A 54,425-nucleotide genomic window follows, 5' to 3' on the forward strand; every position below is an offset into this window, starting at 1 on the left:
GCCTGCGACCATTAAACGAAAGGGTCTGCTGAGCCATCGTCGCTCCTTCAAAATTGCATCCGGGCCTGCAACGGACGGCTATCGGAGGCCAACCGATATACCGTCGAACATGGTTTCTCAATCTCGTCCCGCTTGCCGAAACCCTAGGCCGGATTGCCTAGTACCCCGGTGGGGACCATCCTCTTGAGAACCCATTACCCAGGAGCCGTTTTGACACGGATCCTGGGTAATAAGTTCGTAAAGGAAACGGGCGGAAGAGACAGGCTCTTCCGCCGCATTCCAGAATTACTTAACGTCGACCTTAGCGCCGGCGTCTTCGAGCTTCTTCTTGAGGTCAGCAGCTTCAGCCTTGGAAACAGCTTCCTTGACAGCCTTCGGAGCGCCTTCGACGAGGTCCTTGGCTTCCTTCAGGCCGAGACCTGTGATTGCGCGGACTTCCTTGATGACGTTGATCTTGTTTGCGCCGGCATCAGCGAGGATGACGTCAAACTCGGTCTTTTCTTCTTCAACGGCAGCAGCCGGGCCAGCAGCGGCAGCAACAGCTACCGGAGCAGCGGCGGAAACGCCCCACTTTTCTTCGAGAAGCTTGGAAAGCTCAGCAGCTTCCAGAACGGTCAGAGCCGAGAGGTCTTCAACGATCTTTGCGAGATCAGCCATTTTCATAGTTCCTTATATTGGTTCGAACTTGGTTTTGAACAGCGAAAAACCGCCTTAAGCGGCTTCGTCCTTCTTTGCATAGGCCGCGAACACGCGGGCAAGCTGGCTTGCCGGTGCTGCAACAACCCCTGCGATACGGGTAGCCGGCGTCTGGATCATGCCCAGAAGCTTTGCACGCAGCTCGTCGAGCGAAGGCAGGGTCGCAAGCGACTTGACTGCATCTGCTGTGAGCGTCGTGGAACCCATGGCACCACCCAGAACAACGACCTTGTCGTTGGTCTTGGCGAAATCCATGACGACCTTCGGTGCCGTGATCGGGTCGGCGCTATATGCGATAAGCGTCTGACCCTTGAAGAGATCGACGATCCCTTCCGACTCCGTACCCTGAAGAGCGATCTTGGCCAGGCGGTTCTTCGCGACTTTGACGGTGCCGCCAGCAGCGCGCATTTTCGAACGGAAGTCGTTCATCTGCGCAACTGTGACACCAGCATAGTGGGCCACGACAACCGAACCGGAAGCCTTGAAGACTTCGTTCAGCTCCGTGACGAATTCGCGTTTTTCCGCTCTTTCCACTGTCTGTCTCCAGTTGACGGGACCGCAATCCTGCAGGCCCCATCGGTTTGCCTTTGCCACAAAGGGCCTCTTTCAAGACCCCAAGTGACGCTTGAGGATCCTGCCCCCCTGCTCTGAAGCGTCTGCTACAGGCACAAGGCACACCAGGCTCGAACCAACTTTCACAAGACGCATGACGCATCTTCAAAACTCGGGTCTTACCCGTCTCATGCAGGTTTGAATTATTAAGGCCTTGATCCCGAAGGATTTAAGCCACCCACAATCTCGGACAGGAGTTCCGGATTTCTCCGGAAATTCCCGACCCCGCAAGAGGCCGGGAATTCTTTTTGACCGGGGAAGCCCCCCCGGCGAAACTTATGCGTTGACCGACGACGGGTCGATCTTGACGCCCGGACCCATGGTCGAGGAGATCGCTACGCGCTTGACGTAGTTACCCTTGGCGCCAGCCGGCTTAGCCTTGACGACGGCGTCAGCGAAGGCCTTGATGTTCTCTTCGAGCGCCTTGGCGTCGAAGGAAGCCTTGCCGATGCCGGCGTGAACGATACCGGCCTTTTCGACGCGGAACTCCACAGCACCGCCCTTGGAAGCCTTGACGGCACCAGCGACATCCATGGTCACCGTACCGACCTTCGGGTTCGGCATCATGCCACGCGGGCCGAGAACCTTACCGAGGCGACCGACGAGCGGCATCATGTCCGGGGTTGCGATGCAGCGATCGAAGTCGATCTTGCCGCCCTGGACGATTTCCAGCAGGTCTTCCGCGCCGACGATGTCTGCACCGGCTGCCTTGGCTTCGTCAGCCTTGACGCCACGTGCGAAGACGGCAACGCGAACGTCACGGCCAGTGCCGTTCGGCAGGTTGACAACGCCACGAACCATCTGGTCGGCGTGACGCGGGTCAACACCGAGGTTCATTGCGATTTCGATGGTTTCATCGAACTTGGCAACCGCACGTTCCTTGACCATCGAGATGGCGTCGGAAAGGGCTACGAGCTTGGTCGGATCAACGCCTTCGCGGATCTTCTGAATACGCTTTGCAAGCTTTGCCATGTTATGCCACCACTTCCAGACCCATGGCGCGGGCAGAGCCCTCGATCATGGCCATTGCGCCTTCGATATCGGCAGCGTTGAGATCCTTCATCTTGGCTTCGGCGATCGTCTTGATCTGAGCCTTGGTGAGGGTACCGGCCTTGCCGCCCTTACCAGGCGTCTTGGAACCGGAGGTGATCTTCGCTTCCTTCTTCAGCCAGTAGGAAACCGGCGGCTGCTTCATGACGAAGGTGAAGGACTTGTCCTGGTAATAGGTGATGACGACCGGGATCGGCATACCCTTTTCCATTTCCTGCGTGGCGGCATTGAACGCCTTGCAGAATTCCATGATGTTGATGCCACGCTGACCAAGCGCCGGGCCGATCGGCGGGGACGGGTTTGCCGATCCTGCCTTGACCTGAAGCTTGAGCTGGCCTGCTACTTTCTTAGCCATATCTCTCTGCCTTTCACTAACGGGGCGGCTTCCCGACCCAATTTACCGGTTTCACCCGGCGGCTGCGGTTGCGTGGTCCGGATATGCAGGGTCCGGCTAAGACCCCTCACCTTCCACGCGGTTCGCGGCTTTTGGCCGCGCGAGACCCGACAAGCGGGCCCCATCTCAAAGCATCAGACCTTCTCGACCTGTGCATATTCCAGTTCGACCGGGGTCGCACGACCGAAGATCGAAACCTCGACCTTGAGGCGCGAACGCTCCTCGTCGACATCCTGAACGACGCCATTGAACGACGCGAACGGACCGTCGGAAACGCGAACCTGCTCGCCGATCTCGAACGAGATCGAGGACTTCGGACGCTCGACGCCTTCCTGAACCTGGCCGAGGATACGCTCGGCCTCGAAGTCGGGAATCGGAACCGGCTTGTTGTCGGAACCGAGGAAACCCGTAACCTTCGGGGTATTCTTGATCAGGTGATAGGCATCATCCGTCAGGTTTGCGCGCACCAGCACGTAACCTGGGAAGAACTTGCGCTCCGCCTCGACCTTGCGGCCGCGGCGAACTTCCGTCACCTTTTCGGTCGGAACGAGAATCTTTTCGAACAGATGCTCAAGCCCCTTCTGGCGAGCCTTGTTCTCGATGTCGTCCGCAACCTTCTTTTCAAAATTCGAATATGCGTGGACGATGTACCAGCGTGCCGCCATCTTCACTCTCCAGTATCAAACGCTGACATTGAGGATCAGGCGCAGAACCCAACCCATCAGCTGGTCAGCTGCGAAGAAGAACAAAGCAGCAAAGACGACCATTACCAAGCACATAGCCGTGGAAATGCCAGTCTCACGGCGGGACGGCCACGTGATCTTGGCCGCTTCGGAGCGAACCTGCTTGAAGAACGTAACCGGATTAGTCTTGGATGCCATCGACTTTCCACGCAATTACGGCACGTAAGGCCGAAAACTTTCAGCCCCACGCACCGCGTGTCTGTTTTGCCCCTACATAAACACCGCACCTCCCTCACACAAGAGGGAAATACGACATTCGATGAAATTCGCAGCCTCACGACCAGCCATCCACCCGGCGCAAAAATAAATGCGACTTCGAGAGAATGGCAGGGGCAGCCGGGCTTGAACCGACGACCTGCGGTTTTGGAGACCGCCGCTCTACCAACTGAGCTATACCCCTTCGCCCTGGACGGTGGTGAATGACAAATCATTCGAACCGCCTCAAGCTGTGGCGAACCCTTTAAGGTGCGTCGCCATGGTTGGCAAGTGTGTTTTTTGAATTCTTGCGGCTATCGATAGCTGCCGCCGGGGCCATCCATCGTCTCGACCGCCCGCGCGGCAGAGAGCGCAGGCTCGGAGCCGACGAAAACCTCGCCGCCGTCGACATCGAGAATTCCCGGCCGGCCACCCGGCACGCCCTTGCGTTCCTGCGGCCAAGGCAGGCGGCGCCACGCGAGGCGCGGCGGCTTATCGACATAGGCATCAGGCTGATTGACCAGATTGCCGGTGATCCTGTCGATAATCGTGGCAATACCGATCTTGCGGCCCTCGACATGATAGAAATTGCCCTTCACCTGAATCGCACCGGCAAGCGCGCGGATGAAACAGGCAAGCAGGCTGCGGTCGATTCGCTCCGGGTGACGCCAGAAGACATCGAGGCCACCCTGATGGGTGAGGCCCGGAATGTCGAAGATCGCCGAACCCAGGACGATGGTCGGCACGTCGGCGCGCAGCGAATGCAGGCCGGTCGTCGAGTTGACGACGATGGCGCCATGGCTCTCGCGCAGCATCTCCTGGAGATTGCCCTTCTCGACGAAGACCACCCGATCCCTGACGCGGAACCGTTCGGAAATCTCGGTCACGACCTTGCGCCAGCTTTCCAGATCGTTGTCGAGCGGATGCTGCTTGATGATCAGGCGTCCATTTTCCGGCGCATGGCGGGAAAACGACTGAATGACCTGTTCGAGCATCTGTGACAGATGCCGGTAAGGCGAGTTCGCACGGATCTGGTAATCGCTCTGCAATTGCAGGGCCAGGAGATAGTTGCGCTTGAGCTTGTCGGCGAAAAAGTTCTCCGGCAGATCATGACGCTGGCGGAACATGCGCGGCAGCCAGGAGAGATAATCGAAGAGCGGATCGTAATACTTGTCCGAGCGATAGAAGGGGAACATCACCCGGCCGAAATAGGCGAGCAGATTATAGATGACCTCGTTGGTGCCTTCCTGGCCGAACGTATGCGGATAACGCGCCTTGAGATCGGGGTCCGGCACCTTAGCGGCAATCCGGCGAATGCTTTCCGGATCGTTGGGGAAATGCGAGAAGCGACCCATGCCGTCGCGTTCCAGCGTGATCCAGTCCGGACGCAGGTAGCCGAATTCGACCGCATGACAGCGCACGCCGAGGCGACGTCCAACACGGGCGGCGAACCGGTGATAGGGCAAGCGATCGGCATAATAGAGGATGTCGGTAATGCCTTCGCGCCTGATCAGCTCGGCAAGGTAGCGAGGCCACTTCTTGAGAGTGCCACGATAATTGATCGCGCCGCGCTTGAACCAGTAGGCCTGATCGCCGAGCGAGAAGTTCACCCGCTTCGTCTCTACCCCACGGACCTCGAAGGCATCGGAGAGTTCGCGCCAAAAAACCGAAGGTGGACCTTGCAGAAAGAGAACTTTGGTCATACGCGATCTGGTACCTTCGAAGACCTGAATGCGCCGACGGGTCGTGCGCAAAAAGCAGTGGGATCAGCTATTTGTCATTAAGGTGCTTGGCATTCTCATCAAACGCCTCCCGCCGTCAATGCAATTTGGGAGACATCCCGTTAAATCCCGTAATCGGTGTGACATGAAAGCACGCACATTCCTCTTCCTGCAGGGGCCGGCCTCCCCTTTCTTCCGCGTCGTCGCAGACCGGCTGGAGGCGCGCGGCGCAGCGGTCCACCGAATCAACTTCTGTGTCGGCGATGCAATCTTCTGGTTGCCGCGCAAGGCGACACTCTATCGCGGCAGCAAGGCGAACTGGCCGACCTATCTGGAGCGCTTCCTGCGTCACCAATCAGTGACCGACCTGGTCATGCTCGGTGATGGGCGTGACTATCATGCGGCGGCGGCCGAACTCGGACAGGCACTCGGCATCCAGGTCCATATCGTCGAGCATGGCTACCTGCGGCCAGACTGGCTGACCGTCGAGCCGGACGGCATGTCGGCGCATTCGCGTTTCCCGAATGAACCGGGTGCGATCCGGCAGCTGGCCAAAGGCGTTGAGGGCGTGTCCCGTGACGGGTTGTTCGCTTCCAGCTTTCTGACTTATGCGCTTTACGACCTGACCTATCATATCCCCAATGTCCTGCTCGGTCCCTTTCTGCATCGACATTACCGCACCCACGGGCCGGTTCATCCGATCGTCGAGTATGGCGGCTGGATCTGGAAAGGGCTGACGGCGAAGCACCGCCGACGGGAGGCGGAGCAGGCAATCGCTAAGGCCACGCAACTTCCGGATGGAAGCGATGCCCGTTTCTTTCTCTTCCCTCTGCAACTGGCCGGCGACTATCAGATCCTGCGCCACTCACCGGGTGGGGACCTGCGCCGAATCGTCGATGCGGTGATCGCGTCATTTGCCGCACATGGAGCGAAGGACAGCCGGCTGCTGTTCAAGGTTCATCCGATCGACAACGGGCTCGCCGGCTGGGCGGGGCAGATTTTGGCGACGGCATCGAGGCTTGGTGTCGGCGATCGCGTCTTTCTCGCAGACGGTGGCAATACGGATGCGCTGATCGAACGCTCGGCAGGCGTGGTGACCGTCAATTCGACCGTAGGTCTGACGGCGCTCGCGCTGCACCGGCCAGTCATCGCGCTCGGCGCGGCCATCTATGATTTGGCCGGACTGACGTCGCAGGCGTCGCTTGCCGACTTCTGGGTAAACCCTCCCCTGCCCGACGCCGGGCTGTTCGACGCCTTCATGCGGGCGCTTGCGGCAACCACGCAGGTGCGGGGCGGCTTTATCGGCCGAGAGGCGATCGGGATGGGGGCGGAAAACGTCGCCGAGCGACTGCTGGAAGCGGAACAGCGCCTGCCGGAGACACTGCGCAAGCCGCGCAACGCGGCTCAGTTCCGCTACGGCCATGAGCTTTTCGACGGCGAGCGCCGTTAGCCCTCTTTCTTGTTCGCGCGTGTACCGAGAGCACATTCACGATTGGCGCCGGTTCCCGGCGCATTCTCGAACGTGCAGCGGCTTTCCGGCGGTGCGCCGCAGATTTTCGCAAGCTCTCTGAAGCCGACGCATTTTCCGTCAGGACCGCGATAGCCGGGGCCGCCCTTGCAGCCGCAACCGGTGCAGCGCGGGCGCTCGGGGCATGCCGCATGAGCGATCGTCGTCACCGGCAAGGCAGACAAGCCCGACAGAGCGAAAAAGCCGATAGCGATCAGGTACCGCATCATTCTTTACAACCCGCCCATGCACCACCCTCTGCCCCGGGGCAGGCAGATACGAAAAAGGCCCCGCTGTTTCCAGCGGAGCCTTCTCAAGTCAATGATCGATCGAGATTACTCGATGATCGAGGCAACGATGCCGGCGCCGACGGTACGGCCACCTTCGCGGATAGCGAAGCGCAGCTTTTCTTCCATCGCGATCGGAACGATCAACTCAACCTGAACCGTGACGTTGTCGCCCGGCATAACCATTTCCGTGCCTTCCGGCAGCGAAACGATACCGGTAACGTCCGTCGTGCGGAAGTAGAACTGCGGACGGTAGTTGGTGAAGAACGGCGTATGACGGCCGCCTTCTTCCTTCGTCAGGATGTAGGCTTCAGCCATGAACTTCTTGTGCGGCTTGACCGAACCCGGCTTGCACAGGATCTGGCCACGCTCGACGCCGTTACGGTCAACGCCGCGAACGAGAGCGCCGATGTTGTCGCCAGCCTGGCCCTGGTCGAGCAGCTTGCGGAACATTTCAACGCCGGTAACCGTCGTCTTCGAAGTGTCCTTGATGCCGACGATTTCGACTTCTTCGCCAACCTTGACGATGCCGCGCTCGACGCGACCGGTCACAACCGTACCACGGCCGGAGATCGAGAACACGTCTTCGATCGGCATCAGGAACGGCTGGTCGATCGGACGCTCAGGCGTCGGGATGTAGGCGTCGACCTGGGCCATCAGTTCGCGAACGGCATCTTCGCCGATCGTCTTGTCCGAATCGTTGAGGGCGGCCAGAGCCGAACCCTTGACGACCGGAACGTCGTCGCCCGGGAAGTCGTAGGACGACAGAAGTTCGCGAACTTCCATTTCGACCAGTTCGAGAAGTTCAGAGTCGTCGACCTGGTCGACCTTGTTGAGGAACACGACCAGAGCCGGAACGCCAACCTGACGGGCAAGCAGGATGTGCTCGCGGGTCTGCGGCATCGGGCCGTCGGCAGCCGAGCAAACCAGGATCGCGCCGTCCATCTGGGCAGCACCGGTGATCATGTTCTTGACGTAGTCGGCGTGGCCGGGGCAGTCAACGTGAGCGTAGTGGCGGTTCGCGGTCTCGTATTCGACGTGAGCCGTCGAGATGGTGATGCCACGCGCCTTTTCTTCCGGAGCAGCGTCGATCTGGTCGTACGCCTTGAACTCGCCGAAGAACTTCGTGATCGCTGCCGTCAACGACGTCTTGCCGTGGTCAACGTGACCAATCGTGCCGATGTTGACGTGAGGCTTGTTGCGCTCAAACTTGCTCTTTGCCATTGAATGCTTCCTGTGAACATAAGAGGTGGACCCGGAACCGGGTTTGGTGCAGCCGTTTAAGGCTTTCGGTTAGATTGCGCAAGACATAATTACGCCGGGCCAAAGCGCAAGGGGCAGCCTGCCGTGAGAAGTGTCAACAGGCGGACCAGCCGTCGCTTTTGACCTCAGGACGCTTCCTGCGCGGAGAGTGCCTGGGCGATGAGGCGGCAATTGTCGTTGCCCTGCGGCAGAAGCGTGACCGGATCGACAAGCCCGGCTGCAACGCCAATCCCGTTGGCCGCTGCCCAACCCCAGTTCTGCTGCGCATAGTCCAGCAATTGCGGACCTTCGACCGTGATGCAGGCACGGCCCGCCTCGACCAGCCCTGCCTGGGAAACGCCCTGCAGTCGCTCGGAAATCTCCGCCTGCAACGGCGTTACGACGAAGATGGCGAACAGATAGCTGATGAATTCGGACAAACGGATCTCCTGGATTATGCGTGAGGGAGATAGGTATTGCCGAACGGATGCACCAGTGTGACAGAGCGTCAAAAACGACGATTATCGATGTGCTGAATATAAAGGTGAAAAAGTGGAGCGGGTAGCGGGAATCGAACCCGCGTATTCAGCTTGGAAGGCTGCTGCTCTACCATTGAGCTATACCCGCGGTATGTTTGGTTCTTCGATCCGATAACAGAATGGTGGAGGGAGTTGGATTTGAACCAACGTAGGCTGAGCCAACGGATTTACAGTCCGTCCCCTTTAACCACTCGGGCATCCCTCCAGTATTCCGTCTGGATCGTAAGACCAAGTTCGTCAGACCCTTGAGCTTGGCGCCCCGTCGTCTGTGGCGGCTATATGACCGCCTCGTTTCCTTCTGTCAACACGACCCCTTTGAAAAAATGACGAAAAAATTACGTTGTCCACCGAGCCCCCTGCGGAAGGGCTTTGCCGGACAGGGGCGCAGCTATATAAGGCGGCATGAGCACAAAAGATCCTAACGACAAATCCGCCCGCGACACGCATTACGCCACGCTTCGGCGCGCCGTGCGCGACCAGAAGCGCGAACGCGGCGAAATCCCAACCCCGCAGCAGCAGCGCCGACCGAAGACCAATACGGACTGGAAGCCGCCGCAATTGCAGCAGGATCAGGTGTTCCTGTACGGTCTCCATACGGTACGCGCCGCACTCGACAACCCTGAACGCAAGCTGATCAAGCTGACCGTCACGCAGAACGCGTTCGTGCGGTTGGATATAGGCAACTCGACCGACCAGGCCTTCCCGGTCGAATTCGTTTCGCCGCAGGATATCGACAAGGTGCTCGGCCCGGACGCGATCCACCAGGGCGTGATGCTGGAAACAAGGCCACTGCCGGTGCGTCGTCTGGATGCGCTGCAGGAAAGCCCTCTGCTTCTGGTTCTCGACCAGGTGACCGACCCGCACAACGTCGGCGCGATCATGCGTTCCGCCGTTGCATTCGGCGCCGGCGCCGTAATCACCACCCAGAGACACAGCCCGACGGAATCGGGCGTGCTGGCGAAATCGGCCTCGGGCGCGCTGGAAATGATCCCCTATATCCAGATCACCAACCTCGCCGATGCGCTGGGCGAGCTGCACAAGCTGGGCTTCACCACGGTCGGGCTCGATTCGGAGGGGCCGGCGCCGCTCGAAGAGGCGCTTTCCGGTGATCGCGTGGCGCTCGTGCTCGGCTCCGAAGGCAAGGGCATCCGCCAGAAGACCCGCGAGACCGTGACCACGCTTGCCCGTCTGGACATGCCAGGCGAGATCAAATCGCTGAACGTCTCCAATGCGGCGGCGATCGCCCTTTATGCAACGCGGCAGCACCTTGCCCGCAAGCCGTAGGCGATACGCCTCCACCGGCGGGGCTGAACAGCCTCGCCGGTCTCCGCTTTAGCACATCCTCATAAGTCCATCCTCGCGCAAGCTTTGCATGATGATCTCCTAATATTGAGCACGGGAGATGCACATGGAAACAGGTATCTGGAAAAGCCCCGTCGTCATCGAGATGTACGGACGGCCGGGATCGGTGATCATCACGGGGACGCTCGACGCGGCCCTGATGCTGATCGGCGCCTGGCCGACAAAGCGAACCGAGACCCACATATCCGCCGTTCTGGCCTGCCGCGATGTGTTGACGGGGCGCGGCGAACCCGGCCTCGCACGGATCAACTTCATCGAAGCGGCGATCGAGGCCGGTTACCGGATCGAGCCGGAAACCTTTCTCAGCGACCGCTGGGATCTGACGCCCCTGCCCGAAGAACTGCCCCGGCCGGCGCTGGGCTTGGCTGCCCTGATCCGAAAACGGGCGCAGCTTTCGAGCGATGTCGCATCCGCTGCCGGGCCGCAGCCTTCGGCGAAGGATGAACCGTTTGCCAGCCCGAAGATACGGCCGGCACCGCAGGCACGCGCCACGCCGCCGCCGCTTAGGGAGCTTCTCGGCCGGTTACTGTCTTTGCTGGGTCAGATCGGCCTGGAATTCGGCTGGCTGCTCACCGCCGCGCTGACGCTCGGCATGGTGCGGCGCACCGACCGGCAGGCGCATTGACGCGTGCGTGCCGGGACCTGCCCGACCACGGGACTCCCACGCGGCGCAAAAACATGGCATTGAGTAGGGATCATGACGATCACCTCTCCCAAGTCACGGCCCTCCCCCCCGGCCAAGGTGCCGGCCGAGCCGCTGTCAGAATCCATGGCGCGGTCGTCGATCCTCGAGATTTTCGAGCGGGCCGCACTTCTGGCCGGCAGGCCGATACTGGACATCCACAAGGCCGGACCGGACACGCGCTACAAAGCGGACAGTTCGCCGGTAACGGAAGCCGACGAAATGGCGGAAACGGTGATCTTGCGCGAGCTGGCGCGCGCCTGCCCGCAGATCCCCATCGTTGCGGAGGAACAGGTTGCCGCGGGGCGCATCCCCGATATCGAGGGCAAGAGTTTCATTCTCGTCGACCCGCTCGACGGCACGAAGGAATTCATCAACGGCCATGACGATTTCACCGTCAATATCGCGCTGATCGATGATGGCCGCCCGGTTGCAGGCGTCGTCTATGCCCCGGCGCTCGGGATTGCCTATAGCGGCGATGCCGAAGGGGCGGCCAAGCTTATCGTCGATGCGGAGTTCAAGGTTACAAGCCGCGAGAGGCTTGCCACGCGCCGGCTCGCCGCACCACAGATCGCGCTCTGCAGCCGTTCACACCGGTCAGTGGAAACGGACGACTATCTCGGCGGATGCGGAGCTGCCGAAATCCGCACCGTCGGGTCATCCCTGAAATTCTGTCTGATCGCCGAGGGCCTCGCCGATCTCTACCCGCGGTTCGGCCGCACGATGGAATGGGATACGGCAGCGGGCGACGCGGTTCTGCGCGCGGCTGGCGGCATGACCGCAGACCTTGCGGGCAACCCATTACGCTACGGCAAAACCGGACGGCCGCACGAGGCAGATTTCGCCAACCCGGATTTCATCGCACGGTGCCTGGGTGCCAGCGGCTGACACGCGATATCCGCGCCTTGCATCTAAGCAAGAGGCGAAATCTACAGCAATGTGCCTGGAAAAACGGTGCCCCCGACAAGGTTCGAACTCGTGACCCCCTGATTACAAATTCTGGGAAAGATCAAATGCGACTGATGGCGGCAACACATCGCTAACCTAGATATGCGGATATCCCATTGTAATTCAACAAATAAGTTAACTTTTCCTGATTTCTTAACCTTGCCCGCGTGAATACCGAGACCCCACTGTATCAGACTTGAACAGAATGAAGGTGCCCCTATGGTGCCCCCAATCAGTTCAAGTGCCCCCGACAAATCAGGAGGTCTAGGTGCCCGTCTTTATCGACAACAAGGTGATTGAGGATGCCCGCAAGGCCGCGGCAGATCGTAAGGTCGCGGAATACCGAGACAGTCAGGTCGCCGGCCTCGCCATCCGCATCAAGAACGGCAAGGCTGCCTGGTGGGTGCTGACGAAGCACAACAAGATCACGATCGGGCCTCTCGATGCCTTCCGCCACGATCAGGTTCCGCTGCTTCGAGAGGTGGCGACGAAGGTGAAAGCCAGTTGGTCGACTGGGCTCGTTAACAATCAGATCAGGACGATGCTGACGGCGCTGCTGACCCAGCCCACTCATGCTCCGTCGCTTGAGAGCGCTGAGAACACGGCCGCTGTTAAGATCGACGGCGCATGGACGTGGGAAGTGCTCCGAACCGAATATCTTCGATGGGCGGCCGAGCATCGTAGCGATGCAACCCATTCGACCTATCACAGCGCCCTTGGGGCGGCGAAGAACAGCAAGCTGGCGAACGATTTCAAGCATCTCAAAGGCAAGGCAATCGCGAACATCACGCAACTGGATATCCTGACGATCCGCCAGAGCATTATCGAGCGAGCTGGCATGACCAGCGGCGTACCCGGTGGACACTTCCGTGCCGCACAACAGACGGAGAACGGCCTACGGGCGGCGTTCAGGTTCGCGATGAACCCGACGCGCAAGACTGGGCTAAAAGTCAACCCGATGGTCGGTCTTCCGTCAATCGAGCGGCCCGACATGAAAAAGCGGGACATCGTAGACGCCGCGGCGATTTTCGAACGCCCGTATATGTCCCTCAAACAGATATATGATCTTCTATTCTGGATGCCGCAGCAGGGGTTCCCGAAAGAGGCCGAACTGGCGCTAACCCTGCAGGCGCTCACGGGCCAGCGCATCGAAACCGTCACGTCGACGTTCCACACGCAGGTCGTGCGGAGTTATGGAGGGAGCTCGCGGTATATCTGGTATCTTGGACCCGACAAGATGAGACTGTGGCGGCCGCTGCCGTTGCCATACTTCGCATCTTGGGCGGCCCATACCGCCCTGCTCCACTTCCAGAAGCGGGACCCGTCGAAAGGTCCGAACCACTTCCTTTTCCCCCAGATCAAGAAGAGGTACGCGCATATCCCTGCGAACGGGCATATCTCCAATCACCTGGTGAACGACATATTCCAAGCCGCAAGAAAAAAAGGCGGACCACTCGAAGGGACGACCTTCGCAAGCCATGACTTACGTCGGGCATTTGTGACGCATCTCCGTCACAAGGGCAAAAGGCTTGGGCTTGGATACGACGACATTCTCGGGCTTATCGAACGAGTGACCCACAAGGGTGCGGGCAAAATCTCCGTCATCGAAAAGCACTATGACTTGGACCCCGAGACGGTGTTTTCATTCCGCATCCTGCTCCTATGGCAGGATATGATCTTGGGCGCACATGGCGAGGAGAAACGCCCCGATGATCGGTGGTTCGATTTGGACGAACCCTACACCGACTACACCGCAGAGGAATGGGCACAATTGATGGAGAGCGCCGACCATCGAAACAAACTCCAGGGCTAGTTGCCCAGCCCCCTTAATGAAGGGGCTGTGCTCCATCCCCTTCGGGCTCGGGGGGCATGCTCTTCGGTTTAAGAAAAGTGTCGTTCTTCAGGGCATTGAAAACTTCATCCTGAATGAAAGCCATAATACTCCGAGCGGCAACGAGATATTCTGCGACTTGCTCCTTTTTGGGTTCCTTCAGGCGGTCACCATGAGCGATCGCATTGCGCGTCCCAAGTAGCCGATTCAGGACCGACCTATGTGTTTCGACGCTCTCAAAATCGAGGCCCAACTGGAACAGCAGCTTCTTCAAGATGTCGGTATCTACGTTGGATTTCATATCGATAAGCTTGTCGGGGATTTGCACGTTGATTTTGGAAATTGTCTCGTAGTCGACAACGAACTGTTGTTCACGAGCGCTCAGGTGAAGAGCAGTGTCGTTAGGTAAAGCCTTACGAAATACGTCATGCTTCCGCTGAGAATCTCTCAATGCGCCGAAGACATTACTGAGTCCCGCCGCCGCAATTGCAGGTGATGCTGTTGAGCAGGTCAGGCCCATACCATTTATGGTACTCGCATAAGCTGTTAGCGCGAAGCGACAGAAGCCCTCCAAATGGGCATAGGTCAGCATCACGATAATTCGCCTAAGTCGGACCTGATCATCTTCATTGTCCGAGCTGTCATGCATCTGCTCGATCAGTCGGATTTCGGCTTCTCTGCTTGCCCGATCAGCCTCTAGCTCAGCGTGGACATCAAGGGCCGAAGGCATCAACAAGCGCCTTTTCTACGAGGTTGATTCTGGCATTAAGGGGGCCAGGGGAGTTCTTACCGCCACCTGTCGTGATCTCAACAAACCCTGGGTCGGTTTTGATTGCCGTGAGAACGTCGCTCACCCGCGCCATCTGTGCGGGGTCTGCCGCGTCCAATTCATTAATAACCGCCTGGAGGCCCATAGTTACCGCTTCGTAGTGATATATGCCGAACGCATTCGTCAACTTGCCCGTTCTCTTATTCAGGAACGAGAAAGCGAATTCACCAATAGAAGCCTCGAGTACCGCGAACGTCTTTTCGAAGAGAGCTTTTTCCGAAGCGTAGTCAAACGGGATTTCTTTATTCGCTACTCCCTCCATGTATTCTGTAAGGAAGTCTCCGACTTCATGTTTGAAGTTCTGCCGGCTATTTTTCAGCGCGAAGAACCTGAGCACGAGTTCGTCGTTTACACCAGATAGAATACGACCTTGGGTCAGATTGCCGACACACACCTGGAACGCGCTCAGTGCGCTTAATTCCGACAGGAAGTCAGGCATTTCGTTGCCAAGCATTCGAACCGTCGCATTCCTAATTTGCTGGTCGGAAAGGCGTTCGCCACCTGTGTTAAGTCTCTTGAACATATGATACTTGAAGCGAGGGTCAGACTCTTTGCGAACGACCTCGACTCGAATGAACGAGCGTTTCAGTCGTATCTGAAGAGATGACGGCAGATCATTCCAAGTTAGGCCATTAAGTGCGGTAACGATATCGCAGTCTGCGAGCTCCAAGAACTGCCCTGGCGTAACGGGAGGGTCCAAATGTGGCGCGTCAAGCTGACCTCTCAGGTGTAGGTATGATGAGATACGCTGAAGACCATCTATAAGCTGATAGTGGTTTTCTTCATCCTCGATTACGAAAATTGGTGGTATCGGCATTTCAAGAAGCAAAGACTCGATCAGTCGGGACCTTTGCCCCTCAGACCAGCGAAATAGCCGTTGGTAATCTGGCGCAATGTTCAGTTCGCCGCTCTCATGCATGTCAAGCAACTCGTTAAACGAGATATCAAGCGATTGCGTATGGGCTTGACGAAGAGCGGAGCTAACCTCGTTAACAATATCAATGTTTTTAGTCATTCGCTTCAACCTTAAACAGCTTCAAAACAAAGTACGGACTCTACAGCTCCCGACTTCCGACTGTAATTCCTTGAACTTGGATTTAGTCCCGACATTGAACGGCGCACATTGAAGTCTTCCCTCCGACGCAACTGTAGATCGAAGGACGATCCCATTTCCGATAAAATGGTCGGTAGGTCGTTATGAAGCTCCTTGTAAAAGGAATCTTGAACAACCAAAATCGCCTGCCCCTTTTCTTTCAATGCTTCTCTTATCGCGCGCATGCTGGTGGCCATCTTGTTGAAGTAGTCGAGATGAGTCTTGAGGTAGTATCCGCTTGACGCTTTCGATGGGTGATCTTTAACGTCGCGAAGGAAGTGGCAGCATGTCTCACCCCACTTCTCGTCAACTTCAATGTCAGCCTGTGGAACGCGGATCGATCCAACCATGTCGCGAGAGAGGTCACTACCGTTCACTGAACAGAATGGCCCCAATATCGCCAACTCAACTCGTGTCGCCGCGGTGTAGTCGATACGTGTGCAGTAAGGCGGCGAGGTTAAGACGAGATCGACAACCCCAGTTCCCGCCTTGCACTGTCGGCTGTCCGCAATTGCGATTTCAGTGGCTGCCAAATCTCTCGCATTACCGTTTGATGATCGCGAAAGCTCATCGATCATTCCGTACATGTATTTCTTAAATTGATCGTAGATCACCCTCCGCTTGATTAGCAATTTATCTTGGTCTGTCTTCGCGACGCGAACCCATGTCGGGTTGGTCGACTGAAAGCTGGAGAGCATGCTCCTGCTCACAGCGAACAGCGCAACATAGAACGCCGCGGCGATCGACGACAGGTATCCAAGATTAACCCCGGACGGGCCGAGCGTCAGTTTTCCTACCAGACGTTTCCGGATCGAACGTTCAAGACTACGCAGATCGGCCACAGTCTCTTGGTGGAACCAGTTCGCCAATGGGTCATCTGTCGAAACTTTTCGGTCTCGGCGTACTCCATCCAATATCTGTTGGAGGATGGGTTCCAACGCATCGGCTTCAGAAGCTGGCAGCAACCTGGCGCGGGCTATAACCACCATGACAGGGTTAAGGTCATATCCGATAGATCGGAAGCCATGCCTCGCTGCTATGGACGTGGTGGTACCGCTACCGTTCCAAGGGTCGAGGACCACCGAGCCTGGATTAAGGCCGGCTGACCGTAGAATACCGTCGACAAAAATCTCGGGGTAGCCAGCGTAATACGGGAAAAACGCTTCCCACCCCTTCTGAACGCGCCGATCTCGCTTAGGTGATAAAATCGTCAGGCCCTGCACGTTACAATACTTTCCACTTCACATCCCGACCAACCCGAAGCGGTTGTATCCGGGGAATTAGATTCTGTCGAATGAGTGTCAGCTAATTCAATAGATATCTATTCTCTTCGATGTCTTGAACACATACCCTCGGCGCAGGGGTTCCCCTCGGCTTACCCCATGACGATGCTCCGGCATTTCGACCAGGGCCACTGGTCCCTGCTCGATCGCTTCGCGACCATTCCTCTCGCATAGTCAAGGGGCCCCGCGCCTCGGTGACGGCCAGTCGGGCCGCTCGAAACGGCCTGCGGCCTGCGGCATCCCCCTTGTGGGGCATGCCTTCTCCGAGCATGGCGGCCCGCCCCGCCGTCAACCCCAGCGCCTGCCCACATCACATGCAAACCAGGTATTCGACTTGCTAAAGGCACGCAGTCACACATGCATTTTATCTGATAGTCACATTTCTATATTGACTGATAGTCAGATAGGAATGATGCTGGTTATCAGGCAGCAAACAAGCTGACGAGAAGGAGCCAAGCATAATGCAGTTTCGAGTGAGTGCTAACGGTCGCAGGGTTCAATGCCTTGCCGCGGTGTATGATGCGGTAACGAAACGGACTAGGCAAAAACTCGTCTGGACTATCGACCTACATGATATCGACGAAGGCAAATGGCCGCGCTCGATGCCCGACGAGCTGGCAGCAGGCACGCCAGAACAGCGGCAAAAGTGGTCAGCCGAAATCGACCAGTACCTAGTCGAACAACACGATCAGAGATATCAAAACAAAGTTCGGAACGCCTACGATGCCGTAAAGAACCTGATGGCGATGATACTTGTTGACCTCGACTGCCCTACACCAACCCTCACTCAGGAAGAAAGGTGGCGGCTCGAAGGAAATGTCATCGGCTGGGTCAACGCTCTCGGCATCGCGTCACGAATACCGAGTACACCACCAGAGCACATTTCCTAAAAGTTTAGGGATTTAGTTAGGAAAGCCCGCGTCGTAGCCGCGGGTTCCCCTGGGCACCTTCCGGCAAAAATTGTAAACATAACCTCATGAAATCAATTACTTATGAGGCTATACATGAAAGTCACGACGACAAGAATACGGGCGTTGACGTTTACAGTTCTCATCGAAGAAGCCACCAGCGCGGCACCTGATGGTCAGTCACTTTTCTATCTAGCGTCAGTCTATAAAATGACTGACGACGGCGGCAAGCAGCTCCTCCGACGATCACGCCTACCAGGAGCGGCACTCACATTGAAAATCGTACTGCAACGCGACGGCCTGCGGGCTTTCGACCGACTGTAACGGAGACGACTCATGCACAACGACGACAAATTCCCCTGGAACATGACGCACGAACTCAGCACTACTTGCGAGATCGGAGACTTCGCTCTGTATTCTGGTGAACTCCCCGACCTTGACGGAGAGGCGGCTTGGTTCGTTCGTCACCGCGGACGTGTCGTCGCGAGCGGCATCGCCGACGATCTAGGTGCCGCTCAAGCCCAAGCCGAGCAGGCAACTGAGAATTGGACAGATCGAGATTTACGCGTTTACGGATGACCCGAGATACATCCGAGGCCCGCAACCGCACTCCACGGGCCTCCTAGACGCACAGAATGTTGACGATCAAGGTTTGAAGGACGATTCATCGACTTTCAAACCTTTTTTCGGTTTCCTGCCTTTCTTAATTTTCGGCTCCATAGCTTCCCGCCATTCCTGCGCGGCACGCTTCAGTCGGTTTCCTGTCGCTTCCTCGTCACCGACGACGAGGCAGCGCGTGAGGTCCGACCATTCCAGCCAATGAGCACGATCGTCGACCCATGCCGAAGCCGAAGGCGCAACGCGTTTCAGGACATCGAGCGAAGCCCGAACCCTCGGTGTCAATTGACGAGCGCTCCTGATGTGACGCATGGCCTCGTCAATCGAGATGCTGCGTACCATCTGCGGCCTCGGCGCTGGCGGTGCAGCAGGTGAAACCGTCGTCGCCGCCCGCGACGGAGACGGCACGAGCGGCATAGAGCCGACAAGCGCCGCGAAGATCGCAAAAAGCTGGGCCACTGCCCCTTGCGCGGATAGCTCGCGATGCGCCCGCCGCGCCCGATGCACACGCATCATGACCTTGTGTCCGCAATGCCGCGACCTCTCCCGTTCTCGTTTCTTAGTCATTTCGGTCTGTACCCCCTCGTCATGTTCATATCCGCGGCTTGCGGCCTGTACTGCGCAAGCTCCGCCGTCAGTTGCTGGACTTCCTGCCACGCCTCGTTCCGCTGCGCGGCGAGCTCACGCACCGACGCTGCCGACGCATCCGCTTTTTTCTCGGCTTCGCGGCGGCGCTCTCGCTCTGTCCGAACATCGCCGCGGGCTTGGTCGAGCAACCGTTGCGCCTGGTCGACCTTCTCGCGGAACTCAGCGGCGATGGTGTCGCGGACTTTCGAAATCCTCAAACCGTCGAAAAATGAGCGCACGCGCCCGCTGAAGCCCTTCAGGCGCTCGGCTGACCGCTGGGCCATTTCTGCCGACTGACGTGCCCTGTTGGCCTCGGCTGACGCTTTTTCGGCCTTCTCTCGCTCTTGGCGGGCCTGATCGACCGCACGATCGGCGGCCGCCTTCGCCTGGGCGGCTTTTGCGGTCTCGGCCGAGGCCGTCGCCTTTGCCTGAGCGATAAACTCTTGTCCCTTGGCCTGGACGGTTTTTGCCCGCTCGACCGTCTGCTGCAGGGCCTTTGCCTGAACCTTTTCAGCCTGCCATTCCGCACGCGTCAGACGACGCTTTGCAGGCCCCAGCCTAGTCAGGCCGCAGGGGACCGCCACCGCCTGGTGGTACCCATCCTGCCATTTCCGCATGGCGGTTTTGTATGCATGGTCAGACCGTTTTATGACTGACCTCTGGTCCTCATCAGGCTGCGGGCTGGCGAGCACCGCCGCCTTTGCAACCTGACCTGGATGCAGCAGCGAAGCTTTCATCGCCCGATCGGGCGGCAGGGCATAGGCATGCAGGTGACAATGCGCCTCGTCTTCATGTCGAATAACCGAGACGAGCGCGGTCCCAAACTCCTCTTTCAGCCAAGCGACGTTGCGGCGCTCCCATTCCGCGACCTCCCGCTGTTTTGCGGGATCGGCTTTCACCTCCTGGACGGTGTAAGGATGACTCGCGACGACGGTGACAAGCGTATGCTGGTCCTGCCGAATAGCCTTCTCTTTCCCGCCTTTCGGCGTGGTCCGAGCGTTCGCTGCCTGAGTATCGTGCAGCCGTTCGACCTCATCCAGCGGCAGGCCATGGATGACTACGGGAGGCAGGGGGGCGCGGACATGCAGCGACGCATCGGGACGGCGTGTAGCTTCACCGAAAACGAAACTCGTGGACCGCCCTTTACGATCGCCTTTGCGACTGAAATTCTCCATGTGAACAAACTGGTTCGCCACGGCATCACCTCAATAGACAACGATGCGGTGCCAGGTCGTATGTGCAGGCTCGACATAACTGGAGCCTGGCGAGGCGCACGCATCCGTGTCTAGCGCGATATCGTAAGAGCCGCGTCCGGGACTGCCGTACAAATTGCCGCCTTCTGGGCTTCCGCGGCGGTAGCTGAAACCAGGCGGATAGCGCAACGACCAGCGCCCGCGGCAGGCGGAAGGCAGGTACACCGCAAAAGCGATATCGACTTGGTAAACCCCGAGGCGCACCCGTTCGGCGGAAAACCTCATCGTATCCGCCGCGGCAGATGTGGCGATAGATGCCGACACAGCGGCGGCGAGAATGGCTCTGTTAATCGTCATGCTGCACCCCACCCCTCGGACACAGGCAGGCCGAATTCGGCCCATTCGCATACCCGCTGAAGTGTCACCGCTCGCCGCCGATCGCGCTCCTGTAGGAGACGATCGAGCATGCGCTGACCGTGAGCCAACTGCTCAACAACCCGCGGATCGTTATTGCGGAACCCGAGCAGTGTCTCAGACGCAGAATCGAATTCGATGTCGTCAAATTCAGATGGCCGCGAAAACGCATTACGGAACTCACGCCGCCTCGAAACACCCCCGCTCAGAGCCGACATTGCCTCGGTCAAAGCGCCGATAACAAGCTCCAACTCACCGTCCGTAAATTCCCTATCACCCATGCGGCACCTCCCTGTTTCCAAGAAGAATGGTGTGTGCCGGCGGAAGCGAAAGCAAGAATTAGAGACAGACTAATGTTTCTCCCGTTGGTCGAAACGTCTGCTCTCCGAGGGGTCTTTCAGACGGACCCGCTGGGGCCTATGCCGCCTTGTACAATTCGGCGAACGTCAAGCGGCGCGAGCCCGGGAACGCCGCCGCCGCCTGATCGATGACCGCGGCGATGCGATCCCGCGTGCCATGGGCTTCGCTTCGGCACCGCAGCCGATCAAGCGCGTATGCCTTGGCGAACTCGGTCGCCGTCTTAGCCCGCCTCGCAGCTTGTTCCTGCTGGAGCGCCGCGGCCTTCCGCTCATGCTCCAATCGCCATGCGGCAGCACGAGCGGCCCGCAGGCGCTGATACTCCGCCTCAAGGGGCTCCGCGTCGATTTCGGTCTGGTCCACTGCGGCCGAAAAGCCCTCTTCACCGCCATGCTCGACACGGCTAAGGAAGGTTGCCGCCAGACCGTGGCGCATCCATTTTTTCCATACGGGGGCATCGACACGGCCGACGACCTCGTCGTTATCGTGGAGCACCTGCTCGCCGTCCTCGGTCTCGGTGGTAACATTGATTCCGAGTTCCTTCGCCAGCGCTGCCGAAATGACGCAGGAGCGCGTACCAGGCATAGTCTCGACATATTCCCGCCAAAGGGCGAACATGGCCGTTTCGCCACCCGAAGCGGCAACCGCGATGTCCCATGGAGTCATGGACGTGTCGGCTTTGGTCACGTCCTTATGTCCGCCGGCGATTTCCCACGCCATCGAGCCCTTGGCCGTGTAGTTGCTGGCATCTTTGGCATCGATCGCCACCCGGACATGCCATCCGTGGCGATCGGACACCTTGCCACCCGCAGCGCGGACTTTGGCGGTGTAGGCGTTCGCGATCCAGCTTCCCGCAGCCTTAGCGCGGTCACGAACGTCGCCCGAGGTCTCACCATCCCTGGGGCCGTCAACCATGACGGAAAGGTGCTGGTGGTAATGCCACCCATTCTTGACGCTGTAGGTTACCTCTTGACCTACTACGACACCGAGAATGCCGAAGTCACGACTTGCCGCGACCCACGCGCGTCCTTTGCGCGCAGCGCTGGACGCGCCTTGAACGAGGGTCTTGATTTGCGCCAGAGTCGTATCCCGCGAATGCGATGCAGTGAGAACGACGAGCGCGGCCGCGCCGCCTCTGGCGAAAGTAGCATCTGCCGCGATCTGGACACGCTCGGCCCGTTCATGAGCCTTGCCAACCGCGCAGACGGGACAGAGCCATGGGGAGCCGCACCGATAGATGCCGGACACACCAGCGCGAATTTCTCCCGTCGCCGCAGTGCGAAGATGAATATTGACGTTGGAGGCATCATGTCCAGGCATTCCGCAGCCGACGACAGCGGGACCGCGCTTGCCCTCTTCGACGGGACGACATAGGCGTTGGATACGGGATAGAAGACTCCACCGTTTGACGGTCGATGACCCTAATGGGGTATGTACCCTGATGTCTTGGAAGGGAAGTGTAGAAGCCCCGTTCCCGCGGTGCGGAACCGTAGCTCCTCCACTTCCGAGGGCGGGGGCTTTGCCACCCGCCGTGGTGGCATCCAGCGACTCCGAGACGACCGTGCGGATACGGGTCTCGGCATCGCCATAGGGATCAATTTGGAGGTCGGAGGACTTATCGAAAAGCCTGAGGGCCGGTGCCTTTGTTTTCGGCCAAATTTGTTGACGCGGCAGGTTGCAGAAGTCCGACGTAGAGGCTGGGGTATATCCCAGCCTGGCGGTCAACTATCCGCCAAAGGGGTCTTTACTGCTGCATAGCCAAAAGGCATCATAAGAATACTTTCCTAAAGCCGCCTGAGGGTTCCAGCCCTGTGAGGGCGGCTTTTTTCATGGTCCACGCTGACAGCGCCCCCGTCAAGCGCCGATACAATGTTAAGGACCCGTAATGACTGACGCGAGGCAACAGTCTAAGGAGTCACATAAGTTGTTAACAACCGCGGAAAAAAGGCAGGTGCCCCCAGGGTGCCCCTGAAACAAAAACGCTGCACTACCCATTTCCGAATAATGCAGCGTTTTCAAATAACTAAGTGGTGCCCCCGGCAGGGTTCGAACCCGCGACCCCCTGATTACAAATCAGGTGCTCTACCAACTGAGCTACAAGGGCGACCGTGAGGTGGAGTTACCATATTTTATCCGGCTGTAAAGCAAAAACGTCGCAGGGGCGCGCAATTGTGCAGACTTATCAAGCGGGCGTGAGCCAATGCCCGTGTCGGGTGCTTGTCGTCGCGGCGGTTTTTCCTGTACCAGTGTTGCGCCAGTCGCGTTCAGCGGCCTCGTAGGCACGCCCATTCCTGAACGCCGTCATGGCTGCCCTATGCGGCGCCCTACGGCAACACCGTCAAAGGCCGCTCCTTCATGCCAACGCGCCGCGAAAAGCTTTCCTTCATCGCCTCGACGGCACCGGATGCGCAGGCGGCGCTGCAGGAGCTGACGGCGCTCTACGGCGGCTGCCCGCTCGAGGAGGCGGACGTCATCGTGGCCCTGGGCGGCGACGGCTTCATGCTGCAGACATTGCATGAGACGATAAGGTCCGGGCCGCGGGTCTACGGCATGAACCGTGGTTCGGTCGGCTTCCTGATGAATGACTACCGCACCGACGACCTGCCGGCGCGCGTCGCAACAGCCGTGGAAAACGAGTTCCACCCGCTGAAGATGACGACCACCGATGTCGACGGGGCGACGTCCGTCTCGCTGGCGATCAACGAGGTCTATCTGTTTCGCCAGTCCTACCAGGCGGCGAAGCTGAAGGTGGAGATCGACGGACATGTGCGGCTGGAAGAACTGATCTGCGACGGGGTGATGGTGGCGACGCCCGCCGGCTCGACCGCCTACAATCTTTCTGCCCACGGGCCCATACTGCCGCTCGAAGCGCCGCTTCTGGCGATGACGCCGGTTTCGGCCTATCGGCCGCGGCGCTGGCGCGGGGCGCTGCTGCCGAACAAGGTCTGCGTCGACATCAGCATCATCGAGCCGGAGAAGCGCCCGGTGAATGCGGTGGCCGACAATGCGGAGGTCAAGTCCGTGCTGCATGTGCGCATTTCGCAGGCGACCGACATGACGGCGCGCATCCTCTCCGATCCCGACCATTCCTGGTCCGACCGCATTCTTGCCGAACAGTTCAATACCGACGGCGCCTGATCCCATTGCATTAAACGCAAAAGGCCGGGTGCGAGCCCCGGCCTTTCCGTATGCGATAATCCGCTGATCAGTCGACGTCGCCGACGTCGACATCGGGCTTGCCGCTGATGCGGTGGGCCAGTGCGGCTTCCATGAACTCGTTGAGTTCGCCATCCAGAACGTCGCCCGGCGCAGTCGATTCGACGCCCGTGCGCAGGTCCTTGACCAGCTGGTAGGGCTGCAGGACGTAGGAGCGGATCTGGTGGCCCCAGCCGATATCCGTCTTCGATGCGGCTTCGGCGTTGGCGGCGTCCTCACGCTTCTTCAGTTCCGCCTCGTAGAGACGGGCACGCAGCATGTCCCAGGCCTTGGCGCGATTCTTGTGCTGCGAGCGTTCCTGCTGGCAGGCGACCACGATGCCGGTCGGGATATGGGTGATGCGTACGGCCGAATCGGTGGTGTTGACGTGCTGACCGCCGGCGCCCGACGCACGATAAGTATCGATGCGGCAGTCGCTCTCGTTGACTTCGATGTTGATCGAGTCGTCGATGACCGGATAGACCCAGACCGACGAGAAGGACGTGTGGCGACGCGCGGCGCTGTCATAGGGCGAGATGCGGACCAGGCGGTGAACACCCGATTCGGTCTTCATCCAGCCATAGGCATTGTTGCCCTTGACCAGCATTGTCGCGGACTTGATGCCGGCTTCTTCGCCGTCATGGACCTCCATGAGCTCGACCTTGAAGCCCGAACGCTCCGCCCAGCGCGTATACATGCGCAGGAGAATGTTGGCCCAGTCCTGGCTTTCGGTACCGCCGGCGCCTGAATGGATTTCGACATAGGTGTCGTTGCCATCGGCCTCGCCCGAAAGCATGGCTTCCACCTGACGGCGGGCGGCCTCGGTCTTCAATGCCTTCAGCGCGGCTTCGGCGTCCTTGACGATGTCGTCGTCGCCTTCTTCCTCGCCCATCTCGATGAGTTCGATATTGTCGGAGAGCTGCGTCTCCATCGCCCTGACGCCGGAAATTCCATCCTCAAGCTGCTGACGCTCGCGCATCAGCTTCTGGGCTTCCTGGGCATCGTTCCAGAGGTTCGGATCCTCTGCCTTGTTGTTCAACCAGTCCAGTCTTCTTACAGCCTGATCCCAGTCAAAGATGCCTCCTCAGCAGGCTTATGGCCTGCTTGATTTCGTCGACAACATTCAGCATTTCCGCGCGCATGGCGTATTCTTCTCTCTCTGTAATCTTCAGGGATTGGAGATGGGTTGGGACATAGTTGCGCCGGACGCGGATGTAAAGACCGCGCCCGGCGTCAGACTGTTCCCGAAATCGGTGTCAGTAGAGACCTGATGCCCCCGAGGTGATGGCCTGCTGGGCCTGCGGGGAGGAATCGAGGATCTGGTCCTGGGTCATGTATTCGCCCTCGCCGATGACCTGGAAGACATCCGCCGGGCCGGTGCCGGGCTTGAAGGCCTCGGTGATCGTGTCGGGTTCGCCGTCGAAGGCCATCATGCCGGTCTTGCGGTTGACGGCGATGAACTGCATGCCGTCCGGCACCTGAAACTTTTCGGCCGGCATGCGCTTGGCCGCCTCTTCCAGAAACGCGCCGAAGATGGGGGCGGCCAGACCGCCGCCCGTCGCGCGGTTACCGAGCGGAGCCGGCGTGTCGAAACCGATATAGAGACCGGCCACGAGGTTCGGCGTGAAGCCGACAAACCAGGTGTCCTTTGCATCATTGGTGGTACCGGTCTTGCCGGCAACCGAACGATCCTTGACCGGGATCTTGCCGGCAGCGCTGCCGCGCTGGACAACGCCTTCCATCATCGAGGTGATCTGGTAGGCCGTCATCGGGTCGAGAACCTGTTCGCGGTTGTCGACGAGCACCGGTTCTTCCTGATTGGCCCACTGGCTGGCATTGCAGGCCTCGCAGGCGCGTTCCTCATGGCGGAAAATGGTCTTGCCGTAACGGTCCTGAATGCGGTCGATGATGGTCGGCTTGATCTGCTTGCCGCCGTTGGCGATGACGGCATAGGCCGAAACCATGCGCATGACGGTTGTCTCGCCCGAGCCGAGCGACATCGGCAGGTAAGGCGCCATCTTGTCATAGATGCCGAAACGCTCGGCATATTCGGCGACGACTTCCATGCCCATGTCCTGGGCCAGGCGAACGGTCATCTGGTTGCGCGAGCGTTCGATGCCGGTTCGCAGCGTCGCGGGGCCGGTGCCGTCTTCCTCGCCATAGTTGGACGGGCGCCAGACCTGATTGCCGGAAACGACCTCGATCGGCGCGTCGAGCACGACGGAGGCCGGCGTGTAGCCCATGTCGAGCGCCGCCGCATAAACGAAAGGCTTGAAGGACGAGCCCGGCTGACGCATCGCCTGGGTGGCGCGGTTGAACTCCGACTGCGAATAGGAAAAGCCGCCGGCCATGGCGAGAACGCGGCCGGTATTCGGGTCCATGGCGACGAAACCGCCCTGAACCTTGGGCGGCTGACGCAGGCGGTAGGCATTGCCGTTTTCGCCAAGCGACTCGACATAGATGACATCGCCCGACTTCAAGACACCTTCGGGGCTTCTTGCCGCGCGGCGCTCGCCCTCGGCGTCACGATAGGCCCATTCCATGTCCTTGGCGGCGATCGTACCGGTCTTGCGGTCAGGCTCGGTCTTGCTGCCGTTTGCCGGCTCGAGACCGATCTCGACTTCGCTTGCGGAAACATTGAGAACGACTGCAAGCGACCATTCCGGTACGTCGCGCAACTTCGGCACCTTGTTGTCGGCGATCAGGGTGGCCAGCGCGACCGCCCAATCCGGCGAGGTGTCGATCGTTGCCGCCGCACCGTGGTAGCCGCGACGCTGGTCGTAATCGACCAGTCCGTTCTGCAACGCGCGGCGGGCGAAGACCTGGAGTTCCGGGTCCAGCGAGGTACGCACCGACAGGCCACCTTCGTAAAGCGCCTTGTCGCCGTAGCGGCTGATGATCTGGCGGCGGACTTCCTCGGAGAAATATTCGGACGCGGCGACGGTGCCGGAACCGCGGCGCAACTGCACGCCGAGCGGCTTTGTCTTGGCGTCGTCGGCATCTACCTGGGTGATGTAGCCGTTTTCGGCCATCCGATCGATGACCCAGTTGCGGCGCTCGAGAGCTGCCTGCTCGTGGCGGAACGGATGATAGTTGTTGGGGCCCTTGGGCAGAGCGGCCAGATAGGCCGCTTCCGCCGTCGTCAACTCCGTCACCGACTTGTCGAAATAGGTGAGCGCGGCGCCGGCGATGCCATAGGAATTGAGGCCGAAGAAGATCTCGTTCAGATAGAGTTCGAGGATCTTGTCCTTCGAATAGGCCTGTTCGATGCGGAAGGAGAGGATCGCTTCCTTGACCTTGCGGTCCATCGTCTGGTCGGCGGAAAGAAGGAAGTTCTTGGCGACCTGCTGGGTGATGGTCGAGGCGCCCTCGGGGCGACGGCCGGAACCGATGTTCTGCAGGTTGTTGACGACCGCACGGGCAAGGCCGATCGGATCGACGCCGGGGTGGTTGTAGAAATTCTTGTCTTCGGCGGAGAGGAAGGCAGCCTTGACGCGATCCGGGATCGCCTGAATGGGCAGGAACAGACGCCGTTCACGGGCATATTCCGACATCAGCGCGCCGTTGCCGGCGTGAACGCGGGTGGCAACCGGCGGCTCGTAGGAGGCCAGCACTTCGTAATCGGGAAGATCCTTGGTCATGCCGACGAGGTAGACGGCGACGGCTGCGGCGACGCACAGAAACAGCACGCAGCCCAATCCAAAGAAATATCCAATCAGTCTGATCATATCCGAGCTACCGTTAGCTTTCTTTCGGCGCGAAACGCACCATCGCATGCCTTGAGGCCTTTTGCACGACAGTCACAGCAGTGCAAGTGAGGCCGGATCAACTCTGTGAAACCTGAGGCCGCGTCAAATCCATACCGCGACCTGCCCTTCGAATGTGAGGAAAGTAGGGCTTTTCACAAGTATTTCCGTACCTTCGATACCGATTTTCCGGATCGGACAAGCGGTGTTGTATGGATGCCACTGCCCCTCGCCCGCCCGGACGCTTCAACCGCCGTTGGCAGTCGAGCGCTTGCGGTAGCGATCGACTGCATCGGCCACCAGATCCGAAACCTTGGTTCGCCACGCCTCATCGAGCAGAAGCTTTTCGTCCTCGACATTGGACAGGAAGCCGAGCTCCAGAAGGACCGACGGGATATCCGGCGCCCGAAGGACCTGGAAATTGGCCTGCCGATGGGGATTGTTGATCAGCCCCACCTGTCCCTCGAAGGATTTTACCACGTTTTCCGCAAGTGCCACCGAGAAGGCCTGCGTCTCGCGGCGGGTCAGGTCGAGCAGAATGTCGGCAACCTCCGGCGGCCCTTCCGAGATGCTGTAGCCGGCCAACTGGTCGGAGAGGTTTTCGCGCACCGCCAGGTTTTCCGCCATACGGTCGGAGGCGCGGTCGGAGAGCGTATAGATGGTGGCGCCGCGGATATCCCGCTGCGACAGCGTATCGGCATGCAGCGAGATGAAGAGATCGGCATGCCGTTGACGGCCGATGGTGACGCGCTCGGAAAGGGACAGGAACGTGTCATCCTCGCGCGTCAGGAAAGCCTTCACGCCGTCGATCTTGTTCAGGCGGGCTGCGAGCAGCCTTGCGAAGTCCAGCGTCACCGTCTTTTCAGGTGTCTTTGTGGCCGCGCCGCTTGCGCCGGCATCGATACCGCCATGGCCCGCGTCGACCGCAACGGAAAAGACGCCATCCTCAACGACCGGGCCGACATCCTGCGGCGGTACCGCCGCCGATGTGCTCCAGTCCTGATCCTTGAGCATCGCGGCGAATTGTTCTCTCGTGGTCATCTCTGCATCGAGGACGAGGCGAAAGCCCCTCTCCTCGTTCTTCTGCACCTCGGCCATGACCAGCTTCACCGGCCGCTCGGTGGTGAAGACCATACGGGCGCTGTCGGCATCCATCGTGCCGTAGCGAATATCCTTGAACAGACCGCGCGCCGAAAGGTCCGCCGCCGGAAAGCCGAAGGCGGTGGCCGACAGGTCGACGATGATGCGCTCGGGGCTACCTATATAGTGAATGGTGAAATCCGGCTTCTGCTCGAAATCGATGACGACGCGCGTGCGCGCCGCATCGCCCGCCACCCTGGCTGCAAACGCCAGGACCGGCTTCTGGGACGCCTGCGACGGCGCCGTCGATGCAACGAGGAGGACGGCTGAGGCCGCCATGACGCAGAAGGCGATTCGCCGGACGCATCCGGCGAGGCCGAAGCCAGTCGCCGCACTGATGGTTAGCACCCTATCCAACTTCAAGCCGCATCCCGCCTTTTCATATTCGCCGCCAAACCCGCCACGTCCACGAAACGCCCGCATTTCAGGCATTTCTTTCCGAGAGCCTCGAATCGGACGTTGGCACCCCACTTTCGATAAGGCCGCTAAATCCATCGACAATATGGCGGATACGGCTTTTCCCTTGCTATTGTGACAGATAAACCATACAACACCAGACAGGTTAGAAGGTTGACGGGATAGTCTGCCGAAGGGCTGCCAGCCGCCAAAATGGACTGGCGCCAGGTACCGGCAAACATCAGCCGTCGCAACTCTTTAGCCCTTGTTTAGTCGATCACTCCGGCCGCGGCCGGAACAATGCCGGGTGGTACGCCACCCACCGCTCGCACGGAGCACCCCATCGGACCCGCAAGGGTCCAGTTATCGTCATTCTCGTTTGGTCCTTATGTTGCGGCAAATTTTCAAGATAGCGGAGAGAAGAAGGAAGCCCTTAGCTTCACCGCCTTTCCGCTTGCCGTATTCCCTTGACCCTGCGGGATCATCATCATCCGGCGCCATGACCGTTATGCATTACGAGCCTGTCTTCGCGGCAGGCTTTCGTGCATTTGCCCGGCTGCGCCGAGGAGCAGAATCCTTATGGCAGACAAAATGCTTATCGACGCGTCTCACGAAGAGGAGACGCGGGTAGTCGTCGTACGCGGCAACCGCATCGAAGAATTCGACTTTGAATCGCAGCACAAGAAGCAGATACGCGGCAATATCTACCTGGCAAAAGTGACGCGTGTAGAGCCGTCGCTGCAGGCAGCCTTCGTCGACTACGGTGGCAATCGCCACGGCTTCCTGGCATTTGCCGAAATCCATCCCGACTACTACCAGATCCCGCTCGCAGACCGTCAGGCGCTGATGCAGCAGGAAGCGGAAGACCAGCGCAAGATCGCCGAAGCCGAATCGGCAGATCCGGTCGTCGACCTCGCCAACGAAGACCAGCCGGATGTCGGCATCGTCGCGGCCGACGCCGCGGAAGCCGCAACCGTGGAAACGCCTGCGGATGCGCCGGCTGCCGAGCCTGAAAAGAAGGCAAAGCCGAAGCGGACCCGCGCACGCAAGAAGGCCGTCGAGGCTGCACCGGAAGAGGCCTCGGCCGAAGCCGAAGCCGCCACTGTCGAGACGTCGTCCAGCGATGACGACAGCACGCCGGAATCGATGGCTGCGATGATCGAGACCGACTCGATCTCCGAGGATGTCGATTCCCGCCGTCGCAACGACGACAACGATGATGACGACGACGATCATCACGAGAAGGAAGAAATCGAATCCGTCGGCGCCGAAGACGCGATGGAAGAGGTTCCGGACCGCGTGCAGCGCAAGCCGCGCAAGCAGTACCGCATCCAGGAAGTGATCAAGCGCCGGCAGATCCTGCTCGTGCAGGTCGCCAAGGAAGAACGCGGCAACAAGGGCGCTGCCCTGACCACCTATCTGTCGCTTGCCGGCCGTTACTCGGTGTTGATGCCGAACACGGCGCGTGGCGGCGGCATTTCCCGCAAGATCACCCAGCCGCAGGATCGTAAGCGCCTCAAGGAAATCGCCCGCGAGCTGGACGTGCCGCAGGGCATGGGCGTCATCCTGCGCACCGCCGGCGCCAACCGTACCCGCGTCGAAGTCAAGCGCGACTTCGAATACCTGATGCGTCTTTGGGAAAACGTCCGCACGCTGACGCTGCAGTCGACGGCTCCCTGCCTCGTCTATGAGGAAGGCTCGCTGATCAAGCGTTCGATCCGCGACCTGTACAACAAGGATATCGGCGAGATCATCGTGTCCGGCGAAGACGGCTATCGTGAAGCGAAAGACTTCATGAAGATGCTGATGCCGAGCCATGCCAAGGTGGTTCAGCCCTATCGCGACCTGCACCCGATCTTCTCGCGCTCCGGCATCGAGGCGCAGCTTGACCGCATGCTGCAGCCGCAGGTGACACTGAAGTCCGGCGGCTACCTGATCATCAACCAGACCGAAGCTCTGGTTGCCGTCGACGTCAACTCCGGTCGTTCGACCCGCGAGCACTCGATCGAGGACACCGCGCTTCAGACGAACCTCGAAGCGGCCGAAGAAGTCGCCCGCCAGCTGCGCCTGCGCGACCTTGCCGGCCTGATCGTCATCGACTTCATCGACATGGAAGAAAAGCGCAACAACCGCGCCGTCGAGAAGAAGCTGAAGGATTGCCTGAAGAACGACCGCGCCCGCATCCAGGTCGGCCGCATCTCGCATTTCGGCCTGCTGGAAATGTCGCGCCAGCGCATCCGCGCCTCGGTTCTGGAATCGACGACGCAGATCTGCTCGCATTGCGGTGGCACCGGTCACGTCCGTTCGCAGTCCTCCGTTGCCCTGCATGTGCTGCGCGGCATCGAGGAATACCTGCTCAAGAACACCACGCATGACATTACCGTGCGCACCACGCCGGACATCGCGCTGTTCCTGCTCAACCACAAGCGCCAGACCGTGGTCGACTATGAGAACCGATTCGGCGTCTCGATCTTCATCGAGTCGGACGGCAATGTCGGCGCGACCCATTTTGCCATCGACCGCGGCGAAGCCGTCGAAAACCCGGTCAAGATCGAAAGCCTGATGCAGTTTGCAGCCCTTCCGGTCGAAGAGGACGACGATGTCGTCATCGAGATGGATGAGGAAGAGGACGAGGAAATCGTCACGGCCGAGCCCGCCGCCAAGGCAGAACGGGCCGAAGCGGACGCCGACGATCAGAATGGTCGCAAGCGCAAGCGCCGCCGCCGCCGCCGTAACCGTAACGGTGAACGCAATGGCGATGCCCAGGCGCAGGGCGCGGAGGACGATTCCATCTCCGAAGACGCCGATGAGGGCGACGACGAGGCAGAGGACGATGCCGCAGTGGCCTCGACCAAGGTCGAAACCGCGGACGATTCAGAAACGGACGAGAACGGTCGCCGCAAGCGCCGTCGCCGTGGCAAGCGTGGCGGTCGCCGCAATCGCAATGGCGAAGAGGGTGTAGAGGCCAGCGCCGAAGGCGAAGAAGGTGACGGCGAGGAAGCATCGGAACAGGGCGAAAGCGCCGCCGAAATGACCCAGGCGGAAGTGCCCCAGGCCCCAGCCGAAGTCGTCGCCGAACCTGCCCCGGTTGAAGCGGTCGTCGAAACCGTTGCCGTCGAAATTGCAGCTGAGGACGCACCGGTCGCCAAGCCGAAGCGCGCCCGCCGCAGCAAGAAGGCGATCGAGGCGGAAGCAGCAGCCGCGGCGGCTGCAGAAGCAGAGGCCACCGCTGAGGTTGCTGTCCCTGAAGTTACCCCTGCCCCGGCTATCGAGCCGGTCGTGGAACAGGCCGTTGCCGCCACTCCGGCGGCAGAGCCGAAGGTGGAAGCACCGGTTGCCGAAGACGCAGCCGTTGAGGGCGACGATGGCAAGCCGGTACGCGCCAACCGCGCCTCCAACATCTCGTCCTCCGCCGAAGCGGTGGTGAAAAGCTCGGAGCCGACGGCTGCGCCGGAAGGCGACAGCGACCCGTCCAAGCCGAAAAAGGCCGGCTGGTGGCAGCGCCGCGGCTTCTTCTGAGCCGATTGACAGTTCAAACCGAAAATGGCCGCTGATGCGGCCATTTTCTTTTTTCGGGCTTTTCGCGGTGGTCGTTCCATCCATAGGTCGGCTGACAAGATGATTCCGGAAAACCATCCAACCGCATGATCCGAAACGCTTATTCTCCGTCTCCCAGGTTTTCGTCCACATAGAAGTGAAGCCTTGGCCCTGCCGCATTGCGGATTTTCTGTTTCGTGGCAGGCCAGAGTGGCTTAGCGTTCGCACCAACCATATTTACGGCAGCCCGGATTCGCGGTCGCCAGCCATGAAGAGGATTTTCATGACCCGCCTGTTCAAGATCTTTGCCGCCGGCACCGCCCTGACGCTGGCGCTCGGCGCCGCCGTGCCGGCGCTCGCACTGGACGACGCACAGAAGAAGGAATTCGGCGCGTTCATTCGCGAATACCTGATCGAGAACCCGGAGGTGATGATCGAGGTGCAGAACGCGCTGGAGGCCAAGCAGCAGGCGCAGCGCACCAGCCAGTCGACCCAGGCGGTCGCCTCATACAAGGATGCGATCTTCTCATCGGCAAACGACGTGGTTCTCGGCAATCCGAAGGGCGATGTCACCGTCGTCGAGTTCTTCGATTACAATTGCGGCTACTGCAAGCGCGCCATGGGCGACATGGACGAGATGCTCGCCAAGGACAAGAACATCCGTTTCGTGTTGAAGGAATTCCCTATCCTCGGACCCGACTCCCTGGCAGCCCACAAGGTTGCCGACGCCGTGCGCATTCTGGCACCGGAAAAATACCCCGAGTTCCACCGCGAACTTCTGGTCGGGCAGGAACACGCATCCGAGGCGACCGCGATCGCCGTTGCAGGTGAGCTTGGCGTCGAAGAGGCTGCGATCCGCAAGACGATGACGGAAAAGCCGAATGACGATATCGTCCGCGAGGCCTACCAGCTGGCCAATGCCATCGGCATTACCGGTACACCGACCTATATCGTCGGCGACGAAGCCGTGTTCGGCGCGGTCGGTCAGGCTCAGATAGAGGAAAAGGTCGGCAACGTGCGCGCCTGCGGCAAGGCAAGCTGCTGACTTCGCGACCGAACACCCCAAATGAGTTCGCCAATCGACGGCGGCATTAACTCCATCAGTGGACCAGCGGCGTTTCGGCGCGGCGGGGGCTTTCCCTTGCAGTGATGGCGGTCTATAGGTGGCCGCTGAATTCGGATGGAACATAAGATCGGTATGAGCAAGACGGTTTTCGTCCTCAACGGCCCCAACCTCAACATGCTCGGCAAAAGAGAGCCAGGCATCTATGGCGGGCAGACGCTTGACGATGTGAAGCAGCAATGCCTGTCGGCAGGCCGCGAGCTTGGTTTCGATGTCGATTTTCGACAGAGCAACCACGAGGGCACGCTTATCGACTGGATTCACGAAGCCGGCGACAAGGCCGTCGGCGTCGCAATCAATGCCGGTGCCTACACGCATACCTCGATCGCGCTGCATGATGCGATCAAGGCCGTATCGGTACCGGTCATCGAGCTGCACATCTCGAATGTTCATGCACGGGAAGAGTTTCGTCATCACTCGATGATCGCGCCGGCGGCCAAGGGCGTCATCTGCGGCTTCGGCACGACGAGCTACATTCTCGCGCTGCATGCCTTGAAATACACAATTGCCTGACAAGATAGAAGACAACAGTAGGGTTAGCCATGTCTGAGAAGAAGAACGGAATCGACAAGGGATTGATCCGCGACCTCGCGAACATCCTCAACGAAACCGACCTCACCGAGATCGAAGTCGAGCAGGACGATCTGCGCATCCGCGTTTCGCGCCAGTCTGCAACGCAGTATGTCCAGGCGCCTATGGCCGCCGCTCCGGCTGCCGTCGCCGCACCTGCTGCAGCCGCTCCGGCCGCCGCAGCGCCTGTCGCCGCCGCTGATAACAAGAACGCCGTGACCGCACCGATGGTCGGCACCGCCTACCTCGCGCCGGCTCCGGGCGCCAAGGCATTCATCGAAGTCGGCGCAACGGTCAAGGAAGGCCAGACGCTGCTGATCATCGAAGCCATGAAGACCATGAACCAGATCCCGGCACCGCGCTCCGGCAAGGTCACCGAGATCCTGATCAGCGATTCGCAGCCAGTCGAATACGGCCAGCCACTCGTCATCGTCGAATAAGGCCAGTCCATGATTTCCAAGATCCTCATAGCCAATCGCGGTGAAATCGCGTTGCGCGTGCTGAGAGCCGCCAAGGAACTCGGCATTGCAACCGTCGCCGTGCATTCCACGGCCGATGCGGACGCCATGCATGTCCGTCTCGCCGACGAAAGCGTTTGCATCGGACCGCCGCCGTCGCGCGAGAGCTATCTCAACATCCACCAGATCGTGGCTGCCTGCGAGATCACCGGCGCGGATGCCGTGCATCCAGGCTACGGCTTCCTTTCGGAAAACGCCAAGTTCGCGGAAATCCTGGAAGCTCACGGCATCACCTTCATCGGCCCGACTGCCGAACACATCCGGCTGATGGGCGACAAGATCACCGCCAAGCAGACGGCGATGGAACTCGGCATTCCGGTCGTACCGGGTTCCGAGGGCGAAGTGACGCCTGAAAACGCCATGGAAATCGCCAAGGAGATCGGCTTCCCGGTCCTCATCAAGGCGACCGCCGGTGGCGGTGGACGCGGCATGAAGGTCGCCAAGACCGAAGCCGATCTGGACGAAGCCGTCAACACCGCCCGCACCGAGGCGCTCGCCGCTTTCGGCAACGGCGCTGTCTACATGGAAAAATACCTCGGCAAGCCGCGGCACATCGAAATCCAGGTCGTCGGCGACGGTGAAGGCAACGCTATCCATCTGGGAGAACGCGACTGCTCGCTGCAGCGCCGTCACCAGAAGGTATGGGAAGAGGCCAACTCCCCGGCTCTGACCGTCGAACAGCGCATGGAGATCGGCCAGATCTGCGCCGATGCCATGAAGAAGATGAAGTATCGCGGTGCCGGTACGGTCGAGTTCCTCTACGAAAACGGCGAGTTCTATTTCATCGAAATGAACACCCGCCTGCAGGTGGAGCACCCGATCACCGAGGCGATCACCAATATCGACCTGGTGCACGAGCAGATCCGCGTCGCGGCCGGCGACGGCCTGTCCGTCACCCAGGACGAGATCACCTTCTCGGGCCATGCAATCGAGTGCCGCATCAACGCGGAAGATGCGCGGACCTTCGTTCCCTCGCCGGGCACGATCACGCATTTCCACGTTCCGGGCGGTCTCGGCGTTCGCGTCGATTCAGGCGCCTATGCCGGCTACAAGATCCCGCCCTATTATGACAGCCTCATCGGCAAGCTGATCGTGCATGGTCGCTCGCGCGAAGAATGCATGATGCGTCTGCGCCGCGTTCTCGACGAATTCGTCGTCGACGGTATCAAGACGACGCTGCCGCTGTTCCGGGATCTCGTCGACAACCCGGATATCGCCAAGGGTGACTACGACATCCACTGGCTGGAAAAATATCTGGCCGAGACCAAGTAAGACCGACTATGATGAAGCGCCCGGAGCACATGCTGCCGGGCGTTTCTCTGTCTCGCCCTCTTCGCCTCCCTAAGACTGGCAAGGGGCTATACGGATATCAAATCATTCGCATCGATTTGCTTTTAGCCGCTTTCGGCTTGGGCCTTCGTTGCTGCAAGGAGCGAAATGGCAGGTCGGCGCGGCAGATATTACCCGGCAATCACCCCGGATGTTCTGTTGCGCGCCTATTCGATAGGCCTGTTTCCGATGGCCGAGGCGGCCGACGATCCGGAAATATTCTGGGTCGAACCGGAAATGCGAGGCGTCATTCCGCTCGACGATTTTCACATCTCCAAAAGCCTTTCCAAGACGATTCGAAAGGCCCCTTTCGACATCCGCTTCGACAGCGCTTTCGAAGCCGTGATGGGCATGTGCGCGGAAGCGGCGCCCGATCGGCCGAGCACCTGGATCAATGCGACGATCCGTAGACTCTATGCGGAACTGCACGCGATGGGGCATGCGCACAGCGTCGAGGCCTGGGAAGGCGACGAGCTGGTCGGCGGGCTTTACGGCGTCTCCCTGGGGGCGGCGTTTTTCGGCGAGAGCATGTTCTCGCGCCGCACCGATGCATCGAAGATCTGCCTCGTGCATCTGGTCGAGCGTCTGAATGGCAACGACTTCCGGCTGCTCGACACGCAGTTCACCACCGACCATCTGAAGACGTTCGGGGCGATCGATATTCCCAAGGATGATTATCTGGTTCTACTGAGGGCCGCCGTGGACTGCCCTCACCTGCCGTTCTGATCTGCCGCCTGAACCAAGCGGAATCAGTTCGTCGCGTTCGACGGCGACGGGACATCGGACTGCTGCTTGCAGCCGGTCAGCCAGACGTCATAGATCGGATGCTCCACGGCATTGAGGCCGGGGCTGTCTGCGAACATCCAGCCGGAGAAGATGCGGCGGATCTTGCGGTCGAGCGTGATCTCGTCGACCTCGACGAAGCTGTCGATCTTCTGCGCTTCGGTCTCGTCACGCGAGTAACAGACCTTCGGCGTCACCTGAAGCGCACCATATTGGACCGTCTCGTTGACATAGACGTCGAAGGTGGTGATGCGGCCGGTGATCTTGTCGATGCCGGCAAAGACGGCGACAGGGTTTTCAAGACGGGCAGCGGACGCATTTCCGACGGTCAGAAGCGAACCCAGCGACAGCAGGCCGCCGATCAGCAATGTACGTGAAAAAAACGTCGTCTTCGTCATTCTCTATCCCGTCCCGGAAAATGGCCCTGAAATTCCGAGCGCACCCTGCCGAGGGTTAGAATTGGATTGTGGCCAAAACAGGTGGGATGGCGCAGAACGCCATCCTTGGCCAGGTGTCATGCGTGGGAGATCAGTTTCCAGGCGTCCAGGCGTCATAGTCGCCGGTGACGCGGGCGCGCTCGCCGGCGGCCGCCATGGAACCCTGCGGGCGATAGGCAAGTGCCGAGCCGGTCAGGTTTTCCTTGTGCGGCTTCTGCCATTCGCGGGCCGTATAGGCTTCCTGAGACGGCGGAGTGTCGGTGCGGTAGTGCATCCAGCCGTGCCAGCCCGGAGGAATGGCGGAAGCCTCTGCGTAACCCTTGTAGATGACCCAGCGCTTCGGCTTGCCCCACGAGGTCATCGGACCTTCGTAATAGACATTGCCCATCTCGTCTTCGCCGACCTTCTTGCCGTGGCGCCAAGTGAAGAAACGCGTCCCCATCGTCTGACCGTTCCACCAGGTAAATATCTGCAGCAGAAGTTCTTTCATGGGGTCATTTCCGTCAATTTGACACGTCAAGGGCCGACATACGGTTGCTCTGCTTATGACGCCTCGCGTCCGGCATGTCCAGTGATTCCGAAATGGGTAAAGCCTATTTGAGCTTCATCTTGAAGCCCGCATGGCTTCTGGCGAAGCCCAGGCGCTCGTAGAAGCGATGGGCGTCCTCGCGGGATATGTTGGAGGTGAGCTGGACCAGCCGGCAGTCGCGCCGTTTCGCCTCTTCCATCGCATAGGCCATCATCGCAGCCCCTATGCCGCGGCTACGCATGTCCGGCCTCGTCTGCACCGCCTCGATGATCATCGACAGCGATCCACGCCCCGTTAGAGTACGGTTGAAGAGGATCTGGAACGTGCCGACGATCTCGCCATCCAGCTCAGCGACGAACAGCTGCTCGTTGCCGGAAGCCATGATCATGTGGAAGGCGCGCAGATAATCCTCGTAGGCTTCAGGATCGGTCGTATCGCCATGGTCGCCGACATTGTCGGCGGCGAAGATCGCGATCAGGGCGGAGAGATCCTCCTCATGCGCCCTACGGATAATCATTTCGCTCATCGACGTCCTCCCCTCGTCTGCGCTCAGCGCCGTTATTGCTGCGCCAGCCGCTTTTCCATGATGACGGCGGGCAAGCCGGAATTCGGCGCGCCCCACTCTTCCATACGGTCCGCCTCGGAAAAGCCGAGACGCTCATAGAAGGACATGGCGCGGACATTCGGCAGGGCAACCTCGACGCGCATGATTTCCGCATCCGGGAAGCATGTTTCCATCTCGGCGAACAGGTCGCGGCCGATGCCCTCATTCTGGCAGGAGGGCCGCACGTAGAGCTGATGCAGCATCACGGTCTTGGCCATTTTCGGATAGACGGCGGCATAGGCGACGCCGCCGAGCTTGCGGCCGTCATCGGCGACCAGAAACTCGCCGTCGCGCTTGCCGATGCGCGAGCGGATCGCATTCGCCGAATGCCAGCCGCTCACCATCTTCGCCACCTCGACCGCTCCATAGAACGGATCGTAGGCGGCGTGAAAGGTTTCAGACAGAAGGGCGCGGATCTTCTCCACGTCCTCTTCGCCGGCTGTTCTGACGAAGAACAAGGCTTATTCCTCGATGCCGAGCTTGGCCTTTACCAGCGCCTGGACGGCCTGCGGGTTGGCCTTGCCGCCGGTCGACTTCATCACCTGACCGACGAACCAGCCGGCAAGCGTCGGCTTGGCCTTGACCTTCTCGACCTGATCCGGGTTGACGGCGATGATCTCGTCGACGGCCTTCTCGATGGCGCCGGTATCGGTCACCTGCTTCATGCCGCGGGCCTCGACGATCTCCGCCGGATCGCCACCTTCGGCGAGCACGATCTCGAACAGGTCCTTGGCGATCTTGCCGGAGATGGTCTCGGCCTTGATCAGGTCGATGATGCCGCCCAGCTGGGCGGGAGAAACCGGAGTCTCTTCAATGTCTTTGCCGAGTTTGTTCAAGGCGCCCAGCAGGTCGTTGATGACCCAGTTGGCCGCCGTCTTGCCGTCACGGCCTTCGGCAACGGCTTCGAAATAGTCGGCAATCGCCTTCTCCGACACGAGAACCGAGGCGTCATAAATCGACAGGCCAAGTTCAGAAACGAAACGCGCCTTCTTGTCATCCGGCAGTTCGGTCAGGTCGGCGCGCAGGGCCTCGATGAAGGCATCGTCGAATTCCAGCGGCAGCAGGTCCGGATCGGGGAAGTAGCGATAGTCATGCGCGTCTTCCTTGGAGCGCATCGAGCGGGTTTCGCCCTTGCCCGGATCGAAGAGGCGGGTTTCCTGGTCGATGGAACCGCCATCTTCGAGAATGGCGATCTGCCGGCGCGCCTCGTATTCGATCGCCTGGCCGATGAAACGGATCGAGTTGACGTTCTTGATCTCGCAGCGCGTGCCGAAGGCCGCGCCCGGGCGGCGGACGGAGACGTTGACGTCGGCGCGCATAGAACCTTCGTCCATGTTGCCGTCGCAGGTGCCGAGATAGCGCACGATCGAGCGCAGCTTCGTCATATAGGCCTTGGCCTCATCCGACGAGCGCATGTCGGGCTTCGACACGATTTCCATCAGCGCCACGCCCGAACGGTTTAGGTCGACATAGGACATGGTCGGATGCTGGTCGTGCATCGACTTGCCGGCGTCCTGCTCGAGGTGCAGGCGCTCGATGCCGATCTCGATATCCTCGAACTGGCCCTGGCGATCCGGACCGAGCGAGATGACGATCTGGCCTTCGCCGACGATCGGGTCCTTGAACTGCGAGATCTGGTAGCCCTGCGGCAGGTCGGGATAGAAATAGTTCTTGCGGTCGAAGATCGAGCGCTTGTTGATCTGGGCCTTGAGGCCGAGACCGGTGCGCACAGCCTGGGCGACGCATTCTTCGTTGATGACCGGCAGCATTCCCGGCATGGCGGCATCGACGAGCGACACGTTGCCGTTGGCCGGCTTGCCGAATTCGGTCGAGGCGCCGGAGAAGAGTTTCGAATTGGAGAGGACCTGCGCGTGAACCTCCATGCCGATGATCACTTCCCAGTCGCCGGTGGCGCCGGGAATGAAGCGTTTCGGATCAGGGGTACGGACGTCGACTAGGGTCATCTTAATGCTCGTCTCTTGGTCTCTGTGGTGAGTTCTGGAGGTAGAGCAAATGACGGCATGGCGCAAGCATGTGCCACGCGCCCGCCGAAAAACAGCAGGGTAGATCACAGCAGGTTCTTAATCACGGGATGCGATAACGGGATCATGCAACTCGAAGCGCCGCAAACACTCTTTCTGATCTACCTTCTCGCCAACGTCGTGGTCTTCTGCGTCTACTGGTGGGACAAGCAAGCGGCGATCGAGGGCGCATGGCGGATCAGCGAGAATACGCTGCTGACGCTCGCCCTTCTGGGCGGCAGCCTCGGCGCGGTGGTCGCGCAGCAGAGCCTGCGGCACAAGACCCGCAAAGAGCCGTTCAGAACGGTGCTTATGACGATCGTCGGGCTTCACATCGCCCTCGCCTGCTTCTGGGCATTTGCGCCAGCCGGTACAGTCGGGCGTATGGTGGACATATCACGGCAGCCCTAGAATTCCAGGCCGTAACCTTCGGTAGGCGCCTCGACGAGTGCCTTGGACAGGCCAACGGATTGAACATCGCGATCGATCTTGGGTGAATAGGCAACCGAAAGCCAGTGAATCCGGTAACCGCTCGTTTCAAAGAAGCCGATCGCATCGCTGTTCTGGGCGTGGGTTTCGATACGCGCGGCCTCGAAACCCTGGCGCAGGATTTCCGCTTCGACCTCGTCGAGAAGCACCCGCCCCAGCCCCTGCCGCTGGTATGGCGGATCTATCCAGAAGTCGGAAATCAGTTCGTCGAGATGCTCGCGCGCCGCCCAGCCGGCGAGATAGCCGCCTGTTTCGACGACCGTGATCGTCAGCCATGAGGACCGGGCAAAATTGAGGAAGGCTTCGCGGGCGCTGTCGCGCATGCCGCTCATCTCGCCGATCGTCTCCATCGCCTTTTCCCAGGCACGGAAGCCGATCTCGGCCAAAACATCCACATCGTCTTCGCGGGCGTTACGGGTCGTGGCCATGCTTTCCCCTGTTATGGGGATCAGTAGAGCATTGAGTCTGGGCATTTGACCAGAGGGAGAGCCGAATATGCGCAGCTTATACGTGAGATCGGGAGAGAAACTGTAGACGGCTACAAACAAAATCGCCGACCACAGAGTGATCGGCGACCGTCATTTTGCGAATTCAAATCCCGATTACCACCACTTGGCCGGCGTGAACTTGCCGGCGGCCTGTTCGATGACATGGGCGGTGCGGAAGAGCGTTTCTTCCTCGAACGGCTTGCCGATCAGCTGCAGGCCGAGCGGCAGGCCCTTCTTGTCGAGGCCGGCCGGCACCGCGATGCCCGGAAGGCCCGCCATGTTGACCGTCACGGTGAAGATGTCGTTCAGGTACATGGCGACCGGATCGGCGGCGAGGTTTTCATCCGCGATGCCAAATGCCGACGAAGGGGTGGCCGGCGTCAGGATCGCATCGACACCGGCGTGGAAGGCCAGCTCGAAGTCGCGCTTGATCAGCGTGCGGACCTTCTGCGCCTGCAGGTAATAGGCGTCGTAGTAACCGGCAGACAGAACATAGGTGCCGATCATGATACGGCGCTTGACCTCGGTGCCGAAGCCGGCGGCGCGGGTCTTTTCGTACATGTCGACGATATCCTTGCCGTCGACGCGCAGGCCGTAGCGTACGCCGTCATAACGGGCAAGATTGGAAGAAGCTTCCGCAGGCGCCACGATGTAATAGGCCGGCAGGGCGTATTTGGTGTGCGGCAGGGTGATGTCGACGATCTCGGCACCGGCGTCCTTCAGATAGGCGATGCCCTTCTGCCAGAGCGCCTCGACGTCTTCCGGCATGCCGTCGACGCGATATTCCTTCGGAATGCCGATCTTCATGCCCTTGACCGACTGGCCGAGGGCTGCCTCGTAATCGGGGATCGGAAGATCGACAGAGGTGGTGTCCTTCCTGTCGACGGAGGCCATCGATTTCAGCATGATCGCGGCATCGCGCACGTCACGGGCGATCGGGCCTGCCTGGTCGAGCGAGGATGCGAAGGCGACCGTGCCCCAGCGCGAGCAGCGGCCGTAGGTCGGCTTGATGCCGACGGTGCCGGTGAAGGCGGCTGGCTGGCGGATCGATCCACCGGTATCGGTGGCGGTTGCGCCGGCGCAGAGATGGGCAGCAACGGCTGCGGCCGAACCGCCGGACGAGCCGCCCGGAACGAGCTGCTGATTGGAGCCTTCGGCCTTCCACGGGTTGATGACCGGACCGTAGAAGGAGGTCTCGTTCGACGAGCCCATGGCGAATTCGTCCATGTTCAGCTTGCCGAGCATGACGGCGCCATCGTCCCAGAGGTTCTGGGTGACGGTCGATTCGTATTTCGGCTTGAAGCCGTCGAGAATGTGGGAGCAAGCCTGGGTGTGCACGCCTTCGGTGGCGAACAGGTCCTTGATGCCGAGCGGAATGCCTTCCAGCGCACCGACTTTGCCGGCCGCACGGCGCTCGTCGGAAGCCTTCGCCATTTCCATCGCCTTTTCCGGCGTGGTGGTGACGTAGGCGTTGAACGTGCCGTTGAAGGCGTCGATCGCGTCGACATAGGCCTTGGTCAGTTCGACCGAGGTGATTTCCTTGGAGGCGAGCTTTTCGCGGGCTTCGGCAATGGTGAGGCTGGTGAGTTCGGTCATGGTCTCTTTACGAATGTTCGAATGCGTGGAGAGGGTCGGAAGCGCTTGGACGGGAAGCGGCTTATTCGACGACCTTCGGCACCAGGAAGAAATTGCGGTCGGTCACAGGCGCGTTGGCGACGATATCGTCAGCCTTGTCGCCATCGGTTACGGCGTCTGCGCGCTTGCGCATCTCCATGGGCGTGACCGAGGTCATCGGCTCGACGCCGGTCACATCGACTTCGGAAAGCTGCTCGACGAAGTCGATGATGCCATTCAGCTCGCCGACCATACGATTGGCCTCGTCTTCCGAGACGGCAATGCGGGCAAGGCGTGCAACGCGCTTGACGGTGGCGAGATCGACGGACATGGCTCAACTCCGGGCAATAAAAATCTAACTCGCTATAATGGCCATGCCCGCCCTTCGCAACGGGGGAATGTCAGAAGGCTTCAGTTGACGCTGTTGTCTTGAGCAGAGCATCGCCAAGCAGCGCTTCAAGCAGGCCATCGATACCGTCCACCAGCCTGAATTCCTTTTGTCGGATCAAACGGTGTCCGTCACGCAGTGCCTTGACACCATTGGCATCACCTTTGGTGTGTTTAGCCGTTTTCATATGGCTTACGTCAGGCAATGCGTGGCCAGGTGGATTTCCAAACCATCGAAACGCCTCAATATTCAGGTCGTCATCGACAATTATCCACACCACGCAGCCACTTGGCTTCACCGCCAATCGACGATTTACATTTATCTCGACGCGTCTTCCGCCAGAGCGGCTGACCTTCAATTGTATGTGACGGGTAATTTGACCGCGCGTCAGAACGAGATCATAGCCGCCCGCGTCGAACTCGCTCTTTAGTATTTCTGCGTCGACAATGTCCCTTTGCCACAGGCGTTTCAGCAACTCGCCGGCGAAAAGATGTTCGATAATGTTCTCTCTAAGCGTCGAATGGAGAGAGTGCTTTGCAATGTCTTCCATAACGTTCTCCAAGACCGATGCCCCAAAGGCATCCGGTCTTGGCTACTATGCCGTCAAGAAGTCGTCGAGCTTCAGTAGCTGAGCGTCGCGCCCACCGCCGGCGGCTCGACGCGGGTGCGGCTGCCTTCCATGCCCTTGACGAACTTTTCCGGCGTCTGCTCGATGATCGGGAACGTGCCGTAATGGCAGGGGATGGCGTGCTTGAAATCGAAGAAGCGCTGGCAGGCCAAAGCCGCCACCGCCCCGCCCATGGTGAAGCGGTCGCCGACCGGCACGATACCGATATCCGGCTGGTGCAGTTCGTTGATCAGTCCCATGTCGGTGAAGATGTCGGTATCGCCCATGTGCAGCACGGACATTTCATCGTCGAAATGCAGCATCAGGCCGTTGGCGGAGCCGAGCGAATGGGCAATGCCCATTTCATCGACCTGACCGGAGGAATGCAGCGCCTGGGTGAAGGTGGCGGTAAAGCCATCGAAGGCAACGGTGCCGCCGGTATTGCCCATCTCGATCTTGTCGACGCCCTTGGTGCCGAGCCATGCGGCAAGGTCGGCGTTGGCGAGCACCGTGGCGCCCTTGTCCTTGGCGATCTGAACCGTGTCGCCGACATGATCGCCATGGCCGTGGGTCAGGAGAATATGCGTGACGCCCTCTGTGACGTCCTTAAGCGCCAGACCAGCGTCGGCAAAAGGCTGGTTATAATTGAGGAAGGGGTCGATCAAGATTGTTGCCTTGGCGGTCTCGAGACGGAACGCGGCGTGGCCGAGCCAGGTGATCTTCATGGGAGAACGTCCTCCGAATTACGGTAAAATGTGGGGGAACAAGACCAAATCGAAATTTGATAGAATGGAAAGGTCGGAACGGAGGTTCCGACGCGACGAAAGGAGGTGAGACGATTGAAAATCCGGGTACGGTGACTGTGAAGTTCTTTGGTTACAGCCTGAGCTTCATATTACGCCGTTAACAGCACGGGGGTCGGGCGAAAGCCCGGCTCCCACCGGAAGGAAGGTCGTCTCACCTCCTCCCTCGACAATAACACGGCACCCGCTAATTTCAAACTTTACGAAAGCCAGATCACGCCGCCGTACACCCCCCACTCCTCCCCCTCTGTGGTCACCGACCGCCAGACATTGCAAGCATCCGGGGCGTAGGATAAGCGACGCGAGGCCGTTGCCAGCTCTATCGAGCAATATCGGCAACGGATGCTTTTCAGAACCTAGGGAAAAAGACATGGCTGCCAGCGACGACGACTATATCTATGACGAAGCGACAGGTGAGTGGCTGCCGGCTTCGGAAGCCGCGGCCAAGGCTGCAACCGAGAATGCGGTGCGCGATGCCGCCGGCAACATTCTGGTCGACGGCGATGCCGTGACGCTGATCAAGGATTTGAAGGTCAAGGGTGCCGGCCAGACGCTGAAACAGGGTACCGTCATCCGCTCGATCCGACTTACCGACAATCCGGAAGAGATCGATTGCCGGCATGACACGATCAAGGGGCTGGTGCTACGCACCGAATTCGTTCGCAAGAAAAGCTAGGAAAGACAATGGCAACGCTGACCATCGAGGAACTGGCCGAACAGCTTCAGCCCAATCAGGCGATCGCCGGGCTGGACCTCGGCACCAAGACGATCGGCCTTGCAATGTCTGATCTCGGCCGGCGGTTTTCGTCACCCCGGCCGGTGATCAAGCGGGTGAAGTTCACACAGGATGCGGAGGTCCTTCTGGCATTCGCGACGAAGGAAAAGGTCGCCGCCTTCGTCATCGGCCTGCCGATGAACATGGATGGCTCCGCCGGTCCGCGCGTACAGGCAACGCGTGCCTTCGTGCGCTCGATGTCGGACAAGACCACCCTGCCCTTCGTCTACTGGGACGAGCGCCTGTCAACGGTTGCAGCAGAACGGGCACTGCTGGAAATGGACGTATCAAGGGCAAAACGGGCCGAGCGGATCGATTCCGCCGCCGCCAGTTTCATTCTTCAAGGCGCGCTGGACAGGCTCTCGTCGCTGCGCACGGCCGCAGCCACGACCTTGGAAGACTGACGTTTCCTCCACCAACCGGCAATCGCCTTGCGCTTTCTGAAGCCGATGATGGCAAAGACGACAAGGCTGTCGACCACGATCGCGCGGGCAACAAGCGGCGGGATGCTTTCCGGCGCGATACCGAGAATATTGCCATAGACCTGGAACACGAGGTCATGGGTGTGGCGTGTCAGCATGTAGAAGCCGAAGCTCATGTCGTAATAAGACAGCCCGTACCAGCTGCTCAGCAAGGCGATGGGACCCGCCCAGAGTATCAAGAACCACTTCATGCGGTTTTACCTTCAAGCTCTGCCAGATCCACGTTCATCGAGATCAACCATCTCGACAAGCCCATCATGCTCAGCGCCACCGCGGGAACCGCGATATCGAGCGCCAAAGCCGCAAACGCCCCGGTCAGGACGATCAGCAGTGTACGCTCTTTGAGCAATGATAGAACACCCGGCATATGTCTTACGAAACTCGGTTAACAATATATTAACCACCGTAGAGACGCACCAGAACGACGCAACGGAAACTCGCCATCATGGTTAATTTCCGAGGATGAATGCGTAGTCGGGAAGTTGGCGGCGTTAGCCGTAGATGGCCCGAACGAGGCGGCGCACGGCGGCAGCGACCTTGTCCCAGTCCTTTTCCGTCTTCAGCGGAATGCCGGCGAACTGACCGCCCACGGAAGCGGAGATTACCAGATGCTGGATAGAGGCGAAGAGCAGCGCATTGGTGGTGGTCGTGTCGACGCCCTTCGGCGGCTTGAGGTTGCCCTGCATTCCATCCAGCCACTTGGCCAGCGCCTTCATGCGCGATTCCGACAGGCGGCGAACCTGCGGCGTGTCCTGCGATACTTCCCAGGCGACAATCTTGCAGACCAGTGGGTCATCGCGCAGCGCTTCCATGAAATACATGGAGAGCTTTTCCATCAGGTCACCATAAGTGAGGATGAACATGCCGCCGGTATCCTGCGGGATCTTGTCCTTGACCCAGCTGCCGAGTTCCTCGCCGATCGCATCGATCAGGCCGTCGAGACCGTTAAAGTAGCGGTAGATCAGCTGCTTGTCGCAACCGGCGCGGCGCGCGACCGCATTGATGCCGAAGCCCTGGAAACCCTGTTCGGCCAGCAGGCTGCGGGCGGCTAGAAAAATGGCACGTTCAGTGCTGGCGCGATTGCGCGGCCTGACGGCCTGGTTCTGTTGCGCCTGCGTATCGACGACCTGTAGCATTATCCGCTCATCTTTCAAGAAACACGTCCGAAAAGGCGATACGCCGCGGTCTGCCGACCGGCAAGTCGGCAGACCGGTGTTGGCAAGGCAATACACAGAATTGCGGATCAGGCACGACTGACCAGCCCTGCCAGCCCTCGCCGGCCTATGCTGCCGGCGGATACAGCAGGTCGACGATATAGCTCGCGTCGAAGCGGGCATCGAGCATGCCGTAGGTCGAGCGCCAGCCGCCGGCCAGACGGGTTTCGAGATAGGCGTCGGCGATTTTGCCGGCCCCAAGCCTTGCCAGTTCGGCGGCACCGGCCGCCAGTGCGAGTTGCTCGACGAGAAGGCGGGCCGCCCCCTCATCGCGCTCGCACAGCGCCATGGCGGCGCGCAGCACCTCGACCGTCTTGCGACCGGATGCGCCGAGATCGCGTTCGAAGCCGGCCAGCACGATATCGAAGAGGTCGCGGCCGCGCGACAGGACGCGCAGCACGTCCAGCGCCATGACATTGCCGGACCCTTCCCAGATCGCATTGACCGGGGCCTCGCGGTAATGGCGGGCGATGGGACGCTCCTCGACATAACCGTTGCCGCCAAGGCATTCCATCGCCTCATAGATCAGTGAAGGAGCAACCTTGCAGTTCCAGTATTTGATAACCGGCGTCATGACACGGGCGAAGGCCGCATCGGTGGGATCGCCCGCCGCGCGATCAAAGGCTTCGGCCAGACGGAAGCCGAGCGCCGTCGCAGCCGCGACATCGAGCGCCATGTCGGCGAGGACGCGGGTCATCAGCGGCTGATCGACGAGCTTTTTGCCGAAGACGCTGCGGCCACGGGTGTGATGGACGGCTTCGGCAAGCGAAGCTCGCATCATTCCAGCGGAGGCCACCGCGCAATCGAGCCGCGTCAGCGTGACCATGTCGAGAATGGTGCGGATGCCGGCACCGGGATCGCCAAGCAGATAACCGAAGGCATCGGAAAATTCGACTTCGGCCGAGGCGTTCGAGCGGTTGCCGAGCTTGTCCTTCAGCCGCTGGAACTGCAGGCCATTCGCCGAACCGTCTTCGAGGAGGCGCGGCACCAGGAAGCAGCCGACGCCGTCATTGGTCTTGGCCAGCATGACGAACGCGTCGCTCATCGGCGCCGACATGAACCACTTGTGACCTGAAAGGCGAAAGATACCCTCGCCGACGCGCTCGGCGGTCGAGCGGTTGGCGCGCACATCGGTTCCGCCCTGCTTTTCCGTCATGCCCATGCCGAGCGTGACGGCGGATTTCTGCATCGCCGGGCGGTTGGTGGAATCGTATTTGCGCGACAGGATTTTCGGCGCCCATTCCTTCTGTACCCGCGGCGAGGCCATCAGGGCCGCAACCGAGGCGCTGGTCATGGTCAGCGGGCAGAGATGCCCGGCCTCCAGCTGCGCCGTCAGATAGAAGCGCGTGGCACGGACCTTGTGTTCACTGCCCTTGGCTTCCGGCACATTTTCCCAGATCGACGAATGCAGGCCGCTCTGCATCGAGCGGCGCATCAGCGCGTGCCAGGCCGGATGGAATTCGGTGACATCGAGACGCTCGCCGCGCGGACCATGGGTCTTCAGCTTCGGCGGGTTTTCGTTCGCCATGCGCGCCAGTTCCTGCGCTTCCGGCGAGGTCACGTAGCGACCGAGCTGGTCGTATTCCTCGCGGATGGCGCGATTGAAGCCGCCGGTCAGGTCGACCAGCAACGGATCTGAGCGGTAGGCATTGATGCCGGACCAGGGCGCGGGCTGGTTCAGTTCGGCAAATTTTTCTTCGGCGCGGGTCAACTCGTTCATAGACCGCTTCTAGCGGAACTTGGTTTAAGTGGAAACGGGCGGGCGCCGCGAAATTGGGCTTCTCAACAAATGGCCGCAACACCAACGATATCATGCAGGATTTGCGAGAATTGCATTCGCAGCGTAGACTTCGTGGAATAGCTCGAAAGACAGGCCCATGAGTGTGAGAAAACTCGACGTGACCTTGCCGGACGATGTGATCAAGGCGATCGAAAGTCGCGTGAAAACCGGACGATATCGCTCGACGGATGAAGTCATGCAGGCCGCGGTCAATGCGCTGATGCGAGAGGAAGGCCCATCCGACGAGCCGCTACCGGGCATCCGCTATCATATCCATCAGTCCATGGAGGATCCAGCCCCGAGCATCAGCAGCGGTGACATGCGGGCGCATGTCGAACGGCCTTATGCACGACATCTGGGCTAAGCACCGTGTACAATATAACGGTGATCTATCGACCGTAGGCCGCAACGCAATCGACGCGATCTTTCCATAGGTGCTGATGGCAAATCAGCATTAGGAAAGAGCTGAAATTTCACGAACATATTTCTGGATCGCTGCGAGAGAATTGGCGATGCGCCCTTCGGCGGTGTTGCACGACCTGATATCGGCGAGGACATCCGTATCGTTCCGTTCGAAGGAAGCGCCGTCATCGTCTGCCGCATAGCGGGCGATGCGGTTGAGATCGTCAATATATTACACCGCGCACGCAACTATCAGGCGACCATGACAAACAAGCCGTAGATAATGCCGAAGATGCGCGCCCTGCCGCTTGCAGCCCGCCCCCCCGCGCCTTATAGACCGCCGAACGCAAGCGGAGACACGCCTCATGGTCTTCTTTCCCCATCGCCATCTTCTTGGCATCAAGGGTCTTACCGAACAGGACATCACCTTTCTTCTCGACAAGGCCGACGAGGCCGTGAAGATTTCCCGGCAGCGGGAGAAGAAGACGTCCACATTGCGTGGCCTCACGCAGATCAACCTTTTCTTCGAAGCCTCGACGCGGACGCAATCTTCCTTCGAACTGGCGGGCAAGCGCCTCGGCGCAGACGTGATGAACATGTCGGTCGGCAATTCGTCAGTGAAGAAGGGCGAGACGCTGATCGATACCGCGATGACGCTGAACGCCATGCGCCCCGACGTGCTGGTGCTGCGGCATTCTTCCGCGGGTGCGGCAGCACTTCTGGCACAGAAAGTCGCCTGCTCCGTGGTCAATGCCGGCGACGGACAGCACGAGCATCCGACCCAGGCGCTGCTCGACGCGCTGACCATCCGCCGCGCCAAGGGCAAGCTGATGGGCATCACGGTGGCGATCTGCGGCGACGTGCTGCATTCGCGCGTCGCCCGATCCAACATCATTCTTCTCAATGCGATGGGTGCGCGCGTGCGCGTCGTAGCTCCGTCGACACTTCTGCCTTCCGGCATCCGCGACATGAGCGTCGAAGTATTTCACTCCATGGAAGAAGGCCTGAAAGACGCCGACGTCGTCATGATGCTGCGGCTGCAGCGCGAGCGCATGGCCGGCTCCTTCGTACCGTCGGTGCGCGAGTATTTCCGCTTCTACGGGCTCGATGCCGAAAAGCTGAAGGCTGCCAAGGAAGATGCGCTCGTCATGCATCCCGGCCCGATGAACCGCGGCGTCGAGATCGCTTCCGAAGTTGCGGACGGCCCGCAGAGCGTCATCGAGCAACAGGTGGAAATGGGGGTCGCCGTGCGGATGGCCGTAATGGAGACGCTACTCACCTCCAACCAGGGAGAGTGGGCATGACCGTTACCGTCCTGAAGAACCTGCGCATCCTCGATCCGTCACGCGGTCTCGACGAGACCGGGACGATCATCATCGGCGATGACGGCCGCATCCTCGCCTCCGGCAGCGACGCCCAGAACCAGGGAATTCCCGAAGGCGCGACGGTGCGCGACTGCCAGGGTCTCGTTGCGACACCTGGCCTCGTCGATGCCCGCGTGTTCGTCGGCGAACCTGGCGCCGAGCATACCGAGACGATCGAATCGGCTAGCCGTGCTGCGGCGGCCGGTGGGGTCACCTCGTTCATCATGATGCCGGAGACGGATCCGGTGATCGACGACATCGCGCTGGTCGAATTCGTCCACAAGACCGCCCGCGACAAGGCGATCGTCAACGTTCATGCCGCCGCAGCGCTGACGCGCGGCCTGGACGGCAAGGAAATGACCGAATTCGGCCTGTTGCAGGAAGCTGGTGCGGTCGCCTTCACCAACGGTCGTCACGGGCTTTCGGACACGCTGCTGCTGCGCCGGGCGATGACCTATGCGCGGGAATTCGATGCGGTCATCTCGCTGGAGCTGAAGGAAAAGTATCTTGGCAACGGCGTGATGAACGAAGGACTGTTCGCCTCCTGGCTTGGCCTGTCGGGCGTGCCGAGGGAAGCCGAGCTTATTCCACTCGAACGGGATCTCAGGATCGCGGCGCTGACGAAGGGCAAGTATCACGCGGCTAAAATCTCGGTGCCGGAATCGGTCGAGGCAATGAAGGTGGCCCGCGCCCGCGGCGCCAACGCTACCTGCGGCATTTCGATCAATCATCTGTCGCTCAACGAGAACGACATCGGTGAATACCGTACCTTCTTCAAGCTGTCGCCGCCGCTCAGAACCGAAGACGATCGTATTTCGATGGCGGATGCGCTGGCCAAGGGTGATATCGACATCATCGTCTCGTCGCATGATCCGCAGGACGTCGACACCAAGCGCCTGCCGTTTGCCGATGCCGCCGATGGCGCGATCGGGCTGGAGACGATGCTCTCCGCCGCGCTTCGCCTGCACCATGACGGCCGCGTGCCGCTGATGCGACTGATCGACGCCATGTCGACCCGTCCGGCACAGATTTTCGGCCTCGACGCCGGGACGCTGAAGGTTGGCGCAAAGGCCGACATCACGCTGATCGACCTCGACGACCCGTGGATCGTCGCGAAGGACGCAATTGTCTCGCGCTCGAAGAACACGCCGTTCGACGAGGCCCGGTTCTCCGGTCGGGCAGTAGCGACATATGTGGCTGGTAGATGCGTGTATGATATGAGGTGATGGGGCGAAGTGTTCCCCTCACTTGCAATTTCTAGCACTTAGCTAAAGCTAAGATGCTGAAATTGCTTTCTCTCCCACAAGGGAGAGATACCGGTGCCGCAATCTTGGCGCTCTACCTCTCCCCCTGTGGGAGAGGATACAAAATCAAAATCTTAGCAAAGCTAAGTCTTCGATTTTGTTGGTGAGGGGATCAGGCGAACTGAGACAGAAGACGGATAGTTTTCGAGGAACCAAATGAGCGAACTTTTCAACTGGCAGATCACGCTGCCGATCGCAGCCGGTGCGCTGGTCCTCGGCTATCTGCTCGGCTCCATCCCGTTCGGGCTGATCCTCACCAAATCGGCCGGGCTTGGCGATATCCGCTCGATCGGCTCGGGCAATATCGGCGCAACCAATGTGCTGCGGACCGGCAACAGAAAACTTGCGGCGGCAACCCTGCTGCTCGACGCTTTGAAGGCGACGGCGGCGGCCGTGCTCGGATGGTATGTCTTCGGTTACGAGGCCGGGCTTCTCGCCGGCTTTGCAGCCTTTATCGGTCACCTCTATCCGGTCTGGCTCCGCTTCAAGGGCGGCAAGGGCGTGGCGACCTATATCGGCATGCTGCTCGGTGTCGCCCCTGCCATGGTGCTGGTCTTCGCCTTCGTGTGGCTCTCCATCGCCAAGCTCAGCAAGTATTCCTCGCTTTCGGCCCTGGTTGCCACGCTTGTCATCCCGGCTGTGCTGTGGTTCATACAGGAACCGAAGACTGCAATCGTCATGGCGATCATGACCGTCATTTCCTGGATCAAGCACAAGAGCAATATCGAGCGGTTGATTGCCGGCACCGAAAGCAAGATCGGCCAAAAGGGATAGGCTTTCCCATTAAGGCTGACCATGCCGGACGGCAGCGCAGGACGATCGGGGATAGCGCTGACGGAAAGACAGCGGATCGCATGGCTTCGGCTGATCCGCTCGGACAATGTCGGGCCGGCGACCTTCCGGCAACTCATCAATCATTGCGGCTCCGCCGAAAACGCGCTTGCCATGCTGCCCGAGCTTTCCCGCCGCGGTGGCGCAACACGTTCACTGCGGATCGCCAGCGTCGATGACGCCGAGCGCGAGATGGAGGCGGCACGGCGGCATGGTGCGGTGTTCATCGGCATCGGCGAGCCGGGTTATCCGCCGGCTCTGCGACATATAGATGGAGCGCCGCCGCTGATCGCGGTCAAGGGCGATCTGTCCAGCGCCACTCGCCCTTCGCTCGGCATCGTCGGATCGCGCAACGCCTCGGTCGTGGGGGCGAAGTTTGCCGCACTCATAGCGCAGCGCTGCGGCCGGGCGGGATATGTCATCACTTCCGGCCTGGCGCGTGGCATCGATACGGCGGCCCATCGCGCCAGCGTCGAAACGGGCACGATTGCGGTTCTGGCCGGCGGCCTCGACAAACCCTACCCACCCGAGAACCTGCGTCTTCTGGACGAGATCACCGATGGCGCCGGTCTGGCCGTCAGCGAAATGCCGTTCGGCTGGGAGCCGCGCGCGCGCGACTTTCCGCGCCGCAACCGGCTGATCGCCGGCATTTCTCTCGGTGTTGTGGTGGTCGAGGCGGCAGAGAAATCAGGCTCCCTGATTACCGCACGCATGGCCGCCGACTTCGGCCGTCTGGTCTTTGCCGTACCGGGTTCGCCGCTCGACCCGCGTTGCCACGGCACGAACGGGCTGCTCAAGCAGGGCGCGGTGGTCACGACAGGCCCG

The 54,425-nt window shown here is 60.0% G+C and carries 60 protein-coding genes and 4 tRNA genes (2 of these 64 cut by a window edge); 24 read left to right on the forward strand and 40 right to left on the reverse strand.

Annotation, left to right across the window (positions count from 1 at the left end; genetic code table 11):
• The 9 genes from rpoB to AC0JZ4_RS16485 form a co-directional block, all read right to left on the reverse strand.
• On the reverse strand, window positions 1-37 hold the 5' end (the start) of the coding sequence (rpoB, locus tag AC0JZ4_RS16445; RefSeq protein WP_471887404.1) for a DNA-directed RNA polymerase subunit beta. The gene continues 4,100 nt to the left of window position 1, outside the view; only the first 37 of its 4,137 coding nucleotides appear in the window; its start codon is at window positions 35-37; its stop codon lies beyond the left edge, outside the window.
• A gap of 248 nt (window positions 38-285) precedes the next feature.
• Window positions 286-657: a 50S ribosomal protein L7/L12 gene (rplL, locus tag AC0JZ4_RS16450; RefSeq protein ID WP_471887405.1), complete on the reverse strand. Its 372-nt coding sequence runs from the start codon at window positions 655-657 to the stop codon at window positions 286-288.
• A 54-nt stretch (window positions 658-711) separates the two neighbouring features.
• The gene (gene rplJ / locus AC0JZ4_RS16455) at window positions 712-1,290 is read right to left on the reverse strand and encodes a 50S ribosomal protein L10 (RefSeq protein ID WP_471887406.1); all 579 of its coding nucleotides are present in this window, start codon (window positions 1,288-1,290) and stop codon (window positions 712-714) included.
• Between the two features lie 294 nt (window positions 1,291-1,584).
• Window positions 1,585-2,280, reverse strand: coding sequence for a 50S ribosomal protein L1 (gene rplA, locus AC0JZ4_RS16460; RefSeq protein ID WP_471887407.1), 696 nt, complete (start codon window positions 2,278-2,280; stop codon window positions 1,585-1,587).
• Between the two features lies 1 nt (window position 2,281).
• Window positions 2,282-2,713, reverse strand: coding sequence for a 50S ribosomal protein L11 (gene rplK / locus AC0JZ4_RS16465; protein WP_112509939.1), 432 nt, complete (start codon window positions 2,711-2,713; stop codon window positions 2,282-2,284).
• Window positions 2,714-2,886: 173 nt separating this feature from the next.
• Window positions 2,887-3,417: a transcription termination/antitermination protein NusG gene (gene nusG, locus AC0JZ4_RS16470; protein WP_471887408.1), complete on the reverse strand. Its 531-nt coding sequence runs from the start codon at window positions 3,415-3,417 to the stop codon at window positions 2,887-2,889.
• A gap of 15 nt (window positions 3,418-3,432) precedes the next feature.
• The gene (gene secE / locus AC0JZ4_RS16475) at window positions 3,433-3,633 is read right to left on the reverse strand and encodes a preprotein translocase subunit SecE (protein WP_471887409.1); all 201 of its coding nucleotides are present in this window, start codon (window positions 3,631-3,633) and stop codon (window positions 3,433-3,435) included.
• A gap of 186 nt (window positions 3,634-3,819) precedes the next feature.
• A tRNA-Trp gene (locus AC0JZ4_RS16480) sits at window positions 3,820-3,895 on the reverse strand.
• 109 nt (window positions 3,896-4,004) lie between these two features.
• On the reverse strand, window positions 4,005-5,393 hold the full coding sequence (locus AC0JZ4_RS16485) for a capsule biosynthesis protein (protein ID WP_471887410.1): 1,389 nt from the start codon (window positions 5,391-5,393) through the stop codon (window positions 4,005-4,007).
• Window positions 5,394-5,556: 163 nt separating this feature from the next.
• Here AC0JZ4_RS16485 and AC0JZ4_RS16490 point away from each other — a divergent pair, with 163 nt between their 5' ends.
• Window positions 5,557-6,861 (forward strand): capsule biosynthesis protein, encoded by a 1,305-nt coding sequence (locus tag AC0JZ4_RS16490; RefSeq protein ID WP_471887411.1) that lies wholly within the window; start codon window positions 5,557-5,559, stop codon window positions 6,859-6,861.
• Here the strand turns inward: AC0JZ4_RS16490 and AC0JZ4_RS16495 are convergent.
• From AC0JZ4_RS16495 to AC0JZ4_RS16515, 5 genes are all read right to left on the reverse strand, one after another.
• The gene (locus AC0JZ4_RS16495; RefSeq protein WP_471887412.1) at window positions 6,858-7,148 is read right to left on the reverse strand and encodes a hypothetical protein; all 291 of its coding nucleotides are present in this window, start codon (window positions 7,146-7,148) and stop codon (window positions 6,858-6,860) included. The genes AC0JZ4_RS16490 and AC0JZ4_RS16495 overlap by 4 nt on opposite strands.
• Before the next feature lie 105 nt (window positions 7,149-7,253).
• Complete coding sequence (gene tuf, locus AC0JZ4_RS16500; RefSeq protein ID WP_471887413.1) at window positions 7,254-8,429, reverse strand: elongation factor Tu; 1,176 nt, start codon at window positions 8,427-8,429, stop codon at window positions 7,254-7,256.
• A 164-nt stretch (window positions 8,430-8,593) separates the two neighbouring features.
• Window positions 8,594-8,887, reverse strand: coding sequence for a hypothetical protein (locus AC0JZ4_RS16505; protein WP_471887414.1), 294 nt, complete (start codon window positions 8,885-8,887; stop codon window positions 8,594-8,596).
• A 113-nt stretch (window positions 8,888-9,000) separates the two neighbouring features.
• Window positions 9,001-9,074, reverse strand: a tRNA-Gly gene (locus AC0JZ4_RS16510).
• A 32-nt stretch (window positions 9,075-9,106) separates the two neighbouring features.
• Window positions 9,107-9,191 (reverse strand) — tRNA-Tyr (locus tag AC0JZ4_RS16515).
• Window positions 9,192-9,388: 197 nt separating this feature from the next.
• On the opposite strand from AC0JZ4_RS16515, the gene rlmB reads away from it, so the two are divergent.
• The 4 genes from rlmB to AC0JZ4_RS16535 all read left to right on the forward strand — a co-directional run bounded on the left by rlmB (window position 9,389) and on the right by AC0JZ4_RS16535 (window position 13,791).
• A complete protein-coding gene (rlmB, locus tag AC0JZ4_RS16520) occupies window positions 9,389-10,270 on the forward strand; it encodes a 23S rRNA (guanosine(2251)-2'-O)-methyltransferase RlmB (RefSeq protein WP_471887415.1) in 882 nt (293 codons plus the stop codon).
• Window positions 10,271-10,394: 124 nt separating this feature from the next.
• Window positions 10,395-10,973 (forward strand): DUF982 domain-containing protein, encoded by a 579-nt coding sequence (locus AC0JZ4_RS16525; protein WP_471887416.1) that lies wholly within the window; start codon window positions 10,395-10,397, stop codon window positions 10,971-10,973.
• 159 nt (window positions 10,974-11,132) lie between these two features.
• Entirely contained in the window at window positions 11,133-11,918 is a 786-nt protein-coding gene (cysQ, locus tag AC0JZ4_RS16530; protein WP_471887917.1) for a 3'(2'),5'-bisphosphate nucleotidase CysQ, read from the forward strand.
• Between the two features lie 328 nt (window positions 11,919-12,246).
• Entirely contained in the window at window positions 12,247-13,791 is a 1,545-nt protein-coding gene (locus AC0JZ4_RS16535; RefSeq protein ID WP_471887417.1) for a hypothetical protein, read from the forward strand.
• A gap of 13 nt (window positions 13,792-13,804) precedes the next feature.
• On the opposite strand, the gene AC0JZ4_RS16540 is transcribed toward AC0JZ4_RS16535, so the two are convergent.
• Genes AC0JZ4_RS16540 through AC0JZ4_RS16550 form a run of 3 tightly spaced genes read right to left on the reverse strand, consistent with a single transcriptional unit; the run spans window position 13,805 to window position 16,954 of the window.
• Entirely contained in the window at window positions 13,805-14,539 is a 735-nt protein-coding gene (locus AC0JZ4_RS16540) for an MAE_28990/MAE_18760 family HEPN-like nuclease (RefSeq protein ID WP_471887418.1), read from the reverse strand.
• On the reverse strand, window positions 14,523-15,653 hold the full coding sequence (locus AC0JZ4_RS16545) for a DUF262 domain-containing protein (protein WP_332302530.1): 1,131 nt from the start codon (window positions 15,651-15,653) through the stop codon (window positions 14,523-14,525). The genes AC0JZ4_RS16540 and AC0JZ4_RS16545 overlap by 17 nt, the downstream gene beginning before the upstream one ends.
• Window positions 15,654-15,664: 11 nt before the next feature.
• Complete coding sequence (locus AC0JZ4_RS16550; protein WP_471887419.1) at window positions 15,665-16,954, reverse strand: DNA methyltransferase; 1,290 nt, start codon at window positions 16,952-16,954, stop codon at window positions 15,665-15,667.
• Between the two features lie 521 nt (window positions 16,955-17,475).
• Here AC0JZ4_RS16550 and AC0JZ4_RS16555 point away from each other — a divergent pair.
• The 3 genes from AC0JZ4_RS16555 (at window position 17,476) to AC0JZ4_RS16565 (ending at window position 18,501) form a co-directional block, all read left to right on the forward strand.
• Window positions 17,476-17,904 carry a hypothetical protein gene (locus tag AC0JZ4_RS16555; protein WP_471887420.1) on the forward strand — a complete coding sequence of 143 codons (429 nt, stop codon included), beginning with the start codon at window positions 17,476-17,478 and terminating at the stop codon, window positions 17,902-17,904.
• A 114-nt stretch (window positions 17,905-18,018) separates the two neighbouring features.
• Window positions 18,019-18,246 (forward strand): hypothetical protein, encoded by a 228-nt coding sequence (locus AC0JZ4_RS16560; RefSeq protein WP_471887421.1) that lies wholly within the window; start codon window positions 18,019-18,021, stop codon window positions 18,244-18,246.
• Between the two features lie 12 nt (window positions 18,247-18,258).
• Complete coding sequence (locus AC0JZ4_RS16565; protein WP_471887422.1) at window positions 18,259-18,501, forward strand: hypothetical protein; 243 nt, start codon at window positions 18,259-18,261, stop codon at window positions 18,499-18,501.
• Window positions 18,502-18,567: 66 nt separating this feature from the next.
• Here the strand turns inward: AC0JZ4_RS16565 and AC0JZ4_RS16570 are convergent, their stop codons facing one another.
• From AC0JZ4_RS16570 to AC0JZ4_RS16595, 6 genes are all read right to left on the reverse strand, one after another.
• Entirely contained in the window at window positions 18,568-18,882 is a 315-nt protein-coding gene (locus tag AC0JZ4_RS16570) for a hypothetical protein (protein WP_471887423.1), read from the reverse strand.
• Window positions 18,883-19,103: 221 nt separating this feature from the next.
• Window positions 19,104-20,363 (reverse strand): plasmid recombination protein, encoded by a 1,260-nt coding sequence (locus AC0JZ4_RS16575; protein WP_471887424.1) that lies wholly within the window; start codon window positions 20,361-20,363, stop codon window positions 19,104-19,106.
• A 9-nt stretch (window positions 20,364-20,372) separates the two neighbouring features.
• Window positions 20,373-20,717 carry a hypothetical protein gene (locus tag AC0JZ4_RS16580; RefSeq protein ID WP_471887425.1) on the reverse strand — a complete coding sequence of 115 codons (345 nt, stop codon included), beginning with the start codon at window positions 20,715-20,717 and terminating at the stop codon, window positions 20,373-20,375.
• The gene (locus tag AC0JZ4_RS16585; protein WP_471887426.1) at window positions 20,714-21,055 is read right to left on the reverse strand and encodes a hypothetical protein; all 342 of its coding nucleotides are present in this window, start codon (window positions 21,053-21,055) and stop codon (window positions 20,714-20,716) included. The genes AC0JZ4_RS16580 and AC0JZ4_RS16585 overlap by 4 nt, the downstream gene beginning before the upstream one ends.
• A 136-nt stretch (window positions 21,056-21,191) precedes the next feature.
• Window positions 21,192-22,451: a hypothetical protein gene (locus tag AC0JZ4_RS16590; RefSeq protein ID WP_471887427.1), complete on the reverse strand. Its 1,260-nt coding sequence runs from the start codon at window positions 22,449-22,451 to the stop codon at window positions 21,192-21,194.
• Between the two features lie 708 nt (window positions 22,452-23,159).
• Window positions 23,160-23,235: transfer RNA gene (locus AC0JZ4_RS16595), tRNA-Thr, on the reverse strand.
• A 251-nt stretch (window positions 23,236-23,486) separates the two neighbouring features.
• Here AC0JZ4_RS16595 and AC0JZ4_RS16600 point away from each other — a divergent pair.
• The gene (locus AC0JZ4_RS16600; RefSeq protein ID WP_471887428.1) at window positions 23,487-24,269 is read left to right on the forward strand and encodes an NAD kinase; all 783 of its coding nucleotides are present in this window, start codon (window positions 23,487-23,489) and stop codon (window positions 24,267-24,269) included.
• Between the two features lie 67 nt (window positions 24,270-24,336).
• On the opposite strand, the gene prfB is transcribed toward AC0JZ4_RS16600, so the two are convergent.
• From prfB to AC0JZ4_RS16615, 3 genes are all read right to left on the reverse strand, one after another.
• Window positions 24,337-25,468, reverse strand: a protein-coding gene (gene prfB, locus AC0JZ4_RS16605) for a peptide chain release factor 2 (RefSeq protein ID WP_471887429.1) whose coding sequence is annotated in 2 segments (ribosomal slippage) — window positions 24,337-25,398 and window positions 25,400-25,468 — 1,131 coding nt in all. Because the reading frame shifts where the segments join, the coding sequence is not laid out codon by codon here.
• 114 nt (window positions 25,469-25,582) lie between these two features.
• The gene (locus AC0JZ4_RS16610; protein WP_471887430.1) at window positions 25,583-28,054 is read right to left on the reverse strand and encodes a penicillin-binding protein 1A; all 2,472 of its coding nucleotides are present in this window, start codon (window positions 28,052-28,054) and stop codon (window positions 25,583-25,585) included.
• A 264-nt stretch (window positions 28,055-28,318) separates the two neighbouring features.
• Entirely contained in the window at window positions 28,319-29,491 is a 1,173-nt protein-coding gene (locus AC0JZ4_RS16615; protein WP_471887918.1) for an N-acetylmuramoyl-L-alanine amidase, read from the reverse strand.
• A 696-nt stretch (window positions 29,492-30,187) separates the two neighbouring features.
• Between AC0JZ4_RS16615 and AC0JZ4_RS16620 the strand changes: the two genes are divergently transcribed.
• From AC0JZ4_RS16620 to aat, 6 genes are all read left to right on the forward strand, one after another.
• The gene (locus AC0JZ4_RS16620) at window positions 30,188-33,127 is read left to right on the forward strand and encodes an Rne/Rng family ribonuclease (protein ID WP_471887431.1); all 2,940 of its coding nucleotides are present in this window, start codon (window positions 30,188-30,190) and stop codon (window positions 33,125-33,127) included.
• 301 nt (window positions 33,128-33,428) lie between these two features.
• Window positions 33,429-34,190, forward strand: coding sequence for a DsbA family protein (locus AC0JZ4_RS16625; protein ID WP_471887432.1), 762 nt, complete (start codon window positions 33,429-33,431; stop codon window positions 34,188-34,190).
• Window positions 34,191-34,343: 153 nt separating this feature from the next.
• On the forward strand, window positions 34,344-34,781 hold the full coding sequence (aroQ, locus tag AC0JZ4_RS16630) for a type II 3-dehydroquinate dehydratase (protein WP_471887433.1): 438 nt from the start codon (window positions 34,344-34,346) through the stop codon (window positions 34,779-34,781).
• A gap of 29 nt (window positions 34,782-34,810) precedes the next feature.
• Entirely contained in the window at window positions 34,811-35,278 is a 468-nt protein-coding gene (gene accB, locus AC0JZ4_RS16635; RefSeq protein WP_471887434.1) for an acetyl-CoA carboxylase biotin carboxyl carrier protein, read from the forward strand.
• Between the two features lie 9 nt (window positions 35,279-35,287).
• Complete coding sequence (accC, locus tag AC0JZ4_RS16640; RefSeq protein WP_471887435.1) at window positions 35,288-36,628, forward strand: acetyl-CoA carboxylase biotin carboxylase subunit; 1,341 nt, start codon at window positions 35,288-35,290, stop codon at window positions 36,626-36,628.
• Between the two features lie 165 nt (window positions 36,629-36,793).
• The gene (aat, locus tag AC0JZ4_RS16645; protein WP_471887436.1) at window positions 36,794-37,411 is read left to right on the forward strand and encodes a leucyl/phenylalanyl-tRNA--protein transferase; all 618 of its coding nucleotides are present in this window, start codon (window positions 36,794-36,796) and stop codon (window positions 37,409-37,411) included.
• Window positions 37,412-37,434: 23 nt separating this feature from the next.
• On the opposite strand, the gene AC0JZ4_RS16650 is transcribed toward aat, so the two are convergent.
• The 5 genes from AC0JZ4_RS16650 to gatB all read right to left on the reverse strand — a co-directional run bounded on the left by AC0JZ4_RS16650 (window position 37,435) and on the right by gatB (window position 41,002).
• Complete coding sequence (locus AC0JZ4_RS16650; RefSeq protein WP_471887437.1) at window positions 37,435-37,866, reverse strand: DUF2155 domain-containing protein; 432 nt, start codon at window positions 37,864-37,866, stop codon at window positions 37,435-37,437.
• 130 nt (window positions 37,867-37,996) lie between these two features.
• A complete protein-coding gene (locus AC0JZ4_RS16655; RefSeq protein ID WP_471887438.1) occupies window positions 37,997-38,395 on the reverse strand; it encodes an NADH:ubiquinone oxidoreductase subunit NDUFA12 in 399 nt (132 codons plus the stop codon).
• 103 nt (window positions 38,396-38,498) lie between these two features.
• Window positions 38,499-38,960, reverse strand: coding sequence for a GNAT family N-acetyltransferase (locus AC0JZ4_RS16660; RefSeq protein WP_471887439.1), 462 nt, complete (start codon window positions 38,958-38,960; stop codon window positions 38,499-38,501).
• Window positions 38,961-38,992: 32 nt separating this feature from the next.
• Window positions 38,993-39,496: a GNAT family N-acetyltransferase gene (locus tag AC0JZ4_RS16665; protein WP_471887440.1), complete on the reverse strand. Its 504-nt coding sequence runs from the start codon at window positions 39,494-39,496 to the stop codon at window positions 38,993-38,995.
• A gap of 3 nt (window positions 39,497-39,499) precedes the next feature.
• A complete protein-coding gene (gatB, locus tag AC0JZ4_RS16670) occupies window positions 39,500-41,002 on the reverse strand; it encodes an Asp-tRNA(Asn)/Glu-tRNA(Gln) amidotransferase subunit GatB (protein WP_471887441.1) in 1,503 nt (500 codons plus the stop codon).
• A gap of 144 nt (window positions 41,003-41,146) precedes the next feature.
• Between gatB and AC0JZ4_RS16675 the strand changes: the two genes are divergently transcribed.
• Window positions 41,147-41,470 carry a DUF1294 domain-containing protein gene (locus AC0JZ4_RS16675; protein WP_471887442.1) on the forward strand — a complete coding sequence of 108 codons (324 nt, stop codon included), beginning with the start codon at window positions 41,147-41,149 and terminating at the stop codon, window positions 41,468-41,470.
• Here the strand turns inward: AC0JZ4_RS16675 and AC0JZ4_RS16680 are convergent.
• From AC0JZ4_RS16680 to AC0JZ4_RS16700, 5 genes are all read right to left on the reverse strand, one after another.
• Window positions 41,467-41,976 (reverse strand): GNAT family N-acetyltransferase, encoded by a 510-nt coding sequence (locus AC0JZ4_RS16680; protein WP_471887443.1) that lies wholly within the window; start codon window positions 41,974-41,976, stop codon window positions 41,467-41,469. The genes AC0JZ4_RS16675 and AC0JZ4_RS16680 overlap by 4 nt on opposite strands.
• Window positions 41,977-42,150: 174 nt before the next feature.
• Window positions 42,151-43,632, reverse strand: a complete 1,482-nt coding sequence (gene gatA, locus AC0JZ4_RS16685; RefSeq protein ID WP_471887444.1) for an Asp-tRNA(Asn)/Glu-tRNA(Gln) amidotransferase subunit GatA — start codon at window positions 43,630-43,632, stop codon at window positions 42,151-42,153.
• A 61-nt stretch (window positions 43,633-43,693) separates the two neighbouring features.
• Entirely contained in the window at window positions 43,694-43,981 is a 288-nt protein-coding gene (gene gatC, locus AC0JZ4_RS16690; RefSeq protein ID WP_471887445.1) for an Asp-tRNA(Asn)/Glu-tRNA(Gln) amidotransferase subunit GatC, read from the reverse strand.
• Window positions 43,982-44,051: 70 nt separating this feature from the next.
• Window positions 44,052-44,588 (reverse strand): hypothetical protein, encoded by a 537-nt coding sequence (locus AC0JZ4_RS16695; protein WP_471887446.1) that lies wholly within the window; start codon window positions 44,586-44,588, stop codon window positions 44,052-44,054.
• Window positions 44,589-44,659: 71 nt separating this feature from the next.
• The gene (locus AC0JZ4_RS16700; protein WP_471887447.1) at window positions 44,660-45,370 is read right to left on the reverse strand and encodes a metal-dependent hydrolase; all 711 of its coding nucleotides are present in this window, start codon (window positions 45,368-45,370) and stop codon (window positions 44,660-44,662) included.
• Window positions 45,371-45,818: 448 nt separating this feature from the next.
• On the opposite strand from AC0JZ4_RS16700, the gene AC0JZ4_RS16705 reads away from it, so the two are divergent.
• Both AC0JZ4_RS16705 and ruvX read left to right on the forward strand, forming a co-directional pair.
• Complete coding sequence (locus tag AC0JZ4_RS16705; RefSeq protein ID WP_471887448.1) at window positions 45,819-46,124, forward strand: alkylphosphonate utilization protein; 306 nt, start codon at window positions 45,819-45,821, stop codon at window positions 46,122-46,124.
• A gap of 8 nt (window positions 46,125-46,132) precedes the next feature.
• A complete protein-coding gene (ruvX, locus tag AC0JZ4_RS16710) occupies window positions 46,133-46,627 on the forward strand; it encodes a Holliday junction resolvase RuvX (RefSeq protein WP_471887449.1) in 495 nt (164 codons plus the stop codon).
• Here the strand turns inward: ruvX and AC0JZ4_RS16715 are convergent.
• From AC0JZ4_RS16715 to AC0JZ4_RS16730, 4 genes are all read right to left on the reverse strand, one after another.
• Window positions 46,564-46,896, reverse strand: a complete 333-nt coding sequence (locus tag AC0JZ4_RS16715; RefSeq protein ID WP_471887450.1) for a DUF6105 family protein — start codon at window positions 46,894-46,896, stop codon at window positions 46,564-46,566. The genes ruvX and AC0JZ4_RS16715 overlap by 64 nt on opposite strands.
• Window positions 46,893-47,072, reverse strand: a complete 180-nt coding sequence (locus AC0JZ4_RS16720) for a hypothetical protein (RefSeq protein WP_471887451.1) — start codon at window positions 47,070-47,072, stop codon at window positions 46,893-46,895. Before AC0JZ4_RS16720 ends, AC0JZ4_RS16715 begins: the two co-directional genes overlap by 4 nt.
• A gap of 124 nt (window positions 47,073-47,196) precedes the next feature.
• Window positions 47,197-47,841, reverse strand: coding sequence for a TetR/AcrR family transcriptional regulator (locus AC0JZ4_RS16725; protein ID WP_471887452.1), 645 nt, complete (start codon window positions 47,839-47,841; stop codon window positions 47,197-47,199).
• Between the two features lie 145 nt (window positions 47,842-47,986).
• Window positions 47,987-49,639, reverse strand: coding sequence for an acyl-CoA dehydrogenase family protein (locus tag AC0JZ4_RS16730; protein ID WP_471887453.1), 1,653 nt, complete (start codon window positions 49,637-49,639; stop codon window positions 47,987-47,989).
• A gap of 157 nt (window positions 49,640-49,796) precedes the next feature.
• Between AC0JZ4_RS16730 and AC0JZ4_RS16735 the strand changes: the two genes are divergently transcribed.
• The 6 genes from AC0JZ4_RS16735 to dprA form a co-directional block, all read left to right on the forward strand.
• Window positions 49,797-50,063, forward strand: a complete 267-nt coding sequence (locus tag AC0JZ4_RS16735; protein WP_471887454.1) for a ribbon-helix-helix domain-containing protein — start codon at window positions 49,797-49,799, stop codon at window positions 50,061-50,063.
• A gap of 141 nt (window positions 50,064-50,204) precedes the next feature.
• Window positions 50,205-50,381: a type II toxin-antitoxin system RelE/ParE family toxin gene (locus tag AC0JZ4_RS16740; RefSeq protein ID WP_471887919.1), complete on the forward strand. Its 177-nt coding sequence runs from the start codon at window positions 50,205-50,207 to the stop codon at window positions 50,379-50,381.
• A gap of 85 nt (window positions 50,382-50,466) precedes the next feature.
• Window positions 50,467-51,405, forward strand: coding sequence for an aspartate carbamoyltransferase catalytic subunit (locus tag AC0JZ4_RS16745; protein ID WP_471887455.1), 939 nt, complete (start codon window positions 50,467-50,469; stop codon window positions 51,403-51,405).
• Window positions 51,402-52,691, forward strand: coding sequence for a dihydroorotase (locus tag AC0JZ4_RS16750; RefSeq protein WP_471887456.1), 1,290 nt, complete (start codon window positions 51,402-51,404; stop codon window positions 52,689-52,691). Before AC0JZ4_RS16745 ends, AC0JZ4_RS16750 begins: the two co-directional genes overlap by 4 nt.
• 234 nt (window positions 52,692-52,925) lie before the next feature.
• Window positions 52,926-53,543 (forward strand): glycerol-3-phosphate 1-O-acyltransferase PlsY, encoded by a 618-nt coding sequence (gene plsY / locus AC0JZ4_RS16755; RefSeq protein WP_471887457.1) that lies wholly within the window; start codon window positions 52,926-52,928, stop codon window positions 53,541-53,543.
• A gap of 21 nt (window positions 53,544-53,564) precedes the next feature.
• Window positions 53,565-54,425: the 5' portion of a DNA-processing protein DprA gene (gene dprA / locus AC0JZ4_RS16760; RefSeq protein ID WP_471887458.1), read on the forward strand. Its footprint extends 282 nt past the window's final position; 861 of the gene's 1,143 nt are visible here — the first part of the coding sequence; it begins with the start codon at window positions 53,565-53,567; the stop codon falls past the right edge of the window.

Source organism: [Rhizobium] kunmingense (assembly GCF_977018605.1).

Coding starts and splice junctions, on each gene's coding strand:
- AC0JZ4_RS16700 (WP_471887447.1), bottom strand. CDS start 45,370: ATGAAGATCACCTGGCTCGGCCACGCCGCGTTCCGTCTCGAGACCGCC.
- AC0JZ4_RS16545 (WP_332302530.1), bottom strand. CDS start 15,653: ATGACTAAAAACATTGATATTGTTAACGAGGTTAGCTCCGCTCTTCGT.
- AC0JZ4_RS16725 (WP_471887452.1), bottom strand. CDS start 47,841: ATGCTACAGGTCGTCGATACGCAGGCGCAACAGAACCAGGCCGTCAGG.
- AC0JZ4_RS16600 (WP_471887428.1), top strand. CDS start 23,487: ATGCCAACGCGCCGCGAAAAGCTTTCCTTCATCGCCTCGACGGCACCG.
- tuf (WP_471887413.1), bottom strand. CDS start 8,429: ATGGCAAAGAGCAAGTTTGAGCGCAACAAGCCTCACGTCAACATCGGC.
- accB (WP_471887434.1), top strand. CDS start 34,811: ATGTCTGAGAAGAAGAACGGAATCGACAAGGGATTGATCCGCGACCTC.
- AC0JZ4_RS16655 (WP_471887438.1), bottom strand. CDS start 38,395: ATGAAAGAACTTCTGCTGCAGATATTTACCTGGTGGAACGGTCAGACG.
- AC0JZ4_RS16525 (WP_471887416.1), top strand. CDS start 10,395: ATGGAAACAGGTATCTGGAAAAGCCCCGTCGTCATCGAGATGTACGGA.
- rplK (WP_112509939.1), bottom strand. CDS start 2,713: ATGGCTAAGAAAGTAGCAGGCCAGCTCAAGCTTCAGGTCAAGGCAGGA.
- ruvX (WP_471887449.1), top strand. CDS start 46,133: ATGGCAACGCTGACCATCGAGGAACTGGCCGAACAGCTTCAGCCCAAT.
- AC0JZ4_RS16620 (WP_471887431.1), top strand. CDS start 30,188: ATGGCAGACAAAATGCTTATCGACGCGTCTCACGAAGAGGAGACGCGG.
- rplA (WP_471887407.1), bottom strand. CDS start 2,280: ATGGCAAAGCTTGCAAAGCGTATTCAGAAGATCCGCGAAGGCGTTGAT.
- aroQ (WP_471887433.1), top strand. CDS start 34,344: ATGAGCAAGACGGTTTTCGTCCTCAACGGCCCCAACCTCAACATGCTC.
- AC0JZ4_RS16615 (WP_471887918.1), bottom strand. CDS start 29,491: ATGGCGGCCTCAGCCGTCCTCCTCGTTGCATCGACGGCGCCGTCGCAG.
- nusG (WP_471887408.1), bottom strand. CDS start 3,417: ATGGCGGCACGCTGGTACATCGTCCACGCATATTCGAATTTTGAAAAG.
- AC0JZ4_RS16715 (WP_471887450.1), bottom strand. CDS start 46,896: ATGAAGTGGTTCTTGATACTCTGGGCGGGTCCCATCGCCTTGCTGAGC.
- AC0JZ4_RS16495 (WP_471887412.1), bottom strand. CDS start 7,148: ATGATGCGGTACCTGATCGCTATCGGCTTTTTCGCTCTGTCGGGCTTG.
- AC0JZ4_RS16485 (WP_471887410.1), bottom strand. CDS start 5,393: ATGACCAAAGTTCTCTTTCTGCAAGGTCCACCTTCGGTTTTTTGGCGC.
- gatC (WP_471887445.1), bottom strand. CDS start 43,981: ATGTCCGTCGATCTCGCCACCGTCAAGCGCGTTGCACGCCTTGCCCGC.
- AC0JZ4_RS16695 (WP_471887446.1), bottom strand. CDS start 44,588: ATGGAAGACATTGCAAAGCACTCTCTCCATTCGACGCTTAGAGAGAAC.
- aat (WP_471887436.1), top strand. CDS start 36,794: ATGGCAGGTCGGCGCGGCAGATATTACCCGGCAATCACCCCGGATGTT.
- AC0JZ4_RS16745 (WP_471887455.1), top strand. CDS start 50,467: ATGGTCTTCTTTCCCCATCGCCATCTTCTTGGCATCAAGGGTCTTACC.
- AC0JZ4_RS16540 (WP_471887418.1), bottom strand. CDS start 14,539: ATGCCTTCGGCCCTTGATGTCCACGCTGAGCTAGAGGCTGATCGGGCA.
- AC0JZ4_RS16720 (WP_471887451.1), bottom strand. CDS start 47,072: ATGCCGGGTGTTCTATCATTGCTCAAAGAGCGTACACTGCTGATCGTC.
- AC0JZ4_RS16730 (WP_471887453.1), bottom strand. CDS start 49,639: ATGAACGAGTTGACCCGCGCCGAAGAAAAATTTGCCGAACTGAACCAG.
- AC0JZ4_RS16650 (WP_471887437.1), bottom strand. CDS start 37,866: ATGACGAAGACGACGTTTTTTTCACGTACATTGCTGATCGGCGGCCTG.
- AC0JZ4_RS16490 (WP_471887411.1), top strand. CDS start 5,557: ATGAAAGCACGCACATTCCTCTTCCTGCAGGGGCCGGCCTCCCCTTTC.
- AC0JZ4_RS16580 (WP_471887425.1), bottom strand. CDS start 20,717: ATGACGATTAACAGAGCCATTCTCGCCGCCGCTGTGTCGGCATCTATC.
- AC0JZ4_RS16660 (WP_471887439.1), bottom strand. CDS start 38,960: ATGAGCGAAATGATTATCCGTAGGGCGCATGAGGAGGATCTCTCCGCC.
- AC0JZ4_RS16560 (WP_471887421.1), top strand. CDS start 18,019: ATGAAAGTCACGACGACAAGAATACGGGCGTTGACGTTTACAGTTCTC.
- AC0JZ4_RS16735 (WP_471887454.1), top strand. CDS start 49,797: ATGAGTGTGAGAAAACTCGACGTGACCTTGCCGGACGATGTGATCAAG.
- gatB (WP_471887441.1), bottom strand. CDS start 41,002: ATGACCCTAGTCGACGTCCGTACCCCTGATCCGAAACGCTTCATTCCC.
- AC0JZ4_RS16750 (WP_471887456.1), top strand. CDS start 51,402: ATGACCGTTACCGTCCTGAAGAACCTGCGCATCCTCGATCCGTCACGC.
- AC0JZ4_RS16565 (WP_471887422.1), top strand. CDS start 18,259: ATGCACAACGACGACAAATTCCCCTGGAACATGACGCACGAACTCAGC.
- gatA (WP_471887444.1), bottom strand. CDS start 43,632: ATGACCGAACTCACCAGCCTCACCATTGCCGAAGCCCGCGAAAAGCTC.
- AC0JZ4_RS16610 (WP_471887430.1), bottom strand. CDS start 28,054: ATGATCAGACTGATTGGATATTTCTTTGGATTGGGCTGCGTGCTGTTT.
- AC0JZ4_RS16680 (WP_471887443.1), bottom strand. CDS start 41,976: ATGGCCACGACCCGTAACGCCCGCGAAGACGATGTGGATGTTTTGGCC.
- plsY (WP_471887457.1), top strand. CDS start 52,926: ATGAGCGAACTTTTCAACTGGCAGATCACGCTGCCGATCGCAGCCGGT.
- rlmB (WP_471887415.1), top strand. CDS start 9,389: ATGAGCACAAAAGATCCTAACGACAAATCCGCCCGCGACACGCATTAC.
- AC0JZ4_RS16555 (WP_471887420.1), top strand. CDS start 17,476: ATGCAGTTTCGAGTGAGTGCTAACGGTCGCAGGGTTCAATGCCTTGCC.
- accC (WP_471887435.1), top strand. CDS start 35,288: ATGATTTCCAAGATCCTCATAGCCAATCGCGGTGAAATCGCGTTGCGC.
- AC0JZ4_RS16675 (WP_471887442.1), top strand. CDS start 41,147: ATGCAACTCGAAGCGCCGCAAACACTCTTTCTGATCTACCTTCTCGCC.
- secE (WP_471887409.1), bottom strand. CDS start 3,633: ATGGCATCCAAGACTAATCCGGTTACGTTCTTCAAGCAGGTTCGCTCC.
- AC0JZ4_RS16585 (WP_471887426.1), bottom strand. CDS start 21,055: ATGGGTGATAGGGAATTTACGGACGGTGAGTTGGAGCTTGTTATCGGC.
- rplL (WP_471887405.1), bottom strand. CDS start 657: ATGGCTGATCTCGCAAAGATCGTTGAAGACCTCTCGGCTCTGACCGTT.
- AC0JZ4_RS16590 (WP_471887427.1), bottom strand. CDS start 22,451: ATGCCTGGACATGATGCCTCCAACGTCAATATTCATCTTCGCACTGCG.
- AC0JZ4_RS16570 (WP_471887423.1), bottom strand. CDS start 18,882: ATGGTACGCAGCATCTCGATTGACGAGGCCATGCGTCACATCAGGAGC.
- AC0JZ4_RS16705 (WP_471887448.1), top strand. CDS start 45,819: ATGGCTGCCAGCGACGACGACTATATCTATGACGAAGCGACAGGTGAG.
- AC0JZ4_RS16625 (WP_471887432.1), top strand. CDS start 33,429: ATGACCCGCCTGTTCAAGATCTTTGCCGCCGGCACCGCCCTGACGCTG.